The organism is Rhodanobacteraceae bacterium (assembly GCA_024234055.1).
In the GTDB taxonomy this organism is placed as follows: Bacteria; Pseudomonadota; Gammaproteobacteria; order Xanthomonadales; family SZUA-5; genus JADKFD01.
On record JACKOW010000018.1, the window covers coordinates 1 to 57,671 of the forward strand.

A 57,671-nucleotide genomic window follows, 5' to 3' on the forward strand; every position below is an offset into this window, starting at 1 on the left:
CTTCTGACCCTTGCCGGTCTTGGCATTGACCTTGTAAAGCACCGTATCGAACTCGTCTTCGCGGCCGCTCCAGAGGTAGTCGGTGACGATCACGTAATCACCGCCATCGCGCAATGTTGTTGTCAACTGGGTGCTGCGTCGCCCCCCGGCGTAGGCCGCCTTGTCCTTGCCATCGGCGCGCATGAACAGGAGTTCGCCGCGCTGCAGGGGCCGCACCAACCGGCCTTGTCGATCGCTCATCGTGAACCCAACGCGCTCCTTGTTGACCCAGGTGAAGCCACCCACCTGGCGCTTGTCGGTGAATCGTGCCACGCCTGTGATCTTGCGATCCTTGCGGGTGAAGATCACCAGCGCCCGGGTGTCTTCATCCGGGACGGTAGCGGCCAGGTACTTGCCATCGGGCGAAATACGGATCTGCTCGAACTCGGAATGTCGCCAGAAGTCCTTGAGAGGTATCTCGGCAGGTGTTTCAGCCAGAACCACACTGCTGGTCGCGAGCAATGCCGTCAGAAGGATTCGTTGCCACATGGCGGGTCTCCACTGCTGTCTTGGACTACAAGATAGCTCCGACCCGAGGCGATTGCACTTGGTGACGATGGCGATGTTCAGTGACCAGAACGACCTTCGGGTCGCCGAGCTGAACTCGGCGTTTCTGATATTTCCGCGAGGCGAAGCCCGCCTCAGGTACTCTGAATGACGATATTGGGAAAGCCGATCGACTTGTTGCGGGCCTGCCGACTCAGGCGACCGGCGACCTTGCGCGCAATTTCCCGGTAGGTGGCGGCGATGGCTGAATCCGGTGCGGCGACCACCGTGGGATGACCGGAATCGACTTCCTCGCGGATGCGCATGTCCAGCGGCAGCTGACCCAGCAGCGGCACACCGTACTGTTCGGCCATGGATGCGCCGCCGCCGGACCCGAAGATCGGCTCTTCGTGGCCGCAGTTGGAGCATACGTGGGTGCTCATGTTCTCGACGATACCCAACACTGGCACCGCCACTTTCTCGAACATTTTCAGCCCCTTGCGCGCATCCAGCAGGGCGATGTCCTGGGGCGTGGTGACGATCACGGCACCGGAGACTGGCACCCGCTGGCACAGCGTGAGCTGGATATCGCCGGTGCCGGGCGGCAGATCGATGACCAGATAATCCAGGCCCTGCCAGTCGGTTTCATTGAGCAGCTGCTGCAAGGCCTGGGTGACCATGGGGCCGCGCCAGATCATCGGCGTGTCTTCCTCGATCATGAAGCCGATCGACATCACCTGCAGACCATGCGCCTGCTTGGGCACGATGACCTTGCCGTCGCGGGTGTCTGGCTTGCCACTGATCCCGAGCATGCGCGGTTGGCTGGGGCCGTAGATGTCGGCGTCCAGAATGCCGACCGTCGCACCCTCGGCCTGCAGCGCCAGCGCCAGGTTCACAGCGGTGGTGCTCTTGCCGACGCCACCCTTGCCACTGGCCACGGCGATGATGTTCTTGATCTCCGGCAGGGGCGTGAGGCCCTGCTGCACCTTGTGGGCGATGACATGCCAGGTCACGTCTACCACAGCACGGTTGATGCGCGGGTCGGCTTCCAGAAAGGTCTGAACCTGCGCGGCCAGGGTATCGGCCCAGCTCTCGGCCGGGTAACCAAGGGCAATCTCGACCGCCACATTGGCGCCATCCACCCCCACGCCACGCACCGATCCGCAGGCCACCAGGTTCTCGCCGTGATTGGGGTCGATGAATCCGGTGAGCAGTTCGCGCACCACATCCTGGGTCAAGTCAGTCATGTTCATTCTCCTCAAGCATCAGGCGCGAGAGTATGCGGGAGCGGTGGTGATGGTTGTCGGTTGTCGGTTGGCGGTTGGCGGCAGGAGCCGTTGCACGCTGAGACGCGGAGGGCGCGGAGAAGAGCTGCTTCAGGTTCAGACTGGGCTGGACGCTCTTGGCCCGCTGATCGAATAGCGTCCAGACAAGTCTGGACCTACAAGAGCCCTGCTCCGCGCCCCAGCGTGAACCCGCTCTTACCGACAACCAGCAACCGACAACCGACAACCAGCCAAGCCCCTGCCATAATCCCGGTCTTGCCAAGGATGCTGAATAGAGAACATGGAAGCACGCGACATTCTGGTCACCAATGCCCTGCCCTATGCCAACGGCCAGTTGCATCTGGGTCATCTGGTGGGCTACATCCAGGCCGACATCTGGGTGCGGGCTCAGCGTTTGATGGGGAACACGGTGCATTTCGTGTGTGCCGACGACACCCACGGCACGCCGATCATGCTGGCGGCCGAGAAGGCTGGCACCACGCCGGAGCAGTTCGTCGCTCCGATGAAAGCCGCGCATGAGCGTGATTTCGAAGATTTTTCGGTCCGCTTTGACCACTACCACAGCACCCATTCGGAAGAGAATCGGCTGATCACCGAGTCGATCTACGCGGCCCTGAAGGCGCGGGGATCGATCAGCTCGCGCAGCGTCGAGCAGTACTATGACCCGGTCAAGTCGCTGTTTCTGCCCGACCGCTATGTCAAGGGCGAATGCCCCAAGTGCGGCACGGCTGACCAGTACGGCGACAATTGCGAGAACTGTGGCGCCACCTACGCACCCACCGATCTCAAGAATCCGCGCTCGGTGATTTCCGGGGCACAGCCGGAGCTGCGCGAATCCGAGCACTATTTCTTCGAGCTCGGGCAGTACCAGGATTTCCTGACTGACTACCTGGCCCAGGAGACGGTGGCACATCCCGGCGTGCGCGCCAAGTTGCGCGAATGGCTGGATTCTGGCCTGAAGGCCTGGGACATCTCCCGCGACGCGCCCTATTTCGGTTTCGAGATCCCCGGCGCACCCGGCAAGTATTTCTACGTGTGGCTGGACGCGCCGATCGGCTACCTCGCCAGTTTCCGCGCCTATTGCGATCGCACCGGCGTCGACTACAACCGCTACCTGATGCCCGGCAGCAAGACCGAGCTGCACCATTTCATCGGCAAGGACATCGTCAATTTCCACGGGCTGTTCTGGCCGGCAGTGCTCTACGGCGCCGGCTATCGAGTGCCCACGGCGCTGCACGTCAACGGCTATCTGACCGTCAACGGCGCCAAGATGAGCAAGTCGCGTGGCACCTTCATCCAGGCCCGCACGTACCTCGATGCCGGCCTCAACCCGGCCTATCTGCGCTACTACTACGCCGGCAAGTCCAGCGGCGGCGTCGAGGATCTGGACCTGAATCTCGACGATTTCGCGCTGCGCGTGAATGCTGATCTGGTCGGCAAGTTTGTCAACATCGCCAGCCGCTGCGCCGGCTTTGTGGCCAAGTTCTTTGACGGCCGGCTGGCGTCACTGAACGATGCCGACCGCATCTTCTATCACGAGCAGTCGATGCGCCTGTACGCGCGCTGTGGCGACGCCTATCGGGCACGGGATTTCGGGCTGGTGCTGCGCGAAACCATGGCTGTGGCCGACGCCGTCAATGCCCAGATCGCCGAGCGTGCACCCTGGGTGCTGGCCAAGGACGAGGCCAAACGCGAAGAGCTGCACGCCATCGTCTCGCTGGGCATTTCGATGTTCCGATTGCTGGCCGCGTGGCTGAAGCCCATCGTTCCCAGCCTGGCCCAGGACTGCGAAGAATTTCTCGGCGCGGAAATCCGGCATTTCGACGATGTCGCCGATCCGCTACCCCAAGGCCACCCCATCTCGCCTTTCAGTGCACTGGCGACGCGGGTGGACCCGAAGCAGGTCGAGGCCATGATCGAGGCTTCGAAAGACACCCTGGCGGCAGCGCCGGAAGCGCCCAAGGCGGCGAAAAAGGCCTCTGCAAAAGCAGTCGCGGCTGAAGCCGCTCCCACAGGGGGCGAGCCCGCTTCTGCGGGTCCCGGGTCCCGGGTCCCCGGTCCCGACCAACTCATCACCATCGACCAGTTCACCGCTGTGGACCTGCGCATCGCCCGTATCACCGCCGCCGAAGCCGTGCCCGAGGCCGACAAACTGCTGCGCCTGCAGCTGGACATCGGCGCGCTGGGCACGCGTCAGGTGTTTGCCGGCATCAAGAGCGCCTACGATCCGGCGACCCTGGTCGGTCGTTTGACGGTCATGGTCGCCAATCTGGCATCGCGGAAGATGCGCTTTGGGCTATCCGAAGGCATGGTACTGGCGGCCTCGGACGAGCGCGGCGGACCCTTCCTGCTGGCGCCGGATGATGGCGCGCAGCCGGGGATGCGGGTGAAGTAGACCGTACACCGGTGACATCCCGGGGCCCGCTTGTCTTTTCCGTAGGAGCGCCCTTGTGGCGCGACCAGTGGGGGTCGCGCCACAAGGGCGCTCCTACCGTGGCTCCGATCGGGTCGCCATGTCATCTTGTCGCGGTATCTGGGTAGCAGGGCACTGATGAATCACACGCTGGACCCCACCGCCATCGACGCCCTGCTGCCGCAGACCCAATGCACGCGCTGCGGCTATCAGGGTTGCCTGCCCTACGCACAGGCGATCGCGGCCGGCGAGGCCGAGATCAACCGGTGCCCGCCGGGCGGCGCGGCGACCATTGAAGCGCTGTCGGCGCTGACCGGCAGGTCGGCGCTGCCGCTGAATCCGGCCAATGGTGAGGAGAAGCCGCGCGAGGTGGCCTTCATCCTGGAGGAACACTGCATCGGCTGCACCAAATGCCTGCCGGCCTGCCCGGTGGATGCGATCCTGGGGGCCAACAAGCGCATGCACACGGTGATCGCCATCGAGTGCAACGGTTGCGAGTTGTGCATCGCGCCGTGCCCGGTCGATTGCATCATCATGGTGCCGGATACGGCTCGCGATGGTGCCGCGCGTGGGCCCATCGACGCGATCGAGGCCGATCACTTCCGCCAGCGCTACCATGCCCATCAGGCCCGCAATGTACGCAGGCGTCAGGAACAAGCCGAGAAGATCGAGGCCAAGCGCGCAGACCTGAAGCGCGAGACTGGCGCCAGCACCCTGGCGGAAGCGATTGCACGGGCCAAGGCCAGGCGGGCGAATCCGTAAGGGGCACGAGGGCGAGAGGGCACGAGGGCACGAAGAATCTTGCATCGTAGTGGCGTCGTTGCGAGCCACCTGTATCGGCCCGACACTGCCCACCGGCCATGACCCCCCGGCGTCATTGCGAGCGCAGCGAAGCAATCCAGATGCGCCCTGGTAATAGCCTGGAATGCTCCGTCGCCACGCTCCTCTCCATGAACCCATGTCCCAAGTCATTGAATTCCCATATTCCGGCAAGAGCCGGCTTTTGTAGCCCGAAGTGCGCGTAGCGCTCTGCAGGAGGTGACGCCAAAGAGCCCCGCTGAGCCGCTGCGCGGCACAACGGGCTACGCGCACCAGGCGGGCTCATGGCCAGCGTGCAGTGTCGGGCCGACGCAGATGGCTCGCGATGACGCCAGGGTCAATTGTAGCCTCGGCCTCTCGCCCGCCCTCTCGTTCTGCCCTCGCCCACCCAACGGCGCTGATCCGTTCACATTGATACAACTATACTGCGCTGCTCTTTGAACCTCGGTGCTCACCCATGGCGCAGAAGCCTTCCTCGCTGGACCCTTCCGATTTGTTTGATGTGCGTTCGCTGCTGTCGGACGAGGAACGCATGGTGCAAGACACGGTGGCGCGATTCACCGACGAGAAGGTGATCCCGATCATCGGCGACTGTTTCGATCAGCACCGGTTCCCGTCGGAACTGATCCCGGAAATCGCCTCGCTGGGCCTGCTTGGCTCCAGCCTGCCGGAGGAGTATGGCTGCGCCAACATGAGCAGCGTGATGTACGGTCTGATCTGCCAGGAACTGGAGCGCGGCGATTCGGGCATCCGCAGCTTTGTATCGGTGCAATCCAGCTTGTGCATGTATCCGATCTACGCCTTCGGCTCCGACGAGCAGCGGAAAAAGTACCTGCCGGGCATGGCACGCGGCGAGATCATCGGTTGCTTCGGCCTGACCGAGCCGCATGGCGGCTCCGACCCCGGCAACATGAAAACCCATGCCAAGCGCGACGGCGGCGACTGGGTCATCAACGGCTCGAAGATGTGGATCACCAACGGCGGCGTGGCCAACATCGCCATCGTCTGGGCGATGACCGAAGAAGGCATTCAGGGCTTCATCGTCGAAAAGGGCACGCCCGGTTTCGCCACCCAGAACATCGAGCGCAAGATGAGCCTGCGCGCCTCGGTCACCAGTGCGCTGTTCTTTGACGACGTGCGCGTGCCCGACAGCCAGCGCCTGCCGAATGTGCGCGGCCTCAAAGGACCGCTGTCCTGCCTGACGCAGGCCCGCTACGGCATCACCTGGGGTCCGATCGGTGCGGCCATCGCCTGCTATCGCGATGTACTCGAGTACAGCAAGACCCGGATCATCTTTGGCAAGCCGATCGCTGGCACGCAGGCGGTGCAGCTGAAGCTGGCCGACATGGCGCGCCGTATCACGCTGGCTCAGCTGCTGTCGCTGCAGCTCGGTCGATTGAAGGATGCAGGCACCATGCAGCCCACCCAGGTCAGCCTGGCCAAATGGAACAATGTGCGCATGGCCATCGACATCGCCCGCGAAGCCCGCGACATCCTCGGCGGCGCCGGCATCACCGTGGAATACAGCCCGATCCGTCATGGCCTGAACCTGGAAAGCGTGATCACCTATGAGGGCACGGAAACCGTGCATCAGCTGGTGGTCGGTCGCGAGATCACCGGGATCAACGCGTTCTGATTGGGTTCCTGGGTGCGATGCGGCTTCACCGTGTCACGTAGGCCGCGTTGCGGCCAACGAAACCTACTCAGGCAACGGCACATTCGCGGGCTTCCGGCTTCACCGTGTCACGTAGGCCCCTGTGCGGCCAACGTGACCTACGGTTGCATTTCTAGTGTGTTCGCGGCTGGTGGTGTCCATGCAATCCCATCGCCAACATCTCCTCGGGACCGAGCCGCCGCGCCGGCACGCCGCCCCAGGTTTCTCCGGCGCCGACGCGCGCGCCAGGCAGCAATACCGAGTGCGGCAGGATCGTGGCACCAGCGCCGACGTGGACGTCGCCCATCACCGTCGCTTTCTCGCCGATGGTGGCGCCGGCTTCGATCAGGACCGGTTCGATCGACAGATGCCCGCCCCCGCCCCAATGCGCGAACAGGGTGACGCTGCCGCCGATGACCACATCGTCGCCCAGGGTGATCAGCTGCGGATCGGAGATCAGCTCGGTGTTGATGAAGGCGCGCTTGCCCAGACGCATGCCCATGGCCCGCAGAAACCACGGTCCGAAGGGCGTCAGCGTGACGTACAGCAGGAAGGTGTAGCGCACCAGATAGAACAGCGCGTTGTGCAGGAACCAGGGCACGGCGGCGATCGAGTAATAGGCGCCGTGATAGCTGCGGATCCGCGTCGGCAGAATCAGATTCAGCACCGGCACCACGATCAGCAAGGTGAAGCCGGCCATCAGGAAGGCCAGGCCGAAACCCAGGCCCGCGAACGGCCAGCGCAGCCAGGACGACTGCGCCAGCGCCCACGGCAGCCATTCACTCAGCATCCACAAGGCTGGAGCCAGGGCCAGACCGATGGCCACAGCTACGATCAGATACACCAACAAGACGGCGATCAGGTGGGCGGCCCGCCCAAATCGCCGGATCAGGGCATCCAGCAGGACTGCCAGGCGAGCTCCGGATTCACGGTTTGGCGGCGGTGCCTTCATCACTCTGTCGAGGTCCTGTTGACAGGCGCTGATAAAGACACGAGCGAGGCCAGCTTGTCCATCACTGTCACCGCCAGGCCAGTGGCTGGGTACAAACACCCAGCGGCGGCACGGCGGGTTCCTCAGGCAACGAACCGGTCGGCCCTGTTCGAGTAGAGTGATGCACAAACCTGCCGTGCGGAGTCAAAGTACATGAAGACCGATGCCTTCTCGTGTCTGCTCACGACGCTGAGCCTGTTGTTGACCCCGCTTTGCTGGAATCAGTCAGCATTTGCCGCCACACCAGCGGAACAGCAATGGACGGCCGCCGAACAACAGCTGCGACTGAGTCCGAAACAGCGCGAATCGGGCTTGAAGGAGATCACACGCAACTGCGTACCGACGCCCATTCCGACCACCCCGAGCGGACCCAGTTGGACCTTCGACGTGCAGACGTCCGCCGCCGCGCGCTTGCGGGGCACGGCCTGGCGCGTGCCCTGCGGTGGCAATGACGCTCAACTGATCCTGACCCTGCAGCCGATCCAGGGCACACCCTTTGTCTGCGGCACCGAGATGGAGATCATGATCGGTGCTGCGCGCACCGACGATTTGTTTCTGGACACCGATCCCAACGATGGCCAGGGCACCAGCTTCTGCAGCAATCTGCCGAGCACCGCATCCTTTGTCATCCATGAATTCGACAGCACCTTCGCCTTCGACGACGATGCGGCCTTCACCCTGGTCTACGAGAGCGATGTCGGCCCGGACGCCAGCATCGCGATTCCCGCCTTCGATCCGGCGCTTTACGCCGGTAGCGGTGGCAATGCCGTCATAGCCGGCAAGCTCAGCGGAAGCTATTACTCCGCGGCACGCAATGGCGAGGGCATTCTGGTCGAGATTGGCAGCGTCGGTGCGCGTCGCGTGCTGTTCCTGAGCTGGTATACCTACTTCCAGGGGCAACAACGCTGGATCGTGGGCAGCGCCGACCTGACGGCGGGAGCCACCTCGATCACCGTTCCGCTCGTGGTCACCACGGGTGGACAGTTCGGCAGCGCGTTTGATCCGAATCAGGTTGTGGTCAATCCCTGGGGCAGTGCGGTTGTGCAGTTCCCCAGCTGTGCACAGATGCGCTTTCAGTGGAGCGCCACCAGCGGCGAAAGTGGCAGTTATGACTACGCCCGCGGCATGGACAGTTTGGACGGCATTGCCTGTCCTTGAGTGACCTCAGACCGACCGATGCGAAACAATGTACTGTTGCGGCCTGCTTTGATCGAGAGGCAAACCACGGAAGCGGGCGCGATCTACAATCGGGACAGGCCGAGTGCTGACTGCCTGCTCGCGCCTTGACCCATAGAGCAGCAATGAGGAAGAAACGTGCGCATTCCTGGCCAAATCTTGACCTGTATCCTGGGCCTCTGGGTCTGGACAGGTCCCGTGATGGCCGGAGGCATCAGCACCATCATCGATGGTCGCAAGGCCCGTACCAGCATCAGCCTGCCCAAGCCTGGCGGCGGCGACTACGAAGCCGATTTCGACCTCGAGTTCCACAATCCAGTCAACCTCACGCCCGCCTGTCTGGGCATCAGCGCCGAAGTGCTTGATGCCGCGGCCATCGCCAGCGTGCAGGCGCGTCTGCCGGATCCGGCCAACCAGATCATCGACACCGCCTTTCCGATCAAGATCACCGTGGAACCGCCGGCGGGATGTGGCCTGGAGTTTGACGACGAAGTCGAAATCGAGCTGGATACCGCTGACTTGGTCTACACGGGTTTTTCGCCCTATCGCCTGATGAAGGCGCCGATCGGTGCCAGTTTTCGCGACATCACCGCAGCGGTGACCGCCGGCAGCGTGCGCTCACGGGGCAGCAGCGGCACCTTCTCCGAGTTCGTGATGGTGCTGGATCCGATTCAGGATTACGCCACCGAGGCGCAATTGGCATACGACGCGCTGGATGCGCAACTGACCAGCATCGCGATCGGCCCGACCGCCAAGCAGACCCTGCAGACCGATGCCTCGATCAGTCGCTCGGCTTTTGCCGTCAGCGACTATGCCCAGGCGATCGCCCGCCTTGACGACCTCACCGGACACTGCGGCGCACTGGGTGGTCCAACACTGCCGAATCGCTGGCGTTCGTTGCGCGATCTGCAGAATATCGAAGGCGAGATCGTCAGCCAGTCTGATCATCTGAAGTTCCTGCTCGGTCGCCTCAACGGCGTTCCCTGAGACCGGGTGCGACGGCATGCCGGTCAAGCTCAGCACGCATGTCCCCGATCAAGCCGTTGCCCTGCATCTGCTGGCAGGTGACCGGGATATCGTGCTTGGGCGAGACCCGTCCTGCGAGGTCCCGCTGCGCCATGCCTCGGTGTCCAGACGACACGCCCGCCTGTCGCTCAGCGAGGAGGGGTACTGGCAACTGCAGGATCTGAGTTCAAAGAATGGCACCCGAATCGACGGCCAGCGAGTCAGCTTTCAGCCACTCAGCCATGGCCGCTGGTTTGCGCTGGGCGATGTCTATTGCGAGTTCGAGATCATTGATCAAGACACACGGCAGGCGCTGGAGAGCCGCGCCGCAGATCGGCGTGAAGCCTCTGCTGCCTGGACCCGTCGCCTTCATGCCGATACCGAGCTGCAGCAGGTGCTGGCTGATTTGCTCAATGGCATCGTCGAAGTGGCCGAATGCCAGCGCGGATTTCTGCTGACGCTGGATCGCGAGCGCGAGATGCGGGTCGCCGCCTGCTATGGTCTGAACCCGGCGGATCTGGCGGCGACCACCTTTCAGGGCAGTCGCAGTGCCATCGAGCGGGTGCTTGCCGAACGCCGAGCCATATATCTCAGCGATCGCCGCGACCGACTCTGGCTGGCTGATCGCCCCAGCGTGATCGCGCAGGGCATCAGCGCCCTGACCTGCCTGCCGCTGGTGCATCGCGGTGAGGTGCTGGGTCTGGCCTATGCGGACACCACCGACGAAACCCACGTGTTCACCGAACTCGATGCCGAACTGCTGACAGCGATGGTCGAGCATGCGGCTTCGGTGCTGGCCGCGACACGGATGGCCGCGCAGCTGGCGCAACTGTCAGCCTGTCTGGCTGTGGGCCCGGACGGCAGCCGCCTGCTCGGTAGTGCACCGCGATGGACTAGACTCGGCGCAGACGCGGAATCGCCGCGATGACCAATCCAAACCGCCTCGTGCAAGCGGATACGCTCGTCAATCAGGCCACGCTCACTGGCGCGCTGGCTGCATCCGACTTCAGTCCGGGCACGGTGGTCGCCGGGCGTTTCCGCATCGAGCGACTATTGGGCATGGGCGGTATGGGACTGGTCTACCAGGCTCACGACACTGAACTCGACATTGATGTCGCGCTGAAACTGTTGCGCCCGGAGCTGGCCAATCGACGTGACGCTTTCGAGCGATTCCGCCAGGAACTGCTGCTGGCCAGGCAGGTGTCCAGCCCACATGTGGTCCGTATCCACGACCTGGTCAAGCACGAAAACGCCTGGCTGATCAGCATGGATTATGTGCCGGGCCAATCCCTGGAGCGCCTGCTGGACCAGCGCGGGCCGCTGCCCGTCGAGGAAGCCATCACCATGACCCGGCAACTGGCGCTGGGGCTGGCTGCCGCCCATCGCAGCGGCGTGGTGCACCGTGATTTGAAGCCGGCGAATGTGCTGGTCAATGAACAGGGCGAGGCCTGCATCACTGATTTCGGCGTGGCGCGCTCGGCTGGCAACACTGGCATTACCGACAGCGGCGTGATCATCGGCACGCCGGCTTATCTGTCACCCGAGCAGGCGCGGGCTGAACCCCTGGACGGGCGCAGCGACCTCTATGCGCTGGGACTGATCCTGTTCGAGATGCTGACCGGCACCCTGCCCTTTCGCGGCGGCACGCCAGCGGAAATGATGGTGCAACGAATCGTTCGAGATCCGCCGTCGGTGGCGACCATCAAGCCAGAATTGCCGGCCTTCGCGGTACGTTTGTGTGCGCACCTGCTGGAACTCAAACCCGCCCATCGCTTCCAGAGCGCCGAGGAGGTCATCGCCGCCATCGATTCCCGTCGCGTGCCTGGCCTTGGTCGAAGCGGCCGCAGCAAGCTGGGCCTGGCGACGGCCGTGTTCCTGTCGCTGGCTGCAGCCTTCGCCTTGTATCAATGGCGTGCCAGCCTGCCGGTCGGTGCCAACTCGTCATCCGCAAGTAGCGCCTTGACGCTGGACCTCGTGACGCTACCGCTGCAGGTGACTGGCCCGGACGATGTGGATCGGCTGTTGGGCGCTGGTATCGACAGCCTGCTGTCCGATCGTCTGGCCGAAGATGCGAATCTGCACAGCGCCAGTCGGCTGCAGGTCAAGCGGGTGCTCGCGGAACTTGGCTTCGACGCCGAGGCGGCCCAGCGTCAGCGCTCGCGGGTATTTCAAGTGACCGGGGCGAAGCAGCTATTGGGCGGCCAGATGCAGCGTTCCGACAACGGCCGGATCAACGTCACGCTGGCATTGTGGGAACCGGGTCTGACCCAGGCCCGATGGACCCTCACCCAATCCGCAGACACCGAAGCCGAAATCTCGGCGACGCTGTACGTAATTCAGCAGGAGCTGCAGCGTGCGCTGGGAAGCACGGCATCGCTTCGGCCCTGGCCTGCGCCCGAGGTGCTGACTGCCTTGGGCCGTTTGCAAGTGGCGGCACCCGTCGGTGACGAGATCGACGCCATGACGCAGCTGGCCATGGCGAGCGCCAGCGATGAGCTGTGGTGGGCGCTGATGGAGAGCCTGGATGGCAACGGTCGCGCTGCCGAAGCCACGGCCGTGGCACGGCGCGCAGCTGAGTCCACCGCGTCGGCCACTGACGCTGCTGGCCGGCGCGTCCACGCCTACGCCCAGGTCTTGCTGGGCAACTACGCGGCAGCACAGGACGAACTGAAGGCGCTGGCCGCTGCAGTGAAGGGCAATCCAGCCCTCCACCTGCTGATGGCGCGGACGTTGGCCGAGCTCGGCGACTTTCAGTCAGCGATTGGCGAATTGGCTCAACTGACCGCAGATGACCAGCGCAATATCGATGCCTGGTATCTCCTCGGCAAGTATTCGATCCAGTCTGGCGACGCCAAGCGCGCAGTGGACGACTATCTGGTGCGCGCCCAGGTGCTGGCCAATCGATTAAACGACGTGCGGATGCAGGCCAACGTTGGCAATGCGCTGGGCTTGGGCTATCGCTTGCTGGGGCAGTTGGCCGCAGCTGCCGAGCGCTTCGAATCCTCTTCCCGACTTCGCCAGGCGATCGGAGATATACGCGGACAGGCCGCCAGTCTGCGCAACCTGTCCACGGTGCGGTCGATTCAAGGGGATTACGCTGCGGCTGGCGCAGCGTTGACGCTCGCCAAGTCGCTGGTCGAACCCTTGGGCGATCCCGTGGCGATGGCCGATCTGGCCAACGACGTGGGCGTGCTGGCCGAAGAGCAAGGGGATTACCGCGGCGCCCTTGACGCCTATCGCGATGCCCTGCGCCTGCGCCAGGCCCAGGGCAATCTGCGCGAAATCGGCCAGAGTCAGATCAATGTGGGATTCGCCTACTACCAGCTGGGTGAATTCGACAATGCCCAGACCTACTGGCAACAGGCCATGGCCAGCTACCAGCAGGCTGATGACCGCATCGGCATGGTCCACGCCCGAGAGAGCCTGGCGCTGGCAGAAACTGCCAGCGGCGCCTGGACGCAGGCCCGCACCAGCTTCGACCACATCCTGGTCGAGTCGGAATCCTTGCAGATGGCCGAGGAGCGCAGCATTGCCCAGGCTGGATTGGCTGAACTGGATCGCCTGGAAGGGCGCATGGTCAGCGCACTGGACCATGCCGGAAATGCCATGGCGGCTTTCAGGCAACGCGAAGACGCACGCGGCATCTCGGAAATGATACTGCTGCAGACTGCGGTGTACTGCGATCTGGGCGACTGGGCGCAGGCGGCGACGACGCTCGCAGCGCTATCTCCAGAAAATGCCGCCAGCGGCGAGCAGGCGAGTCAGTACCATTGGCGCAAGGGTGAAATTGCCCTCGGACAGGGACAGCCCGACATTGCCCTCGGCGCTGCCGACGATGCCATTGCCAGCGCCAGCGAGCAGCGCAATCTCGGAAACGAACTGGCAGCCCGCTTGTTGCGCACCCGCGCCTTGATGAGCCTGAAACGCACGTCCGAAGCCTTGCAGGAACTGACCACCGTGCGCCAGGGGCGGGCGCGCTATGCCAGCGTGCCATTTCGCCTGCTCCTGACCGAGACCGAATTGCAGGTGGACGTGGAAGGCAAGGCCGCCGTCTATCAGGAAGCCAGAGCCTTGCTGGCCCGTCTCCCCGACTATGGCCGCGCCTTTCGCATCCATGCACTGGCGGCGCAGAAACCGGCGGCCGCGGGCAGCGATCAGGTACTCGCGGATGCCCGGGAGAGTCTGTTGCGCCTGCAGCAGCAGACACCACCGATGCAGCAGGCGGCACTTGAGCGCCAGGCCAGATCCCTGGGACTGGCGGGTAGCGCACCATGAACATCGAGGATTCGAGCCCTCCGCTTCCAGACCTGCACGATCAGGACGCATTGCGCCGGCAGCTGCTGCAACTGGGCCGCCAACAACAGGAGCTGATGGCCCAACTACAGACCGGTGAGCAGCACTTCAGACGACTGGCGCGTTCGGTCTGGCGGGTCCAGGAAGACGAACGCCGACGCTTGGCGCGCGATTTGCACGACGGCATCGGCCAGCACCTGACGGCCTTGCGCCATCGCCTGGACGGCCTGGTTCGCGGCGACGCCCTGGCCTCGGCAGACTCCCTGCAGCAGGCTCTGGCGCTGTGCGACACCGCCATCCATGAGACGCGCACGCTGTCGAGACTGCTACGCCCGCAGATCCTGGACGACCTGGGTCTGGAAGCCGCCCTGCGCTGGTTGGCGCGGCAATCGTCCGAATCCAGCTCAATGGCAATTGAAGTGTCGATCAGTGAGTTGCCCGAGACCATCGACAGCGATCTGTCGACCCTGATTTTCAGGGTCACCCAGGAAGCGCTGACCAACGCCGCCAAGCATGCCCGCGCGGGTCAAGTGGTGATTCGGCTGAGTCAAAGACCCGGACGGCTGCAACTGCTGATCGTCGATGATGGCGTAGGCTGCAATCTCGACAGCGCCTGGGCTCGCTCCAGCAGCGGCGACAGCACCGGTCTGGCCAGCATCCGCGAGCGGGTGCGCCTGTTTGGCGGTCAGCTATCGCTGCAGTCGCAACCGGGTGAGGGCTTGCAGTTGCGCGTCAATCTGCCGCTGGGCAAGGAGGAATCACAAGGATGATCCGGGTATTGGTGGCGGACGACCACACCATTCTGCGCGAGGGCCTGGTGTCGCTGCTCAATCACAGCGGCGACTGCCAGGTGGTAGGACAAGCTGCTGATGGCATGCAGGCCGTGGAAATGGCACTGCAGTTGGAACCCAACGTGGTAGTGCTGGATCTGTCCATGCCCAAGCTCAACGGCCTGGACGTGATCCGCCGATTGAGCAAGGAACTCGACCACACCCGCATCCTGGTGCTGACCATGCACGCGGAGGAAGAGTACGTGCTGCATGTGGTTCGTGCTGGCGCCGCCGGCTTTCTGCTCAAGGACAGCGCCAGCAGCGAGCTGCTGAAGGCGGTGCGGGCGTTGGCTGCCGGACGCGCCTATTACGGCCCCCACGCCTCGCAGGTGCTGGCCCAGCAGGTGCAGCAGCCGCAGTCACGCATCGACGACCCCTATCGCGATCTGACCTCACGCGAGCGCGAGGTCTTTCATCTGCTGGTGGAAGGCCTGACCACCAAGGAAATCGCCCGGCAGCTGGACATCAGCACCAAGACCGCCGAGAACCACCGCTTTCGCGCCATCGAGAAACTGGGGGTGCGCAACACCGCCGAATTGATCCGCTACGCGGTCAAGCACGGCTTGTTCGAGTGAGGACATGAGTCGCTATCTGTGCACCTGTGGGAGCGGACTCTGTCCGCGAGCTCTCCGGTAGTAGATCAAGAGCTCGCGGGCAGAGCCCGCTCCCACAGACAGCTTCGGAACTGAGCGCTGGGTGAAGCATTCAGGCATTCGGATCCACGCACGCCGTCTCCGATTCGGTATCGAAGCCATCTCCGAGCAACTGCTCGATCGGGTCGAACCAGTAGGCGGCGCCACGATGGTCGCTGGCGCCGGCGTAGCCGGGTGAGCCGAGCACGTAGCGCTGGCTGTCACTGGCCACCGACCAGCCGATCAGCTGGCCAAAGACCGGATTGGCCACGCCTGCGCCCGGCGCTTCAAGCCAGATGCCGGTGATGCGTTTGAACACGACTGCGGCGCCGCAGGACCCGCGGGCATAGGGCGCACCGGCCAGCGCGAAATCGCCCGCCAGCGCCACCGACCAACCCAGACGATCACCCGGCAGTCCTGCAGCGGCAGCCAGCTGCGCCTGCAGTGACCAGACGCTGCCTTGGCGCTGGTGCACATACACGCTGCCCGCGCCGGCGGCGGACAACGGTGCGCCGATCAGCGCACGATCGCCGTCAATGCTGACCGAAGTACCGTAGCTGTCGCCGTTGTTACCCAAGGCGTCCGTGAGAATTGCCTGCTGTTCCCAATTGCCGAGGGTACCGACGTAGACATAGGCCGCACCCACGGCAAAACTGCCGAGCCCTGCTCCAGCTCGACCGGGCGCCCCAACCAGCGCCGTCGTGCCGCTGAGCGCGACGCCATGGCCGAAGTGGTCACCCGGTGCCGGCAGGTCGGCCCCCAGGCGTTGCTCCTGCGACCAGACCGACCCGCTGCGCGCGTACACATAGGCGGCGCCACGACCAGCCTGCGCATCGGGCGTACCGATCAAGAGCAGGTCACCGTCCAGAGCCAGCGCGCGGCCGAAGCCGGCACTGTCATCACCATCTGGCGACACCAGTCGGGTCTGCTGTACCCAGTTGCCGGCGGCAAATACGTAGACGTAGACCGAAGCGGGGTTCTGTCCTGGCGCCGCCACCGCCAGCGTGGTGCCGGATATCGCCAACGCCGATCCATACAGGTCACCCGGCGCCAGATCGGCAGGTGCGATACGGGTCGGTGCCGTGCACTCGGCCAGACTGCAAACGCGCGTGTAAACCGCGCCGGCACTGGAGCTCTCGCCAGGACTGCCGGATGCAATACGTGTCCCATCGATGGCCACCGCATAGGCCGATTCGGCAGCGAGTCCATTGCCCTCCACCAATCGTTGGGTCTGGGCGTGTCCGAAAGGGCCAGGCAAAGCGCAAAGCAGTAGCAGCGCACCCCGCAGCCCGGCAGATTTTGACGTTCTGGCGTTCATGACTGCAGCTTAGCGGCAGATGCCATGGCCCTGTCAATTCGACCTTGGGTGATTCCCCTCAGAGCGTGTTCCCGTCTCGGACGCCTGTGACTGGAACCGGCACGGCAGCCCGGGCGATCGGGACTCTCACCCAGCACCACTGGGTGAAATAGCCCAAGGCCGCTCCTCAGGCTGATTCGGCCACTAGGCTGCGAAGCGATCCCCTGCAGGACACGCGGCTTTCGCTCACCGCTGTCGACCAAAGACATCTGCCCGCAGGACATCGACCACCAGGAGGTTCGCGATGAGCTATTTCAGACTTTGCCCCCGTCAACCCCATGCCGGATTGGAGCACGCCGGGCGTGCGCTGCTGTTGAGCGCGGCTCTCGGCCTTTCCAGCCTGTGCAGCGCCTCGGCAGCGAGCATCACACTCAACGATGCTCATCAGTTCGATATCACGGCCAGCACCGTGATCACGCTCGACGGCGCGCCGATCAGCGCCGCCGAACTCGCCAGCGCGGGACAGGGATTCAATGCCCAGGTCAATGCCAGCAATGTCACGCCCAACGCCGGAGCGGGCACGGCCAATCTGATTGCGCTGCGCAATCTGCTCAAGGGGCCGGTCACGTCTCTGGATCCTCTGAGCGTGCTCAATCAGCCGATCACGGCGACCGCGGACACCGTACTCCGCGACGTTCCCGGCGGTGATCTCGCCAATCTCGCACTGGGTGATTCCCTGGAGGTCAGCGGCGTCATCGACGCCAACAACAGCATCGTGGCCGCCCGCATCCGCTTTCGCGCCAATGGATTCGGCGACTGGAAACTCTCGGGTCTGGTATCCGGACTGGCAGGCAGTCAGTTGGCCATCGGCGCCCAGCCGGTCGATTTCACCGGTGTCACGCCGCTCAACTGCGTACCTGCGTTGCAGGATGGCCAGTTTGTGGAAATTTCTGCCCTGGCTGATCCAGGCTATACGCCGGCAAGCACGCTGACCCAATTGACGGCCCTCGGCTGTCTGGATCCCTTGCTGGTGAATCCGCCTCCAGGAACGGTTCCGGTAGCCGTCGAGGGCATCATCTCGGCTCTGCCCGATCCAATGCCTGTTCCAGCGCAGTTCACGCTGCTCGGCGCCGAAGTGACCACCACAGCGCTGACTGAATATCGCGGTGGCACGATCGATGATCTGGACCTGGGTGTACGGGTGGTGGTATCGGGCTTCTATGACGCACTGGCACGCACGCTGCTCGCCAACGAGATCCGCTTCGTCCAGGCTCAGGTTCGATTCGAGGCGCCGCTGGCCCCAGCGGACATCGACCCGGGGCATTCGCTTGTGATCATGGGCAGTTCGGTGGAATTCACCCCACAAACCCGCGACGAAGATGGGATCGCGGCGTCAGGACTGAATTCGGCCCGCCAGGTGGAAATCCGCGGGTTGATCGACAGCGCCGGCCAGATCTACGCCACCCGAGTCAGGGAGCGCGGCAATCCGGACCTGGCCGACACCAGGCTGCGCGGTCCGGTGACGTCGGTCGCTGCGCCTGAGCTGTTGGTCTTGGGCATCACCATCGACAGCTCACTGGCGGCATTTCGAGACGCCAACAACATGCCGATGACTGCCAACGCCTTCTTTGCTGCCGTACAACCGGGCACGCTGGTTGCCGCCGAGGCCGGCGTCTACAACCCCAGCACGCAAACCTTGCAGCCAGCGTTGCTGGGATTGGTCGACACGCCGCTGCCGCCGCAGGCGGGGAAAGGCGCAGGTGCAGCCGGTGTTGCCCGTGGCACGGTCAGTGCGGCTGGCATCGATGAACTCTTCCGCAACGGCTTCGAATAGCACGCGAAACCACCCGGGCCGCACTGCGCAGCGGGGCGGCCCGATCTGAACATCACGCTCACCGGGTGCCGGCCAGAATCCGGCCATGCGTGTTCTTGCCCATTCCGACTCAGGCTACGACCCCGGCTGGCTGCGGCTGCATGCCTGGTTCGCACAGCGTGGCTGGACGCCAGCGCCCTTCCAGCAGCAGCTCTGGCAGGCTTGGCGCGAGGGTCGCAGCGGTTTGTTGCATGCCCCCACCGGCAGCGGCAAGACGCTGGCGGTCTGGGGTGGCGTTCTATTGGATGCACTGGCTGCAAAGGCGCCACCGGCGGCGGGATTGCGGGTGCTCTGGATCACGCCGCTGCGAGCATTGGCCGCCGATACCCTTGAGAATCTGCGGGCACCGTCACTGGATCTGGGCCTCGGCCTGGCGATCGAACTACGAACCTCCGACACCAGCAGCAGCGCCCGCGCCCGTCAGCGCAAGCGCCCGCCGTTTGCGCTGATCACCACACCCGAGAGCCTGTCGCTGCGGCTGTCCCATGCCGATGAGCAAGGCGCGCTGTCGAAACTGGATGCGATCATTGTCGATGAATGGCATGAGTTGCTTGGCAGCAAGCGTGGCGTGCAACTGGAGCTGTGCCTGGCGCGACTGCGGGATCTGAATCCGCGACTGAAGATCTGGGGCGTGTCGGCGACGCTGGGCAATCTGGATCAGGCCATGCAGGTCCTGCTTGGCCCGGGTGTCAACGGCACCTTGATTCAGGCACCCGAGCACCGGCGGTTGATCATCGACTCGGCATTGCCGGCCCAGGTCGAGCGTTTTCCCTGGGCTGGGCACCTTGGCCTGCGGCAGTTGCCGCAGGTGCTGGACAGTGTGCTGACCGCGCAAAGCACGCTGCTGTTCACCAACACCCGGGCGCAGGCTGAACTCTGGTTTCAGGCACTGAGCGCGGTCTGGCCCCTGGACAACGACACCCTGGCCCTGCACCACGGCTCACTCGATGCAGAGCACCGGCGCGAGGTGGAACAGGGGCTGCGCGAAGGTCGATTGCGGGCAGTGGTGGCCACCTCGTCGCTGGATCTGGGCGTGGATTTCTGCAGCGTCGATCAGGTCGTCCAGATCGGCAGTCCCAAAGGCATCGCTCGCCTGCTGCAGCGCGCCGGTCGCAGCGGCCATCGACCCGGACAAGTCAGTCGCATCCGCTTTGTCGCCACCCAGATGCTGGAACTGCTGGAAATCGTGGCCACACGCCGGGCGCTGGCACGCGGACGCATTGAAGCCCGCGAGCCGCTGACGCGAAGTCTGGATGTGCTGGCCCAGCATCTGGTGACGTTGGCCCTGGGCGGCGGCTTCGAGCGAACGCCAATGCTGGCCGAAGTCCGTCGTTGCCATGCCTTTGCTGATCTCGGCGACAGCGAGTTTGATCAGGTACTGGACCTGATCACTCGTGGCGGCGCCAGTCTGGCCAGCTATCCGGACTATCAGCGTGTGCAGTTGATGGACGGCCGCTACCGGATCGAGAACCGCAAGCTGGCGCAGCGGCATCGCTGGGGAATAGGCACCATCGTGGCCGACAGCCAGATGCAGGTGCGCTTTGTCAGCGGCGGCTACCTCGGCAGCGTCGAGGAGAGTTTCCTCACCCGCCTCAAGCCCGGTGACCGCTTCCAGTTTGCCGGGCGCAGCCTGGAACTGGTGCGCATCCATCAGATGCAGGCTCAGGTGCGGCGGGTTAGCGGGCGCGCCGGAGCGGTTCCCCGCTGGATGGGTGGCAGGCTACCGCTCAGCAGTGATCTGGCCGATGAAGTGCTGCAGCTGCTGGCCCATCCCTTCGGTGATGAACCCGAATGGCTGCTGCTGGGGCCGATGTTGAGGCTGCAGCAGCAAATGTCGGCACTGCCGCGCCCAGGCGTGCTGCTGATCGAGCGCCTGCGTACACGCGAGGGTCATCACCTGGCGCTCTACCCCTACGCCGGGCGCAGCGTCCATGAAGGCCTGGCGCCCTTGCTCGGGGCACGGATCGGCCGGCTGCGCCCGGCCAGCTTCAGCTACGCGGTCAATGATCATGGACTGATGCTGAGTTCTCGCGCACCCATCACACTCGCGCCCGAACAGGTAGTCGCCCTGCTTGATCCCGCCGGCTTGATGGCTGACATCGAAGCCAGCGTCAACCTGGCGGAACTCGGACGCAGGCAGTTCCGCGAGATCGCCCAGATTGCCGGGCTGGTGCTGCGGGCCGCTCCGGGGCGACAGCGCAGCGTGCGCCAGCTGCAGGTCTCCAGCTCGCTGCTCTTCGATGTGCTCAGCGAACACGATCCCGGCCATGTGCTGCTCGGCTGCGCCCGACGCGAAGTGCTGGAGCAGCAGCTGGAGTACCAGCGGCTTCTCGACGTCCTGCAGCGACTGGGGGCGGCCCGAGTGGAATGGCGTGAACCGCAGTCCCTGACACCGTTTTCATTTCCGCTGTGGGCCGAGCGTCTGCGCGGGCAACTCAGCCTGGAAGACTGGCAGACACGGGTGCGGGCGATGGCCGAGGCCATGGAAGTCAGGCATGCGGACAAGGCCAAGCGACCGTGACTGAAGCCGACAGCGTGCAGCTGCGCTGGAACGGAGAGCGGCTGCAACTGCTGCCCGAGCGGGCCTTGCTGCTCCCCGATCATGCCGCCCTGGTCATTGCCGACTGGCATCTGGGCAAGAGCGAGATCTTCCGCCGTGCCGGCATCGCTGTACCGGATGGCGGCACTGAAGCTGATCTGTCGCGGCTGGACCAGCTGATCGCGCACTTTCGCCCGTCGCAGCTGCTGGTGCTGGGCGATCTGGTGCACGGCGCGGTCAGGGCGGATTCGCCCTGGTTGAGCCGGCTGAAAGCCTGGCGTCGGCGCCATCCGCAACTGGCGCTGCGCGCGGTCGTCGGCAATCACGACCGGCACATCCAGGCACTGCCTCTGGACGAATGCTTGCCGGCGCTGCAGATCGGCAGCCTGAGGTGCGTCCATGAAAGCTCAGCGACCGCCGCTTCGCCAGAGCTGGCCGGTCATCTGCACCCGGTGATGCGCCTGAGCGGCGTCGGCATGCGCGAGCGCGTGCCGGTGTTCTGGCTGCGGCCAAGGAGCCTGATCCTTCCCTCCTTCGGTGGCTTCACCGGCGGCCACCCGATTCAACCCGGCGCCGGCGATCAGGTGTATGCAGCCCTGCCGCAGGCGGTGATTGCGATCCGGCGCTGAGGCACGGGGCACGGGGCGCGGGGCACGGGGCACGGGGCACGGGGCACGGGGCACGGGGCACGGGGCACGGGGCACGGGGAAAGGGGCACAGGGCACAGGGCACGGGGCACGGGGCACGGGGCACGGGGCACGGGGCACGGGGCACGGGGCACGGGAAAGGCTACGGGAATCGGGCTCTTGTGGGTCCAGACTTGTCTGGTCGCTCCTGGCGGCGTGCTGAGAAAGCGTCCGGACAAGCCCGGACCCACAAGAGCGGGAGGGCCGCAACCCCCGCCCCGTGCCCCCTGCCCCGTACCCCGCTTCTCATCTCCCCTTGCGCAGCTCGCTGTATGCCGCCAGCGCCGCCTCGCGGCTGCGTTTGAGATCGACGATGGGCTTGGGATAACCGCGCACGCCGCCGACGTTCCAGGGTTGATGAATGTGTTCGGCCGGCAGATGCGCCAGTTCCGGCACGTATTTGCGCACGTAGCTGCCCAAGGGGTCGAAGCGCTCGCCCTGGGTGATCGGATTGAAGATGCGGAAGTACGGTGCGGCATCGGCACCGCTGCCGGCGGTCCATTGCCAACCCTGGGTGTTGGCCGCGAGATCGGCATCGACCAGCGTGTCCCAGAACCAGCGGGCGCCATGCAGCCAGTGGTAGCGCAGATTCTTGGTCAGGAACGAGGCCACGATCATGCGCACCCGGTTGTGCATCCATCCAGTATTCCAGAGCTGGCGCATGCCGGCGTCGATGATCGGAATACCGGTGCGTCCACGCTGCCAGGCACTGAGCTGTGCCAGATCGACCTCGGCCCAGTCGAAATCGGCAAAGCCTGTCTGCAGCGGTTGCTCGGTCGTGTGTGGAAAGTGGTACAGCAGGTGATGGCCGAAATCACGCCAGCCCAGTTCACGCAGATAGGGCTCCGCCAGTTCCCGCTGGGCCGGCGAGGCCTTGCGCAGCAAGCGATCGGCCACCTGACGCGGGCTGATCTCGCCAAAATGCAGCGCTGGCGACAGCCTTGAGGTGCCCGGTCGATCCGGGCGGTCACGTCCCTGGGCGTAGTTTTCCAACGCGCCGATGGCAAACTCGTCGAGTTGCTCCAGAGCGCCCTCGCTCCCCGGCGACCAGACCCCGTAGAAGCCCTGATCCCAATCGATACGCGGCAACAAGGCAAGGCTGTCGATTTCGACTCCAGACACCCCGTGTGCGGGCAAGGTGGACGGTGCGGGCAGCGGTTCCGGCAACGGCAGACAGGTCTTGAGCTTGCGCCAGAAGGGGGTGAACACCCGATAGGGCTCACCGCTGCCGTTCTTGACTTCCCAGGGCTCGGCGATCAGGCATGCGGCGTGGCTGTGAGCTTCGATGCCGCGGCCGCGCAAGCCCTCCTTGATGCTGGCATCGCGACGCACCAGTGCCGGGTCGTACAAGCGATTCCAGTAGACGGCGCGGGCGCCGGTCTGTTCGATCAACCGATCGATCTCGACGGCGCTGTCGCCAACGCGCAGCACCAAAGCGCTGCCCAGCGCCTTCAGCTCGCCATCCAGAGCCTGCAGGCTGTGATGAAGCCACCAACGGGAAGCCGCGCCCGGCTCCCAAGGCTGCTCTTCGTGCGGGGCGTGGATGTAGACCGGAATCGGCGTATGCCCGGCCGCCACCGCGGCGCACAGGGCCGGATTGTCGGCGACCCGCAAATCACGTCTGAACCAGACCAGTGCCGTGGACATCAGGCGCCTGCGTTTCGAACCAGGGGACGCACCGCGCTGAAGCCTCCGTCCATGTGAATGACCTCACCGGTGATCCAGCGTGCATCGCTGCTCAGCAACCAGGCGGCTACCGCAGCGCCGTCGGCCGCATCGCCATAATGCCCCAGGGGATATTGCGCCGCGATGTTCTGCTGGCTGCGCTCGTTGACCAGCATCCGCTCGGTCATCGGCGAGCGCATCAATCCCGGGGCCACGGCGTTGATGCGGATGCCCAGATGCGAGAAGTCCGCCGCCACCGACCGGACCAGGGCCTCAATGGCGCCCTTGGCCATGGCAATCCCGGCATGATTGCTGACGCCAAGTCCGGCGACCACCGAGCTGAACAGCACGATGTCGCCCGTCTTCCTGGCCGCGGCCAGCGCCTTGGTGTAGGCCTGCACGCTGAAGAAGGCGGTATCGACATTGGCCGCCATGCAGCCGCGCAGGGCCTCGGCGGTGACCCGACCCAGAGGTGCGATCAGGGTGTTGCCGGCACAGTTGATCAGGGCATCGGGCACGATTCCGGCGCGTTCGGCCGCCAATGCAAAAGCGGCTTCGGCGCCCCCGGGCGTGGACACGTCGGCCTGAACCAGCACATCACCATCCGCCGGATCCAGCAGCGTCACATCGCGACTGACCAGCACCAGTTTCCAACCGGATTCGCGCAGCCGGCTTGCCAGTGCCCGAGCCACGCCGCCGCTGGCACCGGTGATCAGTGCGAACTTCATATTCGGATTCCTCGACTCAATTGCTTGAATCTAGCGAATCCGACGTTCCGGATGAGTGAACCGACCGGCGACTGCTTCTCTTCGCATCCGGGGCGTCCTTGGCGGATAAATGCTCTGGCAGCCTGTCAGTGCCGATTCTTGATCAGTCGCAGGCGCTGCTCCCGAAATCCAGCCTTGCGGAAGAATTCGTGGGCCTGCTCGCGATGCTCGGCGCTGGTGACTTCGATGCGGCTGGCGCCACGATCGGCAAACCAACGTTCGGCCGCAGCCAGCAGGCGCTTGCCGACGCCCAGGCCACGCTGGTCCTCATCGACCGCCAACGCGGTGATCCGGCCCAGCGGTTGTTCCTGCTGCAGCATCGGGATCAGATGACCGGCGACCACACCGGCCACCACGATGCCCACGGTCGCCACCAGCACCAGATTGTCATCCGATTGCGCCACCAGCTCGCGCATGCGCTCTTCGGCCGACTTGAGCTCCACCGGATAGCCCATGGTCACCAGCAGCCGAGCCACGGCCTCGCCATCGGCGAGCGTACCCACGCGAATCTGGATGGCATCGCGTACCGTCATAGCCATTCCGCCTTCTTCAGTCGTACATACAAGGCTATGCACATCAGCACGGTGACGCCTACCACCGTGACATAGCCGTAGTGCCAGTCGAGTTCGGGCATGTACTTGAAATTCATGCCGTAGATCGCACCGACCGTGGTCGGAATGGCAAGGATGGCAGCCCAGCCGGCCAGTCGCTTGGTGACTTCGTTCTGGCCCACCGAGACCATGGCCAGATTGACCTGCAGCGCTGCCGAAATCATCTCCCCCAAGGTGCTGGTGGCCTCGCTCATGCGCACGGCGTGATCGAAGACGTCACGGAAATACAGTCGCACCTCCTCGTGGATCAAGCCCGGGAAGAAGCGCTTGAGCTGGTTGAGGATGTCGTGCATGGGCGTGACCGCCAGCCGCAGGGTTACCAGCTCGCGCTTGAGGTAATACAGATGTTCGATGGTGTCGCGGTCGAAGCGGTCGTTGAAGATGCGCTGCTCCAGTTCCTTCAGCTCCGCCTCGAAACTGCTGACGATCGGGAAGTAGTTGTCGACGATGAAATCGAGTACCGCATAGAGCCCGAAGCTGGGGCCCAGTGCCAGCATTTCCGGTGTCTGTTCGCAGCTGGCGCGGGCGCGGGCATAACTGAGTGAGGCGCCATGGCGCACGGTGATCAGAAAGCGCTTGCCGAGGAAGATGTGGGTCTCGCCGAACTGTACCTTGCCGCCGACGAACTGCGAGGTATGGACGACGATGAACAGAGTGTCATCGTAGACCTCGATCTTCGGCCGCTGATGCGCGTGCTGGGCATCTTCGATGGCCAGATCGTGCAGGCCGAACTCCTCCTGGATCTTCAGCAGCAGCGCCTCGTCAGGCTCATGCAGACCCAGCCAGATGAAGGTGTCGGCCTCGGCCAGGATGTCACTGATCTCGTCCAGCGTGGTGTCGCGCAGGCGCTGGCCACTGCGGGCATAGGCCACGCAGTTGACCACCGGCTTGCGACCCTGATCGGTGGCTGAGACGGCCGTCGGCAGGGGCAGCGTGTCGGCAGGCGACTTGAGCTCGTCCATGGGCACCTCGATGGGACTTTCGGCGCCGGCATCATGCGCGGCCGCCGCCGGAGGTTCAACCCGAAGCGGCAGTCGGCAGGTGACCAATCACGATGCATGATCTGAGCATGACGCGGCGTGGGTCCCCTGCCCCTTGCCCCCTGCCCCCTGTTTGATGCGCGAACAAGCGCAGGGACTCCCATCAGCTGAGACCCACTACGCCACGCAGCGACGCACCAGCACCAGACGCAGCACCAGCACCAGCGGCGACAGCAGCAGTAACCACTCGATATTGGACTGGTCAAAGCTGCGGAACACCTTGGACAGGATTGCGAACAGCACCGTGCCGAGCGCAATCCAGGCACCGATCCGCGCCAGCTGCGCGATGCGCCCCGCCACCTGCTCACGCCACAGCAGCTGCATCCAAGCCGGTAGCGTCAGCCACCAGCTGGGCGAGAGCAGCAGCAGGTTCTCGTTGCGGTAAGCCGCGGCGTGGTCGGTGCCCAGCCAGAGACCGGCCAGCACCAGGCCTGCAGCGCCCAGCACCAGTGACAGTCCGGTGCCCGACAGAGCCAGAGCCACGCGGCCCCAGGGATACATTTCCGAGAGACGCGACAGCGCCAGCAGCAGGCCTGCCAGCACGATACCCATGGCGGCAAAGGGCGCGCGCCAGTCCGGTGCCAGCGGCCAGATGTCAGCGCTGTCGGCGCCGGCCGGCAAGACCTGCTCGCTGAGCAATAGCGGCTGCCCGTCGGCCAGTTTCAGATCCCGGATCTGGCGCTTGAGCTCACCCGGGATGAAGCCCTCGTCCCAGATCGATAGCGGCTGATCGACCGGCTGTCCCAGCGCCAGATCGGTGCCCAGATAGAGCCAGGGTACGCCCTGCGCATAGGCGCGGGTGAAACGCCGCCAGGTCCAGCCGTGGGAGCGGTGCTCGGTGGCTTTCTTGAGCGCGCCACCCAAGGCAAGGTCGAGCGCGTCGCGTACCCGCGTGGAACAGTTGATGGTGTAGTAGTCGTAGCGATAGTCGCGGTTCTCCGGGCGCACCTGCTCGGCCAGATAAGCGGCGAGCTTGGCCACGGCTTCGGGCTCCAATCGCAATTCCTGCAACCAGACCCGCCGCCCATCCTCGAGGTATCCGGCGATATCGGCATCGCCATCCAGCGCCACCGCCTGGTAGAGCATGCGGCCACGAACGAAGCGCAGCAGGAAATCCTGCTGGGCAAAATCGAAATAGCCGAAGTTGTAGCTGATGCTGCGACCGCCGTCCGGATCCCGCAACAAGATCGCGTTGTGACCGAAGCGCTGCCAGTAAAGTTCGCCCGGCTCCACGGTCAGCAGGTACACCTGCAGAGGCGGCGGCGCCGCAAAGCCGTCCTCACCGGTAGCGTCAGGGATGCCGGACGGCGCTGATTGCGCCGCTGACGCGAAAGCCACCAGACACAGCCAGAGCAGTGTCAGCGCCCGCCAGCCAAGATGGATCATCCGCTCAGTCCCGGACGCACCTTCAGCAGATGAACGCGGCGGTCGTCTGCCTTGGCAACTTCGAACTGAAAGCCGCCAATCTCGACGGTTTCGCCGGTCGTCGGCAGATGGCCAAATGCGTGGGTCACCAGACCGCCGACGGTGTCGGCCGACTCGGTGTCGAACTCCACCGAGAAGTGTTCGTTGAAATCTTCCACCGGGGTCAGTGCCTGCACCGCATACAGGCCGTCGGGCAAGGCATTGATCAGCACCACCGGCTTGTCCTCGGCATCGTGCTCATCGTCAATCTCGCCGACGATTTCCTCCAGCACATCCTCGATGGTGATCAGACCGGCCACGCCGCCGTACTCGTCGACCACGACCGCCATATGCGTGCGGTTGAGCCGGAATTCCTTGAGCAGGAGATTGAGCTTTTTCGACTCCGGGATCAGCGTCATCGGCCGCAGCACCTTGCGCAGCTCGAATTCGCTCTCGCCCTTGGAATAGTGACGCAGCAGATCCTTGGCCAGGAGCAGCCCGAGTACGTCATCCTTGTCTTCGCCATGCACCGGAAAGCGCGAGTGGCCCGACTCGGTGACGATCCGCAGCACGTCTTCCAGCGAGGCATCGACATCCAGCCAGACCATCTGGGCGCGCGGCACCATGACGTCTTCCACCTGTTTGTCGGACACGCTGAGCGCACCTTCGAGCATGGCCAGGGTGTCGGCATCGACCAGCCCGTTATCGCGGGCGTGACGCAGTTCTTCGATCAGTTCTTCGCGGTTCCGCGGCTCGCCTGAGAAGGCTTGACCCAGTCGCTCCAGCCAGGAGCGCTGCGCGGAACCGCTGCTACTAGGGGAATCTTCGTTCATCTACAGCTTGCAACAAGCCCGATGGGGCGGAACGCCAAGTGTAACGGATGACGCTGTTCAGGGCGATGACAGCGCTTCGTCTGAATGCGCGACGGTTCAGTTGCAGCGGGGGCAAGGGTCAGGCGTAGCCAAGAGCTCCGCTGACCAGCCGTCACGTAACCCGCTGCGCGGGCAACGTGACCTACATCTATCCCGGCGGTAACCACAAGCTCCGCCAATCAATCGTCACGTAGCCCGCTGCGCGGGCAACGTGACCTACGTCCACCCCGACGGTCGGCCACCGTCAGGGGAAATCCACCCCATTCACGCGCGCCCGCTGCAGATCGATCAACACCTGCGGCGGCGCACCCGGTGTGGATGTAGTGGCGCGGGTGTAGATGGTTCCTACCTGCGGTGCCAGCCACAGGTCCATGTCCACGGTCGCGGTGACACCAAAGGTGGTGGTGACGATGTTGCGTTTGAACTTGCAACTGTTGAAGGTGCCGGCGGTAGCGGTCTTCACCTCGTCGGCTTCACGCTTGATCGTTTCCTGATACTGGGTGGTGTAGCTCAGCCCCGATCCATTGGAAGTGCCGGTATAGCTCACCGTGTAGGTTTCGTTGATGGCCGGCACCCGGATGAAGCGGGCCGGCGGATTGAAGACCGTGGTCAGAACAACCGCGCCGTTCTGGAATGCCTCGTTGCCCAGCGTCAGATATTCCGTGGGGGTGACTTGCTGGTAATAGCGATTGGTCAGCGTGCCATTGCCATCGAACTGCTCCAGCACGGTCACGCTCTGGCCTTGGAAGGTTCCCGGCCCGACCACGCGCTCGGTCACTTCGCCCACACCGTTGTTGGGGAGGCTGGTGCGAAAATCTCCGGCATTGAAGCCCGGGTCACACACCGCGAGACTGGCTCCGCCACCGCCACCGCCACCGCCGCCGGTGCTGTCGGCGCAGACCGACACCGGCGTTGTCTCGCCAACGAAGACCAGTCGAGTGATCGCCTTGCTCTGCGTGCTGCCGTCCAGCGTGTAGCTGAAGTTGCCGGTCTCACCATCACTGAAGCTGAGCGTGAAGCTGCCAACCGTAGGCACCGGGAAGCTGGTAGCGGGGCCGTTGATCATGTTGAAGGGCGTGCCGCTGGCGGGTCGATTGAGTTCGCCACTGAAGCTGCCGTCAGCCTGGCGTGTTGCCAGACCCGTCACCCACATCGCCTTGCCGTCGGCACCATAGGTGTACCAGGCGATGAAGATCAGATCCCCCTGATGAATGATGCTGATGCCCCAGCCTGATTCACTCTGCCGCCACCAGACATCGGTGTAATTGCTGGCGCTGACACGCGAGCCGGTGACAAAGGTGCAGGTGGGCGGATTGGCCACCAATGCCGCGCGCTCCAGGCGGCGCACCTGACTGATGTTGTCCAGCGTGTAGTCGAAGACCAGCTTGCCATCCGCGTCCAGGGAGATTCGCGCCTCGCCGCGAGCGTGGGTGCTGGTGTTGGCCTGAGCATTGGCGATCTGGCTGAAGGGGACGCCATCAAAGCTGTTGACTGCGCCCACATAACGGCCATCGGCCTGCCGCGTGGCTGCGCTGATCATCCACAGCACCTTGCCGTCGGCGCCATACACATACCAGGCAGCGAACAGGATGCTGCCCTGATGAACCACGTTCAGACCGTGGCCTGCTTGCGACTGGTCGTACCAAAGCGCCGTCAGATTGACCGGATCCGGCGTGGTTTGCGCCCTGGCGGGGTGAAAGGCCAATATCGAACACAGCAACAGACCCAGGCGCATCCAGATTCGCATCGTCAGACCTCGCAAGCTCGGCCGTGGCGGACGCCACTGGCTCTCAGACCCAGACTGGCAACTTGCGGGCGTTGAAGCAACTGTCCTTTGGTCGGCAATCGCTCACGTCACTCATCTTCAGCTTCGTCACCAATCGACACCCCCGACGCCGTGGCCGCACCCTCGTCGATGGCTTCCGGTGCCAGCGGCAACAACCAGGCCGCACCCCGGCCCGCCACACTGGCCGCGCCAAAGCGCTCCTGGCACAGCGCCCGGCCAGCCTTGATCTGATCCTGAGCGAGTCGCGGCCTGGGCGAATCCGGGTCGAATCCAGCGGCGACCAGCACTCGTGCCAGTTCCCGGGCGTAAGTCCCGGCGAGCTGGTAGGCATCGCCGATGGAGCTGATCTGAGGATTGTCGGTCACGGCGTTGGCACCGCGCGACCAGGTCTCGACCAGCACCGGCTGCCCGTCGGCCGCCGTGATCCGCGCCGCCATCGCCAGACCACCAAGGCCCGCCGGCAAACGGAATGGGCCGGGAACGACAATACCGGCCAGCGCCGAAAATCCGGCAGCGCCGCGACCGGTCGCGCGCATGCCGATGGGCTGCAGCTCTATGCTCAGATCGGCCGCGTGCTCACCCGTGACGATCAGGAAATAGCTGGACAAGCGCCGGCACAGATCACGGGCAGCACGGTTTGCCACCAGCGCGCTCTGCTCGGCGCTGATTGCCGGGTCGGCGAGATCTGCGCCCGGCAGGACCGCTGGAGGAGCGACGCTGCGAGCTGCCGCCAACAGCGAGGGCTGCAGAAAGCGATTGACGCGGGCGTGGCTGTCCGCGCGCACGGGACTCAGCTCGACCGGCGACGAGAAGCCGGATTGCTCCAGCTTCGGGGCGCTGGCGCAGGCACTCAGCAGCAGGGTGAGAAGGGACAACAGCAGGGGGCAAGGCGATATCGCGTTCAAATCACGCCTCTGGGCGACATTCCACGGCCTCTCAGACTAGTGCCCGGTCAGTGATGTCTGTGCGACCACCATGTGGACGGCAGGTTCAGCCCACGTGACCTGATGAAACTTGCAGAATGACCCTGGTAATTCCTGGCGACCTCATCAAACAGGCGGGCTAGACTCACCCCAGTTTTCCTTGAGGATTGCTTCAGCCATGACCTATGCCAATCTGCTGATCCAGGATCAGGATGCGGTACGCACCATCACCATCAACCGCCCGGACAAGCTGAATGCGCTGAACCAGGCCACCCTGCTGGAATTGCGGCAGGCCTTCGGCGAAGCCCGCGCCGACGCCAGCGTGCGGGTGGTGGTACTGACCGGGGCCGGGCCAAAGGCCTTTGTGGCCGGTGCCGACATCTCGGAACTGGCCGAACAGAGTGCGGTGGGCGCGCGCGAGTTCTCGCTGGTCGGCCAGCGCATGATGCGCGAGGTGGAAACCCTGGGTAAGCCGGTCATTGCCCGCCTCAATGGCTTCACGCTGGGCGGCGGCATGGAACTCGCCATGTGCTGCCATCTGCGCATTGCCGCCGAGCAGGTCAAGCTCGGTCAGCCGGAAATCAACCTCGGCATCATTCCCGGCTTCGGCGGCACGCAAAGGCTGACGCGCCTCACCGGGCGCGCGGCGGCGCTGGAACTGTGCCTGCTCGGTACGCCGATCTCAGCCGAACGTGCTTTCCAGCTGGGCATCGTCAATCGCGTGGTCCCGGCCGCAGAACTGGACGCCGAAGTGGCCAAAGTGGCGAGCCAGCTGGCCAAGGCTGCGCCCATCGCCCTGCGCGGCATTCTTGATGCCGTCATCCACGGTGCCGACATGGCGCTGGATCAGGGACTGAATTACGAAAGCCAGGGCTTTGCGGTGACCGCGTCCACCGAAGACATGCACGAGGGCACACGCGCCTTTCTGGAAAAGCGTGCGCCTGAGTTCAAGGGCCGCTGAGCCACGCCCATGCCATTGATCGAAGCCAGGGAGCTGGTGCGGCGCTTTGACGAGCGCGTCGCCGTGGACCGTGTGTCCTTCACCCTCGAAGCCGGGCGGGTACTGGCCCTGCTCGGGCCCAACGGTGCAGGCAAGACCACGACGATGCGAGTGCTGGCCGGACTCTTGGCGCCGAGCGAGGGCAGCGCTGTGGTTTGCGGTCACGCCCTGGGCCAGCGCGACCAGGACAATGACGCCATCCGCGCCCGCTGCGGCGTGGTCCCCGAGGCACCCGGTTTCTACGAGCGCCTGAGCGCTGCCGACAATCTGCGCTTCTTCGGCGGTCTGCACGGACTTGAACGGCGCGATATCGAAGCCCGAGTCAGCGCCGGGCTTGAACGATTCAACCTGCAGGATCGCGGCAAGGATCGGGTCGGCACCTATTCCAAGGGCATGAAGCAGCGGCTCAGTCTGGCCCGGGCGCTGCTGCACCAACCGCAACTGCTGTTTCTGGATGAACCCACGGCCGGACTGGACCCGCGGGCCACCGCCGAATTGCATGCGTTGATCCGGGATCTGCGCACCCAGGGCTGCGGCATCGTGCTCAGCACCCATTCGCTGGAAGAGGCCGAATCGCTGGCAGACGAGATTCTGGTGATCGATACCCGTACGCTGTTCTACGGCCACCCACAGGATCTGCAACCGCGAAAGCAGCTGGAAATCCAGATCCGCATGCTGGGCGAGTTGCCTGATGATCTGGTCTGGCCCTCGGGCTGCAAGCTGCTGGGAGCCGACACCGGCCTGGCGCGATTCGAACTGACCGATCCCAAGCGCGAGACACCGGCCCTGATTGCGGCACTGGTCAAGGCCGAGGTGCCGATCCTGGCGGTCGAACCGGTGCGCCGCGGCTTGCGTGAACGCTATCTGGAGTTGCTGAACCGATGAACACCGCGGCCAATGCCCTGCGCTGGATGCTCTGGCGTGAATTCCTGGACCAGCGCCAGAACCGAATGCTGTGGCCGGTGTACCTGATCATGCCCCTGATCGGTGCCGCCCTGCCGGCGTTGTTGGCACTGGGCAGCGCCGCCATGCTGGCCGGCAAGGCGCCAATCAAGCCGGAAATGCAGGCCATGGTGAATGCGGTGCGCATGCTGGCCTCGGCCAATGGCACCGATCTGGAACTGGCCGCCGCGACCCTGCTGCTGCGCATGTCGGCCGGCTATTTTCTGCTGATGCCGCTGGCCATCGTCTCGATCGCCGGCGCCTATGCCATCGTCGGCGAGAAACAGCAGCGCACCCTGGAGCCGGTGCTGGCCACGCCGATGTCGACCAATCATTTCCTGCTGGCCAAGATGCTGGCCGTCGCCGTGCCGGCCACGCTGATGTCATGGATTGCCGCGCTGGTCGGCGCTGTGGCCTCAGTCGTGAGTTTCTACTGGGCCAACGGCGTGCTGGTGTGGCCGGACATCTTCTACTGGCTGGCGGTGCTGGTGCTGGCGCCGGAGATCGGCGCCATGACCGCGCTGGTGTGTCTGCGGGTGTCGGCGCGCATGCAGGATCCACAGGCCGCCAACCAGGTCACGGCACTGATCCTGGTGCCGCTGCTGCTGCTCCTGTTCTCCGTGATCGGCCCGGTGCTGGTGCTCGATTTGCGCGCGCTGCTCGGCGCCTGCGTAGGTGGGCTGGCGCTGACCCTGGGGCTGTTCTACTGGGTACGGCGCGGCTTCAATCGCGAGGAGATCCTGTGCCGGTGGCGGTGACGACCGGTTGTCGGTTGTCGGTTGTCGGTTGTGGGTTGTTGGTCGGCAGCCCCTTGTGGGAGCGGCTTCAGCCGCGATGGTTGGCCCCGGCACACCGCAGGTGCTGATCGCGGACCAGGTCCGCTCTCACCAAGAATACGCTAACGCATTGATTCATAAGCCTCTAAAATAAGAGGCAAGGGGCAAGGGGCAAGGGGCAAGGGGCAAGGGGCAAACCTCGACGCATGATCTGACCGTGCCGCGACGTGGGTCCCCCGCCCCCTGCCCCCTGCCCCCTGTTTGATGAGCGAACAAGCGCACCGCCAGGGGCGACCGGGACTCCCTCAGGCTGTCCCGGGGCCCGATCCAGGCCCGTTGGCGTCATTGCGCCCCGACAGTCCGCTCAGGCATAGCCGTACACCAGCGCCTGGGTGGACACCACACGCTCGCCGATAGACTCTCCGCGCAGAAAGGCCATCCCGGAAGCAATGACCCGTTCATCGTTGACGATCTTGTGGTGGCCCAGGCCCTGCACGGTTAGCAAACGGGAGTCCGGCCAGAAGCGGGCGTAGCGCTCGCCTTCCTCCCAGGGCACATCGTGATCGACCAGGTCGTGCACGATCAGGGCCGGCTGGGTCAGGTGCGGCGCCACCCGATGGATGGCCAGATCATCCATGGCCTGTCCGGTGTCCTGTTCCAATTGTTGCTGCAAGGCCGAGCGACCGTGCTCCGGCAATGCAATGGCCCGGGCGAAGCGGCGCAGGGCTGCGACCCCATCGGCAGCTGGCGCGATCAGGATGGCGCGCTCGGCCTGCATGCCTCGACGCATGGCGATGGCCACCGCCGCCCCGCCGAGCGAGTGTCCGATCGCCGCTGCCAGGGGCCCGATCTGCGCCGCCACAGCCTGCACCGTGCTGGCAAAGCCCGGCAGGGTGATGCGCGTCGGCCGATTGCGGCCATGGCCAGGTTGATCAAAGGCCACCACCGCGTAACCCTTGGCCTGCAGGGCCTGGACCCAGGGCAGAAATCGCAGTCCGAAGCTGGACCAGCCATGCGAGATCAGCACCGTGGGTGTAATCCCGACCTCGCCCCAGCGATACACGGCAATCGACTCGCCAGCGTGCTCCAGCCGGTGCATCGTCGCTCCGCCGAGATCGGCGTCGGCGGCGCGCGTGCGGGAACTGCCAAAAGGCGTGCAGAACAGTTGCTTGGCCCGGGTCGCGGTGGTTCCAGGCGCGACAACGCTGCCCACGCGTACGGCCGCCCGCAGCGGCCAGGGCACTATTGAGTTACGAACGGTCGTTCTATTTTGAGACGAAGCCATGGGAGTCATCCTTCGATGGATCAGCGCACGCTCAGCGCGCGGAAGAGTGTGTTGCTGCCGTGATTGAATCCAGCAAGCGGGCGACCCCTGCCTCCACGCGCGGCAGCGCGCGTGTCCTGCCGACCAACTTGACCTCGTAATGGAAGGCCAGCATCAAACCGTGCAGTTCAAAGGCGAACTGCTCCGGATCGACGTCAGCGCGAGTGTGACCCTGTTCCACGGCCATCGCGACCGCACGACCGATTTCCTGACGCAGATGCGAGACATAGCCCATCACGCGATCCCGCACCGGGCCCGGCCGATCATCGAACTCATGCACTGCAGCCCCAATCGGGCAGCCGCGATCCTCACCGTAACGCAGAGTACGCCGGATCCAGGCCGACAGGATCGCGCGCAACCGCGGCAGCCCGCGGCGCTCGCGCAGCGCCGGCACGAAGACTTCATCAGTAAACTGGCGCACCGCCACTTCCAGCACCGCCAATTGCAGATCCTCGCGGGAGCCGAAATGGGCGAACAGACCGCTCTTGGACATGCCGGCCGCCTCGGCCAGGGTGCCAATCGTCAAGGCATCCAGCCCTTTGGCCTCGGCCATCTCCAGCGCCCGCCCCAGGATCATCTCCCGGGTGGCGGCGCCCTTGCTGGAATGGGTGTCGGTGCTCATGACTGAATCTTAGCACGACCGTTCGTTTTCTTTCCGTGAATGGATGACACGGGGCACGGGGCACGGGGCACGGGGCACGGGGCACGGGGTACGGGGTACGGGGTACGGGGTACGGGGTACGGGGTACGGGGTACGGGGTACGGGGAAAGGCTACGGACTTTGAGCTTTTGCGGGTCCAGACTCGTCTGGACGCTCTTGCTGACATGCCGGAGAAGCCCGTCCAGACAAGTCTGGACCTGCCATAGCCCGGAGCCAACGTCGTGCGTGATTTCGTCTTGCCACACTTCGCTGGCAGACTGCGTGTTCGTGCATCTGGAGCAGGACCATGAACAGGCTCACCGAGTGGATACGCCATCTGTCGCGCCACACCTCGCTACCGCGCGATCCCCTCGCCCGCCGACGGTTCCTGCATCAGGCGGCCTGGACCACCGCCGCCATCGCGCTGGGCGGCGGTCTCGGCCGGCCCGTGCTGGCGCAATCGGCTGCCCGGGTGCGCTTCGTCGCCGAACCGTTCACGCTGGGCGTGGCCAGCGGCTATCCACATGCGCACGGTTTCAGCCTGTGGACACGCCTGGCGCCAGCCCCTAGTCTGGCGAACGGCGGCATGGGCGAGGATCGGGTGCCGGTGCGCTGCGAGATTGCCGACGATGAGCAGTTTTCGTCGATTCGGCAGTCGCTGAATTTCGACACGGCGCCTGAAGTGGCCCACAGCGTGCATCTGGACATCGATGGTCTGGATCCGGCCCGCACCTATTTCTATCGATTCCTCAGTGGCGATGCCGTCAGCCCGGTCGGGCGCACGCACACGCTACCCGCTGACGGCTCCGCGCTGGAGCGCTACCGGATTGCCTTTGCCAGCTGCCAGAACTACGAGCACGGCTATTTCAGCGCCTATCGACAGATGCAGCGCGATCAGCCCGATCTGGTGCTCTTCCTGGGTGATTACATCTACGAGAGCCAGTGGGGCGACGACCCGATCCGACGCCACCTCGGCGCCGAAGCGGCCACCCTGGACGGCTACCGCCAACGCCATGCGCAGTACAAGCTTGATCCTGATCTGCAAGCGGCCCATCTTCGCGGCCCCTGGGTGTTCGCCTGGGACGATCATGAAGTCGACAACGACTACGCCGGTGAGCAGTCGGAGAATCTGGACCCGGCCTTCCTGCTGCGCCGCGCCGCCGCCTATCAAGCCTATTTCGAGCATATGCCGGTGCCCCGACGCATGTTTCCGCGCGGCGCCGACATGCGCCTGTACACGCACTTCGATATCGGTGATCTGCTGCGCGTCTACCTGCTCGATGATCGCCAGTATCGAACTCCGCAGGCCTGTCCCAAGCTCAATCACCACGGTTCGCAGGTGCTCAGCAACTGCGCCGGACTGGGTAATCCCGAGCAGACCCTGCTGGGCCCTGCCCAGGAGGCGTGGCTGGGCCAGAGCTTCCGCAGCAGCCGTGCGCGCTGGAATCTGATCGGGCAGCAAACCTTGTTTGCGCCCATGGATGAAGATCCCGGCGCCGGCCGCGGGTCCTGGACCGATGGCTGGGATGGCTACCCACTGGCCCGAGAGCGCCTGCTGGCACAGCTGAAGAGCAGTCAGCTGAAGAACCCGGTCATTGCCGGCGGCGATGTGCATGCCGGCATCGTCGCCGCGGTGCCGGGCGATGCACGAAACTTCGAATCGAAGCCGGTCGCCAGCGAATTCGTGGCCACCTCGATCTCGGCCGACGCCCGTCCACAGTCCTACTACGATGAGCGCCGCGCCAAGAATCCGCATATCCGTCAGGTCCGCAGCGACCAGCGCGGCTACACCCTGCTCGATTTCGACACCCAAGCGGTGCAGGCCAAGATGCAGGTGGTCAGCAATGTGCGCGTGCGTGATCCGGAATTCCTGACTCAGGCCAGCTATCGGGTCGAGGACGGACGACCGGGACCGGTGCCGCTGACCTGAGATCTGGAGCCGGGCGGACGTGAATGGCCGCCGGCAGTCCGTACAGCAGTTCTTGTCCGCAAAGGACGCAAAGGACGCCAAGAAGAGCATTTGAACCGGGATCAGGAGCAATTCCGGTCGCGACTACAAAATCCAGATCTGCTTTCCTTTGCGTCCTTTGCGTCCTTTGCGGACCCGCTCTTGGCTTGATCACGCTCTTGATCAGCCCAGCAACATTTCAGGACTGCAGCGCTTGCCGCAGAATGCCCCTTCAAGATTCACGGGAACCCCGATGCAGATGGTGAAGCGATTGAGCGTACTGATTCTCACGGCAGCGCTGCTGCAAGCCTGCGGCGGCGACCGCGCAGAGCGCCCGCAACCGGTGATGATCGAGCCCGCAGACATGACCGATATCGGTCGCACGGCCTTCGAGCAGATCAAGGCCAAGAGCACGATCAGCGCCGATTTTGAATCGCAAAGCAGGCTGCGCTGCGTGGTCGGATTGCTGGTTGCAGAATTGCCCGAAGAAGCCGGTGACTGGGACTGGCAGACCGTGGTCTTCGACGATCCGGCGGTCGATGCCTTTGCTCTCCCCGGCGCTGCCGTCGGCATCAACAGCGGCATGCTGGATCTGTTCGACGACGAAACTGAACTGGCAGCGGTGCTCAGCCATGAACTGGCTCATCTGCAACTGCGACAGCCGGCGGCACGGGTATCAGCGGCTTTCACGGTCTACAACGCCATTGCCGCGGTGCAGACCTATCGTGGCGCCCAGGGGCCGCAGCAGTCGCGCACCCTCTACGCGCTGTTGGGATTGGGCTCGCGCGTCGGCCTGCCATTGGCCTACGCCAGTGCCGACGAATCGGCGGCATTTCGCGCCGGCCTGGAGCTGTCAGCCCGCGCGGGCTACGATCCGGCGCTGTCGCTGCGATGGTGGCAGAAGCTGGTCGCTGCGCACGGCGACAGCCGCCCCGCCTGGCTCAGTCTGCACACCGATCCAAGTTCGCGACTGGCGGAACTGCAAGTGCTCATGCCCCAGCTTCGCGCCCTGTTCGAAACGGCTCGTGCCAGCGGCAAGGCTCCCGACTGCAGATCTGCATCAGGCTGACACCAGCCCGGTGGACTCTCCGAATTGACCCAGAACAAGGACAGACGGCACGCGCTGCAGGACCATCCGGAAGTGCTGACTGCCGCCGCCAACCCTACGCCCGCGTATGTAAGCCATTGGCTGAACTGGATTCACGATTGTCACAAATCTGTCTTGGGCGCCATCACACTTGGGGGTATAGTCCGCGCCGCTTGCATCCCGGGAGGGCGATGCTGAGCGTCCGCTGCACCGGTGCCGCGCAGAGCTGATCGCGCGCCCAGCCTTCCCTGCATTTCGCTCCATCGCCAGTGCGCCTGTGGGCGCGCTGCCCGTGAAACTAATTCGAGAGAAAGCCATGGTATTCGAGTCGATTGGGACGTTGGGCCACGAGCAGGTCGTGTTCTGCCACAACAAGGACGTGGGCCTGAAGGCAATCATTGCCGTCCACAACACGACCCTCGGTCCGGCCTTGGGTGGCTTGCGCATGTGGCCCTACAAGACAGAGCAGGAAGCCCTCAATGATGTGCTGCGGCTGTCGCGTGGCATGACCTACAAGGCCGCAGTGGCCGGCCTGAACCTCGGCGGCGGCAAGGGCGTGATCATCGGTGATCCGTCCAAGGACAAGTCCGAGGGACTGTTCCGCGCCTTCGGCCGCTTCGTCAATTCGCTGGGTGGTCGCTACATCACCGCCGAAGACGTGGGCATTGATGTCAATGACATGGAATACGTGTTCCATGAAACCGACTATGTCTCGGGCGTGCACCAGGTGCACGGCGGATCCGGCGATCCCTCGCCGTTCACGGCCGCCGGATCGCTGCAGGGCATCATGGCCAGTCTGCATGTGCGCTTCGGCAACGAGGACATCGGCAAGTACAGCTATGCGGTGCAGGGCGTCGGACACGTCGGCTATGAGTTGGCCAAGCTGCTGCGCGCAGAAAAGGCCAAGGTCTTCGTCACCGACATCAACCGCGCCTCCGTGCAGCGCTGCGTCGAGGAACTCGGCTGTGAGGCGGTCGCGCTGGACGAGATCTATGACGTCGATGCTGACGTCTACAGCCCCTGCGCGCTGGGCGGAACAGTCAACGAGAAGACCATGGACCGCTTCAAGTTCAAGATCGTCTGCGGCGCTGCCAACAATCAGCTGGCCACCGACGAGTGCGGTGATGAACTGGAACGTCGCGGCATCCTCTACGCACCCGACTATGCGGTGAATGCGGGCGGCCTGATGAATGTGTCGATCGAGCTGGACGGCTACGACCGCGAGCGCGCCATGCGCATGCTGCGTTCGATCTACTACAACGTCGGCACCATCTTCAAGATTGCCAAGCGCGACGGTATCGGCAGCTGGAAAGCCGCCGACCGCATGGCCGAAGAGCGCATCAACACCATGGGCAAGGTCAAGCTGCCGTACATGGGCAGTGCCAGGCCGATGTTCAAGGGGCGTACGCGAGGCTGAGTACGGGGCACGGGGCACGGGGCACGGGGCACGGGGCACGGGGCACGGGGCACGGGAAAGGCTACGGGCTCCGGGCTCTTGTAGGTCCAGGCTTGTCTGGACCTGGAAATGAGCCGGGACCGGCGTGTTTGCGATCCCGGACCCCGCCGCTGCTCTTGTCGCCTGTCGCCATCCCGGTTTCACGACGCAGCCCAAGCTATCCTCGAACGCTTCATCTGTTTCAACTCACTCAGCAAACGCGGAGCAAAGCCATGACCCCCTTCTCACTCGGCGAAGACCTGGATCTGCTGCGCGATACGGTGCGCCGCTTTGCTGACGCCGAGATCGCGCCGCGGGCCGAGGAGATTGATCGCAGCAACGAGTTCCCCCGCGACCTCTGGCCCAAGCTCGGCGAGCTCGGCCTGCTCGGCATCACCGTGGATCCGCAATTCGGCGGCAGTGGCATGGGCTATCTGGCGCATCTGCTGGCGCTGGAAGAAATTTCGCGGGCTTCGGGCTCGGTCGGCCTGTCCTATGGCGCGCATTCCAATCTGTGCGTGCAGAACCTCTATAACAACGCCAATGCCGCCCAGCGGGCCAAGTACCTGCCCAAGCTCTGCAGTGGCGAATGGGTGGGCGCACTGGCGATGAGCGAGCCCGGCGCCGGCTCCGACGTGGTCGGATCGATGGCCTGTCGCGCCGAGAAGCGCGGCAATGTCTGGGTCGCCAACGGTTCCAAGATGTGGATCACCAACGGACCCGACGCGGAAGTGCTGGTGGTGTACATGCGCACTGCGCCCAAGGACCGTGGCTCGCGCTGCATGACCGCCTTCATCGTCGAAAAGGGCATGCCCGGATTCAGCACGGCCCAGAAGCTGGACAAGCTCGGCATGCGTGGTTCCAGCACCTGCGAGCTGGTCTTCGAGAATTGCGAGATCCCCGACGAAAACGTGCTCGGCGAGGTCGATCAGGGTGTCAAGGTGCTGATGAGCGGACTCAACACCGAACGCCTGGTGCTCAGCGGCGGACCTCTGGGTCTGATGCAGGCCGGCTTCGAGCTCAGCCTGGGCTACATGCGCGAGCGCAAGCAGTTCGATCAGCCCATCGGCAGCTTCGGCATCATGCAGGCCAAACTCGCCGACATGTACACCTCGCTGCAATCGGCGCGGGCCTATGCCTATCGCGTCGCCGAGGACTACGACAACGGCCGCAACTCGCGCGTGGATCCGGCCAGTTGCCTGCTGTACGCGTCCAAGGCCGCGGTCGATGTCAGCCTGGAGACGATCCAGACCCTGGGTGGCAATGGCTACATCAACGATTACCCGGCCGGCCGCCTGCTGCGGGATGCCAAGCTCTACGAGATTGGTGCCGGCACCCAGGAGATCCGGCGCATGCTGATTGGCCGGGAGTTGTTTGCCGGCAAGCACTGAGGTCACGATCGGACCCGTCACCTCCGGCAGATTCCACGGCAAATCTGCGCGCAGACCCGATTCGAGGGCAAAGCTTCACGCCTTTGTCGTTTACAGGAGCGTCGTGGACGCGTAATTTCGGCTGATCGGTGTCCATGTGGAGGGCGACGATGGCGCAGGGTGACGAACTCTTCGAGTTCGCGGCCGAACCGGCCGCAGCCGAGCCATGGAATGTGCTGATCGTCGATGACGAACCAGCGGTACATGAAGTGACCAGACTGGTGCTCGGGACCTTCCGGTTCGAAGACCGACCCCTGAAGTTCCATCACGCCTACTCGGCTGCCGAAGCCCGCGAACTGCTGCGCAACACGGCAGATATCGGGGTGATGCTGCTCGATGTGGTGATGGAATCGGATCAGGCCGGACTGGATCTGGTCAAGTTCGTGCGCCAGGAGCTGCACAACCATTTCGTCCGCATCGTGCTGCGCACCGGACAGCCGGGCCAGGCGCCCGAGCACGAAGTCATCACCAATTACGACATCAACGACTACAAGGACAAGACCGAGCTGACGGCGCAGAAGTTGCGCACGATGATGTACGCCACGCTGCGCGCTTATCGCGACGTCATGCTGATCGAGCGCAACCGTTTGGGCCTGGAGCGCGTGATCGCGGCCTCGGCGCACATCTTCTCGCACCAGAAATCGCACGAATTTGCCTCGGCCGTGCTGGCGCAGCTGGGCAATGTGGTCGGACTGGAGCGCGGGGCGCTCTATTGCAAGCCGGTCGAAATGGTCAGCGATTCTGGCGAGAATCTGGTGGTGGCCGCGGCTACCGGTGATTACGCCCGCTTCGTCAATGAGCCGGTCGATACCGCTTTGCCCAAGCACCTGCTGGATTCAGTGCACAGAGCCTACGAGCTCAAGGAGAACCTCTTCGCCGAGGATCACTATGTGCTGCATTTCACCGACAGCCACAGTACCGAAAGCCTGCTCTATGTCGGCGAGACCCCGAAGCTGCGGGACGTCGATTACCGCCTGGTGCAGCTGTTCTGCACCAATGTATCCATCGCCTTCGAGAACCTGCACCTCAACAAGGAGCTGTTCGAAAGCCAGCTGGAGATGGTCTACCTGTTGGCGGGCGCCGCGGAAACGCGCTCGCGCGAAACCGCCAACCATGTGCGCCGTGTGGGCCTGATTGCCGAACTGATCGGCCAGGCAGTCGGCATGGACGAGCAGGAAGCCGGCATGCTGCGCTTTGCCGCGCCGCTGCACGATATCGGCAAGATCGGCATCCCCGACGCCATCCTCAACAAGCCGGGACCGCACACCGCCGAGGAATCGGTGGTGATGCGCACCCACGCTGAACTCGGCGCGCAGATGCTGGGTGCCTCCAGGCGACCGCTGATGCAGCTGGCGGCACAGATAGCCCGCGAACACCACGAGAACTGGGACGGATCAGGCTATCCCCGCGCGCTCAAGGGCGAGAGCATCGGTCTGCCCGGACGCATCGTGGCGCTGGCGGATGTCTATGACGCACTGGGCAGCAATCGCTGCTACAAGAAGGCTTGGGCCGAAGAAGAGGTGCAGGCTTTCCTGCGCGGCCAGTCGGGACGCAAGTTTGACCCCAAGCTGGTCGATCTGCTGTTCGAGAACTGGCAGGCCGCCGAAGATATCCGCAAACGCCTGCCGGATTGACGTAGACGCTGGTCGCGACGCAAGCTCGCTCCTGGAGCGGTAGCGGGCTCTGGCCGCGATGCTCTGGACCTATCCGACCCACTCGTCGCGGATGAATCCGCTCCCACCGCTCGACGCGCACACCTGTGGGAGCGGGCTCTGCCCGCGATGCTCTGGACCTACCCGACCCGCTCGTCGCGGATCAATCCTCTCCCACCGCTCGAAGCGCATACCTGTGGGAGCGGGCTCTGCCCGCGAACAGGCTTGCCGAAGCCAGCAACCAAACTACGCCGGGTCAATCCCCGTATTCATTGCTGGTACGCGATTCCCTGGCACGATTGGGATCCTGAACCCGCTGCAGACGTTCCATGATGATGCGCACCACTTCATGCCGCAGTTCTGTGCGGATCAGGTCTTCTTCCTGGCCAGCGCCAATGGCCTGTTGTTCGTCGAAGCTGTAGGTGCGCGACAGCGCCAGTGGTGTGGTCGGCACCAGGGGCTTGCCGTCGGCGTCATCGACGGCATAGGTGACCCGATAGTTCAGTTCGTACTCGCCCACCTTGGCGCGCGAATCCAGACTCACCACGTTTCGCTCCATGGTCTCGCTGTCGATGCGCAGCGTGCTGACGCCGACACTGCCCACCGGGCGCAGGCTGGCGCCGGCGCTTTCCAGTTCCCGCTCCAGGTCCATGACCAGCACGCTGTCCCGGTTCACGGCCTGGATCGCCACCGAGCCCAGCGCCTGCGGCAATGGTGCGCTTTGCCGCAGCGTATAGCCGCAGGCGCCGGCGGCCAGCAAGGCCGCGCCCAGCAAGGCGGTGCGCAGCGTATGGATTGCAGCCATGGCTCGATACTCCTGACTCAGTCGGTAACCACAATATTGACCAGTTTGTCTGGCACCACAATGAACTTGCGCACGGTCTTGCCGTCGGTGAAGCGCGCCACATCCGGGTGGCCGAGGGCCAGCGGCCGCAAGACCGCCTCGGTGCTGCCGGGCGCAACTTCCAGCTTGCCACGCAGCTTGCCGTTGACCTGCACCACCACCGTGATCTGATCCTTGATCAAGGCCTGCGGATCCGCCTTCGGGAAGGGCCGATCTTCGAGCAAGGTCTCAGTATGACCGAGCAGCTGCCACAAAGCGTGGCAGGTGTGTGGCGTAATCGGATTCAGCAGCAGCGCAATCGCCTCCCAGCACTCCTGCAGCACCGCCCGCGAGGTCGGTCCGCTGACCTCGAACTTGCTGATGGCGTTGCTCAACTCCATGACCTTGGCGATGGCAGTGTTGAAGGTGTAGCGCGTGCCGATATCGCGGTTCACGCCCTCGATGGTCTCGTGCAGCTTGGTGCGCAGCGCCTTGTCGGCCGGCGTCATGGCCGCCAGATCCAAGGCTGGTGCCGCGCCGCCTTCGACAAACTCGGCGGCCATGCGCCAGATGCGACGCAGGAAGCGCGCCATGCCTTCCACGCCCGACTGACTCCATTCCAGTTGCTGATCGGGCGGTGCTGCGAACATCGAGAACAGGCGCACGGTGTCGGCGCCGTACTCGTCGATCAAGGCCTGCGGATCGACGCCATTGTTCTTGCTCTTGCTCATCTTCTCGACCGCACCGATGGTCACCGGCAGGCCGTCAGCCTTGAGCGTGGCACCCGTCATGCGACCGTGACTGTCGCGCTCGATATCGACCTCGGCCGGGTTGATCCAGTGGCGCTTGCCATCGCTCTCGCGATAGAAGGTTTCGGCCACCACCATGCCCTGACACAGGAGGTTGATCGCCGGCTCGTCGCTGTGCACGTAGCCGAAATCGCGCATGGCCTTGTGCCAGAAGCGGAAATACAGCAGATGCATGACCGCATGCTCGATACCGCCGATGTATAGATCGATGGGCAGCCAGTAGTTGGCGCGCTCATCGAGCATGGTCGGCGCATTCGGCGAGGTGTAGCGGGCGTAGTACCAGGAGGACTCGACGAAGGTGTCGAAGGTGTCGGTTTCACGCGTGGCCGGGCCACCACTGATCGGGTCGGTGGTTTCGATGAACGAGGGCATGGACTTGATCGGCGACGCCACGCCCGAGAAACGCACGTCTTCGGGCAGCACCACCGGCAACAATTCCGGCGGCACCGGCACGGCATCACCGTTCTCGCGGTAGACCATCGGAATCGGGCAACCCCAGTAGCGCTGGCGCGAGACACCCCAGTCGCGCAGGCGGAAGTTGACCTTTCGCTGTCCGCGACCCTGGGCTTCCAGCTGCGCCGCCAGAGCGTCGAAGGCGTCGCGATAGTTCTTGCCGTCGAGCAGCTCGCCCGAATTCACGCAGATGCCCTTTTCGGTGTACGCACCCTGCGACAGGTCAGGTTGCACTTCCCGAGTCCCGAGTCCCGAGTCCCGAGTCCCGGCGCCTTCAGGTGCAATCACCTGCCTGATCGGCAACCCATAACGCGTGGCGAACTCCCAGTCACGCTGATCGTGACCGGGTACCGCCATCACCGCGCCGGTACCGTAGCCCATCAACACGAAATTGGCCGCCCAGACCGGGATGCGCTCGCCGCTGATCGGATGGATCGCATGGACGCCGAGCGGCATGCCCTTCTTCTCCATGGTCTCGACCGCGGCCTCGGCCACGGCGGCCTGACTGCATTCGGCAATGAAGGCTGCCAGCTCGGGATTGCCCTGCGCCGCCTTGCGCGCCAGTGGATGCTCCGCGGCCACCGAGACGAAGGTCACCCCCATCAGCGTGTCCGGCCGCGTGGTGTAGACCGTCAGGGGTTCGCTCTCACCCTCGACCGCAAACTGGATGTCCAGGCCTTCGGAGCGGCCGATCCAGTTGCGCTGCATGGTCTTGACCGAGTCCGGCCAGCCGCTCATCTGATCCAGATTGCCGAGCAGTTCCTCGGCGTAATCGGTGATGCGGAAGAACCATTGCGGAATCTCGCGGCGCTCGACCGTGGCACCGGAGCGCCAGCCCTTGCCGTCGACCACCTGCTCGTTGGCCAGCACGGTCTGGTCGATCGGATCCCAGTTCACCACCGAATTCTTGCGGTAGACCAGCCCCTTGTTGAACAGCTCGGTGAAGAAGCGCTGCTCGTGCTGGTAGTACTGCGGCGTGCAGGTGGTGACTTCGCGCGACCAGTCATAGGCAAAGCCCAGCGCCTTCAGCTGGCGCTTCATGTTGGCGATGTTGGCGTAGGTCCATTCGGCCGGCGGCACATTGCGGGAAATGGCCGCATTCTCCGCCGGCAGTCCAAAGGCATCCCAGCCCATCGGCTGCAGCACGTTCTTGCCGAGCATGCGCTGATAGCGGCTGACCACATCGCCAATGGTGTAATTGCGCACATGGCCCATGTGCAGTGCCCCGGACGGATACGGCAACATGCACAGGCAATAGAACTTCTCGCGATTGGGGTCTTCGCTCACTTCGAAAGCGCGGGTGCGCTCCCAGTAGGCTTGCGCGGCCGATTCGACACTGCGCGGTTCGTAGGTGGTCTGCATGGCCAGGAGCCGGTCGGAAATTGAACCGCCAAGATTAGCGCAGAACGGGTGGAGCTTGCGCGCGAAGGAATCACACTTGTCTGCATCCCACCGCGCATTTCCGCCTCTGCAGGGTTTGCAGGCGCCCGACCCCGCCGGGATACTCATGGGCTACTTCGCCGAAGGCTCCGACCATGCGCCCTACCCTGATCGCCATCGCTCTGGGCACTCTCCTGACCTCGCTACCGGCCAGTGCGCTGACGATTGCCTGCGGCAGGGTTTTTGATTCGGCGTCGGCCACGCTGCTGGGGCCGCATACGATCGAGATCACCGACGGTCGTATTACAGCGCTGCGTCCCGGCGCCCCGGCACAGGGCAGCGAGTTCATCGATCATGGAAAGCAGACCTGCCTGCCCGGGTTGATCGATCTGCACACCCACATCAGCAACTTCGAATCCAGCCCCACATCGTACTCCGAAGATTTTCGACTCAATCCCGGCGACTACGCGCTGCGCGCGGCCTTGAATGCGCGCAAGACCCTGCGAGCCGGATTCACGACGATTCGCGATCTGGGCGACTACGAGGGTGCCAGCATCGCCTTGCGCAATGCCATCCAGCAAGGGATCGCCGAGGGCCCCCGCATCTACACCGCGGGCACTTTCATCGGCACCACCGGCGGCCATGCCGATCGCAGCAACGGCTTCAACCGCAAGTTCTCCTACAAGCCGGGCCCGGCCGAGGGGGTGATCAACGGTGCCGATGAAGCCCGCGCGGCCGTGCGCTATCGCTACAAGGAAGGCGCCGATCTGATCAAGATCACTGCCACCGGCGGCGTACTCAGCTATGCCAAGAATGGCATGAACGCGCAGTTCTCGCAGGACGAAGCCAACGCCATCGTCGAAACCGCCAAGGAATACGGATTCACGGTTGCGGCGCACGCGCATGGCAAGGAAGGCATGCGCCGCGCCATTCTGGCTGGCGTCACCTCGATCGAACACGGCACCTTCATGGATGCCGAGATCATGGAGCTGATGAAACAACGCGGCACCTGGCTGGTGCCCACGCTGCTGGCCGGCTGGTGGGTCGCCAGCAAGGCCGACGAGCCTGGCTATTACCCAGCCATGGTCGCCGCCAAGGCCAAGGCCATCGGACCAAAGATTGCCGGCACCTTTGCCGAGGCCTGGAAGTCCGGTGTGAAGATCGGCTTCGGCACCGACACCGGCGTGTCACCACACGGCATGAACGCCAGAGAATTCAAGCTGATGGTGGACGCCGGCATGCCCGCCAACGAAGCCATCGCGTCGGCCACGCGCAACGCCGCCGAGGTGCTGGGCTTGAGCGCAGATCTGGGCTCGCTCAGCCCCGGCCATTACGCCGACATCGTGATTGTGGACGGCGACCCGCTGGCCGACATCACCCTGCTGGAGCGGCCGGTGGTGACTTACAAGGACGGCGTGGCGTACGAGCCGATGTTGGGGGATTAAGGGGCACGGGGCAAGGGGCACGGGTTTGTGTTCGGCACACTTCCGGGCTTCAAACGACCCTTGTACGTGCGACTCTTTGATGTTTCGCGCAAGAGTGTGATCTTCAATCCTCTGACATTTCCGTGCCAAGCCATCGGAGGAGGATACGTAGACGCAACGTCGACTTGCCGTCTGGCCCACGCTCTTGCCCCGTGCCCCCTGCCCCCTGCCCCGCTTCTGCAAATGCAAGTTTTCGCGCATGACACATTGCGCTCACATTGCTTTTCCCGATTCCGCCCCAACATCGCAGCACAATGCCCTTTGGAGCCGCGCCATGACCGCCTCGACCGACATTTTCCATGCGACACAGCACAACTTCGAGACCGAGGTGCTGGAAGCCTCGTTCACCACGCCGGTGCTGGTGGATTTCTGGGCACCCTGGTGCGGACCCTGCAAGACGCTGATGCCAATGCTCGATCGCATCGTCACTGAGGCCAAAGGCACGGTGAAGCTCGCCAAGGTCAACACCGACGAGGAAATGGCGCTGGCCGGCAGTTTCGGCATCCGCAGCCTGCCCACCGTCGTACTGTTCAAGGACGGCCGCCCGGTGGATGGCTTCATGGGGGCGCAACCTGAAGGTGCGGTCCGGGCCCTGCTGGCCAAGCATGTGGGCGCGGCCCCGGCTGAAGCCGACATCGAGGAAGATATCGGGATCGATCCGGACAGCGAGGATCTGGCCACCGTCATCGATACCCTGCAGAGCGAGATCGAAGCCCATCCGGAAAAGCCCGAGCTGAAGGCCGAACTGGCCGATGCCTTGCTGCGCGCCGGCGCGCTGGAAGAAGCCGTGGCCCTGCTCGACCAGCTGCCCGCCGAGGCGCAGGAACACGATGCCGCCCGCAAGGCGCGGGCTCGCCTGAGCTTCATCCAGGCCATCGAACATGCACCAGGCGATGCCGAACTGCAGACCGCCATCGCCCAGGACAGCCGCAACCTGCTGGCCCGCTATCAGTTGGGGGCGCTGTTCCTGCTGGCCGGACAGTACGCCGCCGGCATGGACCAGTTCCTGACCATTCTGCGCACCGATCGCAAGTTCAACGACGACCTTGGCCGCCGCGCGCTGATCGATGCCTTCCGCCTGGTTCCCGATCAGGAACTGGTCGGAGACTATCGCCGGCGCATGACCAGCCTGCTGTTCTGAGCGCGTTGTAGTTTCGGCAGGAGCGACCTTGCGTCGCGAAAGGTCCGCCCAACCCGTGGGTCTGAAGTAGGAGCGACCTCGCGTCGCGACCGCTATGGCGCGCCGGGGAGGCGAAGATCGGGAATCGCGGTGTGTTGTTGCCGGCAGCGGAATGCAGAGAACACCGAGGGACCCAGAGAACATGGACAAAGCAAAACGGTCTTCGAACAAGGCTCTTCTCTGCGTTCTCCGCGGCCCTCAGCGTTCTCCGCGTTGAAGCTTCTGCCCGCCAGTCAGGGCGAAGGTCGACTGGTGCCGTATGCCGATGAACCACGGTCGCGCTGCGAGGGCGCTCCTACAGGAGCAGACCTGCTGATGCGGGACCGACCTCGCGTCGCCACGCGCGCGAGTCGATGGCATTTGTGTTCCTGAGCGGCACTGACCTGGCCCTATCCCCCTCAAGGATGAGCCCTGGCAACTCTGGCCCCCACCTGCACCGGATGCGTCGATCCCCCGCTGCGGGCATGATGGGGTAATCCCCGTGCGGAGGCGATACATGGCAGCACTGAACTGGCGTCGTGGCGGTTTGCGCCTGCAGTTGACGCTGTTCTATGTGGCGCTGTCGATACCGGCGCTGTTGCTGCTGGAGCAGTCGATCATGGCTTTCGAGTTCCAGCGCTGCGTGCGTCAGCTTGATGACGGCCGCGTGCAGCTGGTGCTCGAACGCGAGGCGCTGCAGTTCGAAGCCGCGCTGGCACGCGGCATAGACGCGCCCGAGGTCGAGCAGCGCTTGCGACGTTTCGTGCTGGAACTGGAGCGCCCGCGAGAGAGCCTGGGCACCAAGGCCGCTTATGTGCTGCTGGAACTGACGCCGCATCCCTTCACCGCCAGCCTGAAACCGGCCGAGTTGGCCGATCAGGCTGAGCCGCAGGAGGCGGGCATGATCATGCGGCGCTGGACCGCGCCGCTGGCCGATCGCAAGGAGTGGCTGGTGCTGGACCTGGCGGTGCCTTCACCATGGCGCCATCTGGCCGACCGGCTAAGCTTCGAATGGCCGATCGCGGTGGCCTATCTGGTGGTCTTCGTGCTCGGCTCGGCCTGGTTCATGCGCCGTCGGGTGCTGGCCCGGATCTCCCGGATTGGCGCCGCGGCGCAATCCTGGGCCCGGGGAGATTTCGCGCCGCATCTGGCCGATCAGAGCAGCGATGAACTGGGCGAACTGGCCCAGGATCTGAACCGCATGGCGGCCGATCTCAAGGCGCTTTTCGCCACCCGGTCAACGCTGGCCACCCTGGAGGAGCGCCGCCGACTGGCGCGTGATCTGCACGATACGGTCAAGCAGAAGGTCTTCGCCCTGTCCTTGCAAGTCGCGGCGGCACGGCAGAGCGGTGCCGATCCCGAGCGTCTGCAGCAACGTCTCAGCGAAGCCGATGCCCTGGTCGAGGAAATCCAGCGCGAACTGGCCGATCTGCTGCGCGAACTGCGCGAAGACGCCGGTGCCGCCGAGGATCTGATTCCCGCGCTGCAGCGCCGACTGGCCGATTTCTCGCGCCGCAGCGGTTTGCAGGTGAGCACCGAACTGCCGCAGACCTTGAATCTCGCACCCACCCACGCCGAAGCTGTATTGCGTATCGCAGACGAGGCCCTCGCCAACGCCTGGCGCCACAGTGCGGCCAGTGCGATCCAGGTGAGCCTGCGGCGCGAGGCTCAGCGAGTCTGCCTGCAGATTGCCGACAACGGCCGCGGCGGCGCCCGCGAGTCACGCCTCGGCATGGGCCTGACCAATATGCGCCAGCGCGCAGCCACCCTGCCGATGGGCGAGTTTGTGGTAAACAGCCCGGACGATGCCGGCACCGAGGTCAGCCTGATCTTTGAATTGGGGGAATGATCCTGGTGTGGTATCCCAGAATGGCGCTGAAGGAATTTCCGATGGATGTCGGGTCGAAGCAAGGCGAGAGATGATGAAACTTCGAGTGTTGCTGGTGGATGATCATGCCGTCGTACGTCAGGGCCTGCGCGCCTATCTGGAGTTGCAGCCGGATATCGAAGTCTGCGGCGAGGCTGGCAATGCCAGCCTGGGCGCTGAACTGGCAGGTCAGCTGCTACCCGATGTCGCGCTGGTCGACATGGTCATGCCTGGGGGCGATGGTGTCGCTGCCACCAGCGCCATCCGCGCGGCCAGCCCCAGGACCCAGGTGGTCATCCTGACCTCCAGCACCGATGAGAGCACCGTGCGCCCGGCACTGGCCGCCGGCGCCGTCAGCTACCAGCTCAAGGACGTGGCCGGCGCCGAGTTGGTCGACACGGTCAGGCGCGCAGCAAAGGGAGAAACCCTGCTGCACCCGCGGGTCGCCGCCGGACTGGTGCGCACGCTGCGCGACGACGCCAGACCCGATCCCCTGGCCCAGCTCAGCACCCGCGAACGTGAGGTGCTGATGCTCATCGCCCAGGGCATGTCCAATCTCAACATCGCCGAACGCCTGGGCATCGGCGAAGCCACCGTCAAGACCCATGTCGGCAATCTGCTCAGCAAACTCGATCTCACCGATCGCACCCAGGCCGCCGTGTGGGCCTGGCGGCAGAAGCTGGTGTCGCCGCCTTGAGAGCGGGTTGTCGGTTGATGGTTGATGGGCAAGAGCGGGGCACGGGGCACGGGGCACGGGGCACGGGGCACGGGGCACGGGGCACGGGGCACGGGGCACGGGAAAGGCTACGGGCTTCGGGGCTCTTGTTGGTCCAGTGTAGGTCCAGACTTGTCTGGACGCTTTTGGCGCAGTGTTGAAGAAGCGTCCTGACGCGTCTGCCCTACAAGGCTTGGACCGGGGCCACGCGGCCGCCGGCGCGAACTAACGCAAGGCGCAATCCTGACCAACCGCGCGCCGGAGCCGCGCTACTTCATGATCGCCACCCAGCCCAAGCAGGCGCTCAGGAAGCAATCCAGAAGCGCAGGTTCGAAGCAGCGTAGGCTCTTGTAGGCCGGGTCCTTCGCGTCGACGTCCTTTGCTCAAGCCCCAAGATCACATACGCGAGGCGCCCGGCGCTTTTCGGTCTACCGAGCCGCGGCTGCAAGCGCGAACTAACGAAGGGCGCATACCATTCCAACCGCGCGCCAGAGCCGCGCTACTTCACACCCAGCCCGAGCAGGCGCTCAGCCCTCCTCAAGGCGCCGGCTCACGGGCTTCTCCCCTGCCCCCTGCCCCGCTCCTGACCGACAACCGACAACGCCCTCAAGGCACCACCACCACCTTTCCCACGACCTCGCGCGCAGCCATGTCGATCAGCGCCTGCGGTGCATCGGCGAGCGTGTAGGTCTTCGAGACCAGCGGCTTGAGCTGACCCTGGGCTATCCAGCCCAGCAGTTCCTGCACGCCGGCGGCATTGGCCTTGGGTTCGCGCTTGGCAAACTCACCCCAGAACACCCCGACCAGCGAAGCGCCCTTGAGCAAGGGCAGATTCAAGGGCAGTGCGGGCACATTGCCATCGGCAAAGCCGATCACCAGATGGCGGCCGCGCCAGGCAATGGAGCGAAAAGCGGCCTCGGTGTAGGCACCGCCGACCGGATCGAAGACCACATCGACCCCCTTGCCGGCGGTCAACGCCTTGAGACGCTCGCGCAGATCCTCCTGGGTGTAGTCGATCACTTCATCGGCACCATGCTCGCGACACACGGCCAGCTTTTCCGGTGTGCTCGCAGCAGCGATCACCTTGGCACCGATCGCCTTGGCGATCTCCACCGCCGCCAGTCCGACGCCGCCGGCCGCACCCAGCACCAGCACCGTTTCTCCAGCCTCAAGCGCCGCACGATCGCGCAGCGCATGCCAGCTGGTGCCATAGGCCAGCACCAGACTGGCGGCCAGCGCCATCGGCACGCCGGGCGGCAGCGGCATGCACAGAGCCGCATCGACCACGCATTCCTCGGCGAAACCACCGATCCCGCAGAGCGCCGCGACTGGCATGCCGACCTTCAGGCCGGATACCTCGCTGCCCACTGCGCTGATCATGCCCGCGATCTCCGCGCCCGGCGAGAACGGCAGCTGCGGCTGCATCTGATACTTCTTCTGGATGATCAGCACATCCGGGAAGTTGACCCCGGCAGCGGCGACCTTGATCCGCACCTGCCGCGGACCGGGTTCAGGCAGGTCGATATCCTTGAGCAACAGCGTTTCTGGTCCGCCCCATTGTTCACAGAGGTTGGCTTTCATGGTGTGGGTCCTTGGGGTTGGTGGGGGTCGGATGCTCGGACGGGCAGTGCATGAACGCGGCTCCCTGGCGCCCGAGTGAAACGTAAAACGTAAAACGTCAACTTTGAAAGCGCGGCTCTCGACGCATGCTCCGAAGGCGTCTGGACCGTCATTCCCGCGCAAGCGGGAATGACGACTTGTTCAGAGAGTCCCCAGCTTTTCAATTGACGTTTTACGTTTTACGTTTTACGTTTTACGTTTTACTGCTCCTCTGAGGATTCACATTTCACCCCTGCTTGCGGCAAACCCGCCGTCACGTAGCCCGCCGTGCGGGCAACGTGACCTACGACAGGAGTCGACGCTAGAACCACTCATCGCGCATCGCAAACGCCGTGTCATCGACCTGACTCACCAGCTTTGCGGCGTGTTCGATCAGCGGCAGCTCGGTGGCATAGAAGAAGCGACAGGCCTGCAGCTTGCCCTCGTAGAAGGGCTGGTCGATGGCATTGGCGCTGGGCAGCGCGCGGGCGGCGATGGTGGCCTGCCACAGCCAGACCCAAGCGATGCTCAAGTGTCCCAGCAAGGTCATGTAATGCTGGGCATTGGCCAGCACCTGGCGGACCTCGCCTGCAGCCATGCGCTGGCCGGCGATGCGGCTGGTCTTGCCGGCCAGTTCTGCGGCAGCGCCCAACTGTGCCGCCAAGGGTTGCAGGGATTCGATCTTCGCCGCCTCGGCGCAAGTGGCGGCGACCTTTCCCAGCAGCAGCTTGAGGGCAGCGCCGCCATCCATCATCGCCTTGCGTCCCAGCAGATCCAGCGCCTGGATGCCGTTGGTGCCTTCGTGGATGGGATTGATGCGGTTGTCGCGATAGCACTGTTCGACCGGATAGTCGCGGGTGTAGCCATAGCCGCCGAGGATCTGGATCGCCAGCTCGTTGGCCTTGAGCGCGTAATCCGAGCCCCAGGCCTTGATGATCGGCGTTAGCAGCTCCAGCAGCTGATGGCTCTCGCGGCGCAGGGCCTCGTCGCTGTCCAGCGCGTGATCGACCAGCATCGAGGCGTAGAAGCCCAGCACCTGGGCGCCTTCGATGTAGCACTTCTGCATCAGCAGCATGCGCCGGATGTCGGCGTGCTCGATCAGCGTCACCGGCGGAGTCGTCGGGTCCTTCTGATCCGGGTGCCGTCCCTGGCGGCGCTCACGGGCGTACTTCAACGAGTACTGATAGCCCACCGAGCCCTGCTGCACCGCGCCCATGCCGACACCGATACGCTCCTCGTTCATCATGTGGAACATGTAGCCGAGGCCATGATGCGGCTTGCCGACCAGCTCGGCGTGGCAGTCCTCGTTCTCGCCGAACTTGAGGAAGGTGTTGACGCTGCCGCGCTGACCCATCTTGTGATTGAGACCCGCCAGCCGCACATCATTGCGCTCACCGCGACTGCCGTCGGCATTGACTCGCCAACGCGGCACGATGAACAGACTGATGCCGCGCACGCCAGCTGGTGCGCCGTCGATCTTGGCCAGCAACAGATGCACGATGTTCTCGCCCAGTTCGTGGTCGCCGGCAGAGATCCACATCTTGGCGCCGACGATGCGGTAGCTGCCATCTGCCTGGGGAATGGCGCGGGTCTTGATGTCCGACAGCGATGAACCGGCCTGCGGCTCGGACAGGCACATGGTGCCGTAATAGCGACCTTCGATGATCGGCTGCATGTATCGACGCTTCTGATCGTCGCTGCCGTACACCGCCAGCAAATTGGCGGCGGCGCGGGCCAGCGCCGGATAGGCGATGGTGCCGGCATTGGCGGCCGAGAACAGCGAATCACAGGCTTGAGTGACCACGAAAGGCAGCTGCATGCCGCCCTGCTCGTAGTCGGCCAGCGCCGCGCAGAAACCGGCACTATTGAAAGCCTCCATGGCCTCGGCGATTTCCGGGATCAGCTCGACCTTGCCATCGACCATGCGCGGCTCGTTGAGATCGCCCTTGCGGTTGTGCGGCAGGAATTTCTCCACCGCGATCTGGTGCGCCAGGTCGATGGCGGCGTCGAAGGTATCGCGACTGTGCTCGGCGAAGCGCGGATAGCTCGTCAGGCGCTCGACGCCCAACAATTCGTACAGCGTGAAATCGAGATGGCGGCGATCGGTCAGCGGGCTGGCGCTCATGGTGACTCCTGCAGTGATGAGTCATTCTTGCAAGTCGACTCATCTAGCGTCAAGTGCGACGAATGACTATGATGTGACGGGACGCCGCTGCCTTTCTTAGGTCACGTTGACCGCGCAGCGGTCTACGTGACGCAGGCTAGCCCGGTACTACAGGAGTGAAACGTGAAACGTAAAACGTCAATTTCTGGCGCCGCTTCACCTCCTCTGCCAGGTCACGTTGACCGCAGCGCGGTCTACGTGACGACAGGCTGGACTCCAGGACTGGAGCCAAACTCGAATCCTGACCGCGGCTTCACCTTGTCACGTAGTCCGCTGCGCGGACAACGTGACCTACAACAGCGCGCGTTCCCATGACCAGGGCCGCACGCCCTACCCGGCTGGCCAAAGCGCTGCGCGAACCAGCAGCACCGAAGGCGACGCCGCTGGACTTGTTCCAGCTGGCCAAGCGTCTATGGCTGTCGGGCGAACGCATCGACATCGGCGCCTTGGCCGAGCGCCTGAAGATCGGACGGGCGACGGCTTTCCGCTGGGTCGGCAGCCGCGATCTGCTGCTGGGCGAGATCCTTTGGTCGATGTGCGAAACGCTGATGACCGAGGCCGCCAGCCAGGCCACAGGCCAGGGGGCTCAGCGGGTCGCTGCCATCTGCGAACATGCGGTGCGGGCGATCGTCAACTTCCGCCCGCTGCGCCAGTTCGTGCGTCAGGACCCTGAATACGCACTGCGCCTGCTGACCAGCAAGATCGGCCCGGTGCAAGGGCGCAGCATCGAGCGCGTGCGCGAACTGCTGCAGGCGGAAGAAGCGCGCGGCGCGCTGACGCTGCCGCTCAAGGTCGACACCCTCGCCTACCTGATCGTGCGCCTGTGCGAATCCTTCATCTACGCCAAGGTCATCAGCGATCAGCAGATCGATGTCGGCGATGCCGGACTGGCCATCGAACTGCTGCTGTCGGGGCGGGTGGAGGGGCGGAATGGCTAGCAACCCGGCGCACAAGCTTGCCCGCAATGTAGGTCACGTTGGCCGCGCAGCGGGCTACGTGACATCCGAGCCGCAAGGATCGAGAAGGTCCAGACAGGGCTGCATCGACGACCGCCAAAGCGCCGAGTGCAACTCGGCGATCCCGAAGAGCGCTACAACCACACTCCAATCTGACCGGAGCTTGTCATGACCACTGAGTACACTGCCCGCGACAAGGTCGCGGTGCTGACGCTGAACAATCCGCCGGTGAACGGGCTGGGTTTCGACACCCGGACTGCGCTGGCCGCGGGCCTGGATCGCGCGCTGGCCGATCCGACGATCGACGCGATCGTCATCAACGGCGCCGGCAAGTCCTTCTGCGGCGGTGCCGACATCAAGGAATTCGGCACGCCGGCGGCCTTGGCGGAACCCAATCTGCTGTCCTTGATTCTGGCGGTCGAACAGAGCACCAAGCCGGTGGTGATCGCGGTCCATGGCGTGTGCATGGGCGGTGGTCTGGAGCTGGCGCTGGGCTGCCATTACCGCATCGCGGCGCGCGGCACGCAGGTTGCGCTGCCGGAGGTCAAGATCGGTCTGGTTCCCGGTGCCGGCGGCACCCAGCGACTGCCGCGCGCCATTGGTCTGGAGCCGGCGATGAACATGATCGTATCGGGCAATCCCGTGGCCAGCGAGTTGCTGGCGGCTATTCCCGGCCAGCGTCTGTTCGACCAGATCGTCGATGGCGATCTGCTGGATGCGGCGATTGCCTTTGCCCAGTCCAAGGTCGGCGCGCCGCTGCCGCGCTTGCGCGATCTGCGGGTCAAGCATGACAACGCAGAGGCTTTCATCGCCTTCGCCCGCCTCACGGTCGGCGCCATGGCCAAGGACTATCCGGCGCCGCAGCGCTGCGTCGATTGCGTGGAAGCCGCCGCGCGCAAGCGTTTCGACGAGGGCATCAAGATCGAACGCGAGGCCTTTGC

Annotated in this window: 44 protein-coding genes (1 of these 44 running past the window's edge); 26 read left to right on the forward strand and 18 right to left on the reverse strand. The window is 64.4% G+C overall.

The genetic code is table 11. The features are described 5' to 3' along the window. Both H7A19_19070 and apbC read right to left on the reverse strand, forming a co-directional pair. A partial coding sequence (locus tag H7A19_19070) for a hypothetical protein (GenBank protein ID MCP5476934.1) occupies positions 1-528 on the reverse strand: 528 nt, incomplete at its 3' end. Between the two features lie 152 nt (positions 529-680). After that, on the reverse strand, positions 681-1,772 hold the full coding sequence (gene apbC / locus H7A19_19075) for an iron-sulfur cluster carrier protein ApbC (protein MCP5476935.1): 1,092 nt from the start codon (positions 1,770-1,772) through the stop codon (positions 681-683). A 319-nt stretch (positions 1,773-2,091) separates the two neighbouring features. On the opposite strand from apbC, the gene metG reads away from it, so the two are divergent. The 3 genes from metG to H7A19_19090 all read left to right on the forward strand — a co-directional run bounded on the left by metG (position 2,092) and on the right by H7A19_19090 (position 6,679). Next, entirely contained in the window at positions 2,092-4,206 is a 2,115-nt protein-coding gene (metG, locus tag H7A19_19080) for a methionine--tRNA ligase (protein ID MCP5476936.1), read from the forward strand. Between the two features lie 156 nt (positions 4,207-4,362). Further along, complete coding sequence (locus H7A19_19085) at positions 4,363-4,986, forward strand: RnfABCDGE type electron transport complex subunit B (GenBank protein ID MCP5476937.1); 624 nt, start codon at positions 4,363-4,365, stop codon at positions 4,984-4,986. A gap of 514 nt (positions 4,987-5,500) precedes the next feature. Beyond that, entirely contained in the window at positions 5,501-6,679 is a 1,179-nt protein-coding gene (locus H7A19_19090) for an acyl-CoA dehydrogenase family protein (protein MCP5476938.1), read from the forward strand. Between the two features lie 151 nt (positions 6,680-6,830). On the opposite strand, the gene H7A19_19095 is transcribed toward H7A19_19090, so the two are convergent. Beyond that, positions 6,831-7,649: a hypothetical protein gene (locus H7A19_19095; protein ID MCP5476939.1), complete on the reverse strand. Its 819-nt coding sequence runs from the start codon at positions 7,647-7,649 to the stop codon at positions 6,831-6,833. Between the two features lie 192 nt (positions 7,650-7,841). On the opposite strand from H7A19_19095, the gene H7A19_19100 reads away from it, so the two are divergent. From H7A19_19100 to H7A19_19125, 6 genes are all read left to right on the forward strand, one after another. Beyond that, positions 7,842-8,846 (forward strand): hypothetical protein, encoded by a 1,005-nt coding sequence (locus tag H7A19_19100; protein MCP5476940.1) that lies wholly within the window; start codon positions 7,842-7,844, stop codon positions 8,844-8,846. Positions 8,847-9,065: 219 nt separating this feature from the next. Continuing rightward, the gene (locus H7A19_19105; protein MCP5476941.1) at positions 9,066-9,851 is read left to right on the forward strand and encodes a hypothetical protein; all 786 of its coding nucleotides are present in this window, start codon (positions 9,066-9,068) and stop codon (positions 9,849-9,851) included. Between the two features lie 16 nt (positions 9,852-9,867). Then, the gene (locus H7A19_19110; GenBank protein MCP5476942.1) at positions 9,868-10,797 is read left to right on the forward strand and encodes an FHA domain-containing protein; all 930 of its coding nucleotides are present in this window, start codon (positions 9,868-9,870) and stop codon (positions 10,795-10,797) included. Next, a complete protein-coding gene (locus H7A19_19115; protein MCP5476943.1) occupies positions 10,794-14,144 on the forward strand; it encodes a protein kinase in 3,351 nt (1,116 codons plus the stop codon). Before H7A19_19110 ends, H7A19_19115 begins: the two co-directional genes overlap by 4 nt. Then, positions 14,141-14,932 carry a sensor histidine kinase gene (locus tag H7A19_19120; GenBank protein ID MCP5476944.1) on the forward strand — a complete coding sequence of 264 codons (792 nt, stop codon included), beginning with the start codon at positions 14,141-14,143 and terminating at the stop codon, positions 14,930-14,932. Before H7A19_19115 ends, H7A19_19120 begins: the two co-directional genes overlap by 4 nt. Then, complete coding sequence (locus H7A19_19125) at positions 14,929-15,567, forward strand: response regulator transcription factor (protein ID MCP5476945.1); 639 nt, start codon at positions 14,929-14,931, stop codon at positions 15,565-15,567. The genes H7A19_19120 and H7A19_19125 overlap by 4 nt, the downstream gene beginning before the upstream one ends. Positions 15,568-15,697: 130 nt before the next feature. Here the strand turns inward: H7A19_19125 and H7A19_19130 are convergent, their stop codons facing one another. Further along, positions 15,698-16,882 (reverse strand): hypothetical protein, encoded by a 1,185-nt coding sequence (locus H7A19_19130; protein ID MCP5476946.1) that lies wholly within the window; start codon positions 16,880-16,882, stop codon positions 15,698-15,700. Positions 16,883-17,225: 343 nt separating this feature from the next. Here H7A19_19130 and H7A19_19135 point away from each other — a divergent pair, with 343 nt between their 5' ends. The 3 genes from H7A19_19135 to pdeM all read left to right on the forward strand — a co-directional run bounded on the left by H7A19_19135 (position 17,226) and on the right by pdeM (position 21,962). Beyond that, on the forward strand, positions 17,226-18,755 hold the full coding sequence (locus H7A19_19135; GenBank protein ID MCP5476947.1) for a hypothetical protein: 1,530 nt from the start codon (positions 17,226-17,228) through the stop codon (positions 18,753-18,755). Positions 18,756-18,840: 85 nt separating this feature from the next. Beyond that, positions 18,841-21,315: a ligase-associated DNA damage response DEXH box helicase gene (locus H7A19_19140; GenBank protein ID MCP5476948.1), complete on the forward strand. Its 2,475-nt coding sequence runs from the start codon at positions 18,841-18,843 to the stop codon at positions 21,313-21,315. Continuing rightward, positions 21,312-21,962, forward strand: a complete 651-nt coding sequence (gene pdeM, locus H7A19_19145) for a ligase-associated DNA damage response endonuclease PdeM (protein MCP5476949.1) — start codon at positions 21,312-21,314, stop codon at positions 21,960-21,962. The genes H7A19_19140 and pdeM overlap by 4 nt, the downstream gene beginning before the upstream one ends. A 303-nt stretch (positions 21,963-22,265) precedes the next feature. Here the strand turns inward: pdeM and H7A19_19150 are convergent, their stop codons facing one another. The 8 genes from H7A19_19150 to H7A19_19185 all read right to left on the reverse strand — a co-directional run bounded on the left by H7A19_19150 (position 22,266) and on the right by H7A19_19185 (position 31,039). Continuing rightward, positions 22,266-23,666, reverse strand: a complete 1,401-nt coding sequence (locus H7A19_19150; GenBank protein MCP5476950.1) for a deoxyribodipyrimidine photo-lyase — start codon at positions 23,664-23,666, stop codon at positions 22,266-22,268. After that, on the reverse strand, positions 23,666-24,412 hold the full coding sequence (locus tag H7A19_19155; protein ID MCP5476951.1) for an SDR family oxidoreductase: 747 nt from the start codon (positions 24,410-24,412) through the stop codon (positions 23,666-23,668). The genes H7A19_19150 and H7A19_19155 overlap by 1 nt, the downstream gene beginning before the upstream one ends. A 125-nt stretch (positions 24,413-24,537) precedes the next feature. Continuing rightward, on the reverse strand, positions 24,538-24,984 hold the full coding sequence (locus H7A19_19160; GenBank protein MCP5476952.1) for a GNAT family N-acetyltransferase: 447 nt from the start codon (positions 24,982-24,984) through the stop codon (positions 24,538-24,540). Further along, a complete protein-coding gene (corA, locus tag H7A19_19165) occupies positions 24,981-26,024 on the reverse strand; it encodes a magnesium/cobalt transporter CorA (GenBank protein MCP5476953.1) in 1,044 nt (347 codons plus the stop codon). Before corA ends, H7A19_19160 begins: the two co-directional genes overlap by 4 nt. A 195-nt stretch (positions 26,025-26,219) precedes the next feature. After that, positions 26,220-27,488 carry a DUF4105 domain-containing protein gene (locus H7A19_19170; GenBank protein MCP5476954.1) on the reverse strand — a complete coding sequence of 423 codons (1,269 nt, stop codon included), beginning with the start codon at positions 27,486-27,488 and terminating at the stop codon, positions 26,220-26,222. Continuing rightward, a complete protein-coding gene (locus H7A19_19175; GenBank protein ID MCP5476955.1) occupies positions 27,485-28,339 on the reverse strand; it encodes a CBS domain-containing protein in 855 nt (284 codons plus the stop codon). The genes H7A19_19170 and H7A19_19175 overlap by 4 nt, the downstream gene beginning before the upstream one ends. Before the next feature lie 283 nt (positions 28,340-28,622). After that, on the reverse strand, positions 28,623-30,125 hold the full coding sequence (locus H7A19_19180) for a hypothetical protein (protein ID MCP5476956.1): 1,503 nt from the start codon (positions 30,123-30,125) through the stop codon (positions 28,623-28,625). 107 nt (positions 30,126-30,232) lie between these two features. Next, on the reverse strand, positions 30,233-31,039 hold the full coding sequence (locus H7A19_19185; protein MCP5476957.1) for a DUF3313 family protein: 807 nt from the start codon (positions 31,037-31,039) through the stop codon (positions 30,233-30,235). Positions 31,040-31,265: 226 nt separating this feature from the next. Between H7A19_19185 and H7A19_19190 the strand changes: the two genes are divergently transcribed. From H7A19_19190 to H7A19_19200, 3 genes are read left to right on the forward strand one after another with little or no spacing between them, the layout of a single operon-like run. Next, complete coding sequence (locus tag H7A19_19190) at positions 31,266-32,048, forward strand: enoyl-CoA hydratase/isomerase family protein (protein ID MCP5476958.1); 783 nt, start codon at positions 31,266-31,268, stop codon at positions 32,046-32,048. 9 nt (positions 32,049-32,057) lie between these two features. After that, entirely contained in the window at positions 32,058-32,972 is a 915-nt protein-coding gene (locus H7A19_19195) for an ABC transporter ATP-binding protein (GenBank protein MCP5476959.1), read from the forward strand. Next, positions 32,969-33,787 carry an ABC transporter permease subunit gene (locus H7A19_19200; GenBank protein MCP5476960.1) on the forward strand — a complete coding sequence of 273 codons (819 nt, stop codon included), beginning with the start codon at positions 32,969-32,971 and terminating at the stop codon, positions 33,785-33,787. Before H7A19_19195 ends, H7A19_19200 begins: the two co-directional genes overlap by 4 nt. A 382-nt stretch (positions 33,788-34,169) precedes the next feature. On the opposite strand, the gene H7A19_19205 is transcribed toward H7A19_19200, so the two are convergent. Both H7A19_19205 and H7A19_19210 read right to left on the reverse strand, forming a co-directional pair. After that, the gene (locus tag H7A19_19205; GenBank protein MCP5476961.1) at positions 34,170-35,090 is read right to left on the reverse strand and encodes an alpha/beta fold hydrolase; all 921 of its coding nucleotides are present in this window, start codon (positions 35,088-35,090) and stop codon (positions 34,170-34,172) included. 31 nt (positions 35,091-35,121) lie between these two features. Beyond that, complete coding sequence (locus tag H7A19_19210) at positions 35,122-35,751, reverse strand: TetR/AcrR family transcriptional regulator (GenBank protein MCP5476962.1); 630 nt, start codon at positions 35,749-35,751, stop codon at positions 35,122-35,124. A gap of 325 nt (positions 35,752-36,076) precedes the next feature. Between H7A19_19210 and H7A19_19215 the strand changes: the two genes are divergently transcribed. From H7A19_19215 to H7A19_19235, 5 genes are all read left to right on the forward strand, one after another. Next, positions 36,077-37,699: an alkaline phosphatase D family protein gene (locus H7A19_19215; GenBank protein MCP5476963.1), complete on the forward strand. Its 1,623-nt coding sequence runs from the start codon at positions 36,077-36,079 to the stop codon at positions 37,697-37,699. Positions 37,700-37,970: 271 nt separating this feature from the next. Continuing rightward, positions 37,971-38,786, forward strand: a complete 816-nt coding sequence (locus H7A19_19220) for a M48 family metallopeptidase (protein MCP5476964.1) — start codon at positions 37,971-37,973, stop codon at positions 38,784-38,786. 334 nt (positions 38,787-39,120) lie between these two features. Continuing rightward, the gene (locus H7A19_19225) at positions 39,121-40,221 is read left to right on the forward strand and encodes a Glu/Leu/Phe/Val dehydrogenase (protein MCP5476965.1); all 1,101 of its coding nucleotides are present in this window, start codon (positions 39,121-39,123) and stop codon (positions 40,219-40,221) included. Positions 40,222-40,472: 251 nt separating this feature from the next. Then, the gene (locus H7A19_19230; GenBank protein MCP5476966.1) at positions 40,473-41,630 is read left to right on the forward strand and encodes an isovaleryl-CoA dehydrogenase; all 1,158 of its coding nucleotides are present in this window, start codon (positions 40,473-40,475) and stop codon (positions 41,628-41,630) included. Between the two features lie 149 nt (positions 41,631-41,779). Beyond that, complete coding sequence (locus H7A19_19235; protein ID MCP5476967.1) at positions 41,780-43,303, forward strand: DUF3369 domain-containing protein; 1,524 nt, start codon at positions 41,780-41,782, stop codon at positions 43,301-43,303. Positions 43,304-43,577: 274 nt separating this feature from the next. Here the strand turns inward: H7A19_19235 and H7A19_19240 are convergent, their stop codons facing one another. Both H7A19_19240 and H7A19_19245 read right to left on the reverse strand, forming a co-directional pair. Further along, positions 43,578-44,126 carry a hypothetical protein gene (locus tag H7A19_19240; protein MCP5476968.1) on the reverse strand — a complete coding sequence of 183 codons (549 nt, stop codon included), beginning with the start codon at positions 44,124-44,126 and terminating at the stop codon, positions 43,578-43,580. Between the two features lie 17 nt (positions 44,127-44,143). Then, complete coding sequence (locus H7A19_19245) at positions 44,144-46,768, reverse strand: leucine--tRNA ligase (protein MCP5476969.1); 2,625 nt, start codon at positions 46,766-46,768, stop codon at positions 44,144-44,146. Between the two features lie 173 nt (positions 46,769-46,941). On the opposite strand from H7A19_19245, the gene H7A19_19250 reads away from it, so the two are divergent. From H7A19_19250 to H7A19_19265, 4 genes are all read left to right on the forward strand, one after another. Continuing rightward, complete coding sequence (locus H7A19_19250; GenBank protein MCP5476970.1) at positions 46,942-48,231, forward strand: amidohydrolase family protein; 1,290 nt, start codon at positions 46,942-46,944, stop codon at positions 48,229-48,231. Between the two features lie 313 nt (positions 48,232-48,544). Continuing rightward, positions 48,545-49,411: a thioredoxin gene (trxA, locus tag H7A19_19255; protein ID MCP5476971.1), complete on the forward strand. Its 867-nt coding sequence runs from the start codon at positions 48,545-48,547 to the stop codon at positions 49,409-49,411. 535 nt (positions 49,412-49,946) lie between these two features. Further along, the gene (locus tag H7A19_19260; protein MCP5476972.1) at positions 49,947-51,278 is read left to right on the forward strand and encodes a HAMP domain-containing protein; all 1,332 of its coding nucleotides are present in this window, start codon (positions 49,947-49,949) and stop codon (positions 51,276-51,278) included. Positions 51,279-51,348: 70 nt separating this feature from the next. Next, positions 51,349-51,993 carry a response regulator transcription factor gene (locus tag H7A19_19265; GenBank protein MCP5476973.1) on the forward strand — a complete coding sequence of 215 codons (645 nt, stop codon included), beginning with the start codon at positions 51,349-51,351 and terminating at the stop codon, positions 51,991-51,993. Positions 51,994-52,617: 624 nt separating this feature from the next. On the opposite strand, the gene H7A19_19270 is transcribed toward H7A19_19265, so the two are convergent. After that, positions 52,618-53,592 (reverse strand): NADPH:quinone oxidoreductase family protein, encoded by a 975-nt coding sequence (locus tag H7A19_19270; GenBank protein MCP5476974.1) that lies wholly within the window; start codon positions 53,590-53,592, stop codon positions 52,618-52,620. A 340-nt stretch (positions 53,593-53,932) separates the two neighbouring features. Beyond that, complete coding sequence (locus H7A19_19275) at positions 53,933-55,735, reverse strand: acyl-CoA dehydrogenase (GenBank protein MCP5476975.1); 1,803 nt, start codon at positions 55,733-55,735, stop codon at positions 53,933-53,935. Between the two features lie 476 nt (positions 55,736-56,211). Here H7A19_19275 and H7A19_19280 point away from each other — a divergent pair, with 476 nt between their 5' ends. Both H7A19_19280 and H7A19_19285 read left to right on the forward strand, forming a co-directional pair. Further along, positions 56,212-56,712 carry a TetR/AcrR family transcriptional regulator gene (locus H7A19_19280; protein MCP5476976.1) on the forward strand — a complete coding sequence of 167 codons (501 nt, stop codon included), beginning with the start codon at positions 56,212-56,214 and terminating at the stop codon, positions 56,710-56,712. Between the two features lie 186 nt (positions 56,713-56,898). Continuing rightward, positions 56,899-57,671, forward strand: partial view of an enoyl-CoA hydratase/isomerase family protein gene (locus tag H7A19_19285; protein ID MCP5476977.1) — the start only. The gene runs 1,324 nt beyond the window's last position; the window shows 773 of its 2,097 coding nt (coding positions 1-773); its start codon is at positions 56,899-56,901; its stop codon lies off the right edge, out of view.

Coding starts and splice junctions, on each gene's coding strand:
- apbC (MCP5476935.1), bottom strand. CDS start 1,772: ATGACTGACTTGACCCAGGATGTGGTGCGCGAACTGCTCACCGGATTC.
- metG (MCP5476936.1), top strand. CDS start 2,092: ATGGAAGCACGCGACATTCTGGTCACCAATGCCCTGCCCTATGCCAAC.
- H7A19_19085 (MCP5476937.1), top strand. CDS start 4,363: ATGAATCACACGCTGGACCCCACCGCCATCGACGCCCTGCTGCCGCAG.
- H7A19_19090 (MCP5476938.1), top strand. CDS start 5,501: ATGGCGCAGAAGCCTTCCTCGCTGGACCCTTCCGATTTGTTTGATGTG.
- H7A19_19095 (MCP5476939.1), bottom strand. CDS start 7,649: ATGAAGGCACCGCCGCCAAACCGTGAATCCGGAGCTCGCCTGGCAGTC.
- H7A19_19100 (MCP5476940.1), top strand. CDS start 7,842: ATGAAGACCGATGCCTTCTCGTGTCTGCTCACGACGCTGAGCCTGTTG.
- H7A19_19105 (MCP5476941.1), top strand. CDS start 9,066: ATGGCCGGAGGCATCAGCACCATCATCGATGGTCGCAAGGCCCGTACC.
- H7A19_19110 (MCP5476942.1), top strand. CDS start 9,868: ATGCCGGTCAAGCTCAGCACGCATGTCCCCGATCAAGCCGTTGCCCTG.
- H7A19_19115 (MCP5476943.1), top strand. CDS start 10,794: ATGACCAATCCAAACCGCCTCGTGCAAGCGGATACGCTCGTCAATCAG.
- H7A19_19120 (MCP5476944.1), top strand. CDS start 14,141: ATGAACATCGAGGATTCGAGCCCTCCGCTTCCAGACCTGCACGATCAG.
- H7A19_19125 (MCP5476945.1), top strand. CDS start 14,929: ATGATCCGGGTATTGGTGGCGGACGACCACACCATTCTGCGCGAGGGC.
- H7A19_19135 (MCP5476947.1), top strand. CDS start 17,226: ATGAGCTATTTCAGACTTTGCCCCCGTCAACCCCATGCCGGATTGGAG.
- H7A19_19140 (MCP5476948.1), top strand. CDS start 18,841: ATGCGTGTTCTTGCCCATTCCGACTCAGGCTACGACCCCGGCTGGCTG.
- H7A19_19150 (MCP5476950.1), bottom strand. CDS start 23,666: ATGTCCACGGCACTGGTCTGGTTCAGACGTGATTTGCGGGTCGCCGAC.
- H7A19_19155 (MCP5476951.1), bottom strand. CDS start 24,412: ATGAAGTTCGCACTGATCACCGGTGCCAGCGGCGGCGTGGCTCGGGCA.
- H7A19_19160 (MCP5476952.1), bottom strand. CDS start 24,984: ATGACGGTACGCGATGCCATCCAGATTCGCGTGGGTACGCTCGCCGAT.
- corA (MCP5476953.1), bottom strand. CDS start 26,024: ATGGACGAGCTCAAGTCGCCTGCCGACACGCTGCCCCTGCCGACGGCC.
- H7A19_19170 (MCP5476954.1), bottom strand. CDS start 27,488: ATGATCCATCTTGGCTGGCGGGCGCTGACACTGCTCTGGCTGTGTCTG.
- H7A19_19175 (MCP5476955.1), bottom strand. CDS start 28,339: ATGAACGAAGATTCCCCTAGTAGCAGCGGTTCCGCGCAGCGCTCCTGG.
- H7A19_19180 (MCP5476956.1), bottom strand. CDS start 30,125: ATGCGAATCTGGATGCGCCTGGGTCTGTTGCTGTGTTCGATATTGGCC.
- H7A19_19190 (MCP5476958.1), top strand. CDS start 31,266: ATGACCTATGCCAATCTGCTGATCCAGGATCAGGATGCGGTACGCACC.
- H7A19_19195 (MCP5476959.1), top strand. CDS start 32,058: ATGCCATTGATCGAAGCCAGGGAGCTGGTGCGGCGCTTTGACGAGCGC.
- H7A19_19200 (MCP5476960.1), top strand. CDS start 32,969: ATGAACACCGCGGCCAATGCCCTGCGCTGGATGCTCTGGCGTGAATTC.
- H7A19_19205 (MCP5476961.1), bottom strand. CDS start 35,090: ATGGCTTCGTCTCAAAATAGAACGACCGTTCGTAACTCAATAGTGCCC.
- H7A19_19210 (MCP5476962.1), bottom strand. CDS start 35,751: ATGAGCACCGACACCCATTCCAGCAAGGGCGCCGCCACCCGGGAGATG.
- H7A19_19215 (MCP5476963.1), top strand. CDS start 36,077: ATGAACAGGCTCACCGAGTGGATACGCCATCTGTCGCGCCACACCTCG.
- H7A19_19220 (MCP5476964.1), top strand. CDS start 37,971: ATGCAGATGGTGAAGCGATTGAGCGTACTGATTCTCACGGCAGCGCTG.
- H7A19_19225 (MCP5476965.1), top strand. CDS start 39,121: ATGGTATTCGAGTCGATTGGGACGTTGGGCCACGAGCAGGTCGTGTTC.
- H7A19_19230 (MCP5476966.1), top strand. CDS start 40,473: ATGACCCCCTTCTCACTCGGCGAAGACCTGGATCTGCTGCGCGATACG.
- H7A19_19235 (MCP5476967.1), top strand. CDS start 41,780: ATGGCGCAGGGTGACGAACTCTTCGAGTTCGCGGCCGAACCGGCCGCA.
- H7A19_19240 (MCP5476968.1), bottom strand. CDS start 44,126: ATGGCTGCAATCCATACGCTGCGCACCGCCTTGCTGGGCGCGGCCTTG.
- H7A19_19245 (MCP5476969.1), bottom strand. CDS start 46,768: ATGCAGACCACCTACGAACCGCGCAGTGTCGAATCGGCCGCGCAAGCC.
- H7A19_19250 (MCP5476970.1), top strand. CDS start 46,942: ATGCGCCCTACCCTGATCGCCATCGCTCTGGGCACTCTCCTGACCTCG.
- trxA (MCP5476971.1), top strand. CDS start 48,545: ATGACCGCCTCGACCGACATTTTCCATGCGACACAGCACAACTTCGAG.
- H7A19_19260 (MCP5476972.1), top strand. CDS start 49,947: ATGGCAGCACTGAACTGGCGTCGTGGCGGTTTGCGCCTGCAGTTGACG.
- H7A19_19265 (MCP5476973.1), top strand. CDS start 51,349: ATGATGAAACTTCGAGTGTTGCTGGTGGATGATCATGCCGTCGTACGT.
- H7A19_19270 (MCP5476974.1), bottom strand. CDS start 53,592: ATGAAAGCCAACCTCTGTGAACAATGGGGCGGACCAGAAACGCTGTTG.
- H7A19_19275 (MCP5476975.1), bottom strand. CDS start 55,735: ATGAGCGCCAGCCCGCTGACCGATCGCCGCCATCTCGATTTCACGCTG.